The 55736-nt window shown below is 70.7% G+C and carries 57 protein-coding genes (2 of these 57 only partly in view); 33 read left to right on the top strand and 24 right to left on the bottom strand.

Annotation, left to right across the window (positions count from 1 at the left end; all coding sequences use genetic code 11):
* The 4 genes from BW982_RS13180 to BW982_RS13165 form a co-directional block, all read right to left on the bottom strand.
* Positions 1-515, bottom strand: the beginning of a protein-coding gene (locus BW982_RS13180; RefSeq protein ID WP_076494008.1) for a glycogen debranching N-terminal domain-containing protein. Its footprint begins 1438 nt before the window's first position; only the first 515 of its 1953 coding nucleotides appear in the window; the start codon lies at positions 513-515; the stop codon falls past the left edge of the window.
* On the bottom strand, positions 512-1345 hold the full coding sequence (locus tag BW982_RS13175) for a carbohydrate ABC transporter permease (protein WP_254845610.1): 834 nt from the start codon (positions 1343-1345) through the stop codon (positions 512-514). Before BW982_RS13175 ends, BW982_RS13180 begins: the two co-directional genes overlap by 4 nt.
* A gap of 80 nt (positions 1346-1425) precedes the next feature.
* Complete coding sequence (locus BW982_RS13170; RefSeq protein WP_076494005.1) at positions 1426-2535, bottom strand: carbohydrate ABC transporter permease; 1110 nt, start codon at positions 2533-2535, stop codon at positions 1426-1428.
* Positions 2536-2547: 12 nt separating this feature from the next.
* Positions 2548-3783, bottom strand: coding sequence for a sugar ABC transporter substrate-binding protein (locus tag BW982_RS13165; RefSeq protein ID WP_076494003.1), 1236 nt, complete (start codon positions 3781-3783; stop codon positions 2548-2550).
* 165 nt (positions 3784-3948) lie between these two features.
* On the opposite strand from BW982_RS13165, the gene BW982_RS13160 reads away from it, so the two are divergent.
* The gene (locus tag BW982_RS13160; RefSeq protein WP_076494001.1) at positions 3949-4953 is read left to right on the top strand and encodes a LacI family DNA-binding transcriptional regulator; all 1005 of its coding nucleotides are present in this window, start codon (positions 3949-3951) and stop codon (positions 4951-4953) included.
* Between the two features lie 118 nt (positions 4954-5071).
* Here BW982_RS13160 and BW982_RS13155 read toward each other — a convergent pair whose 3' ends face one another.
* Positions 5072-5830, bottom strand: coding sequence for an SDR family NAD(P)-dependent oxidoreductase (locus BW982_RS13155; protein WP_076494000.1), 759 nt, complete (start codon positions 5828-5830; stop codon positions 5072-5074).
* Positions 5831-5904: 74 nt separating this feature from the next.
* Between BW982_RS13155 and BW982_RS13150 the strand changes: the two genes are divergently transcribed.
* Positions 5905-6468 (top strand): TetR family transcriptional regulator, encoded by a 564-nt coding sequence (locus BW982_RS13150; RefSeq protein ID WP_076493998.1) that lies wholly within the window; start codon positions 5905-5907, stop codon positions 6466-6468.
* Positions 6469-6484: 16 nt separating this feature from the next.
* Here BW982_RS13150 and BW982_RS13145 read toward each other — a convergent pair whose 3' ends face one another.
* From BW982_RS13145 to BW982_RS13125, 5 genes are all read right to left on the bottom strand, one after another.
* On the bottom strand, positions 6485-6949 hold the full coding sequence (locus BW982_RS13145) for a SixA phosphatase family protein (RefSeq protein WP_076493997.1): 465 nt from the start codon (positions 6947-6949) through the stop codon (positions 6485-6487).
* Between the two features lie 147 nt (positions 6950-7096).
* A complete protein-coding gene (locus tag BW982_RS13140; protein WP_076493995.1) occupies positions 7097-7447 on the bottom strand; it encodes a gamma-glutamylcyclotransferase family protein in 351 nt (116 codons plus the stop codon).
* Between the two features lie 60 nt (positions 7448-7507).
* Positions 7508-8782: a DUF445 domain-containing protein gene (locus tag BW982_RS13135; RefSeq protein WP_076493994.1), complete on the bottom strand. Its 1275-nt coding sequence runs from the start codon at positions 8780-8782 to the stop codon at positions 7508-7510.
* A complete protein-coding gene (locus tag BW982_RS13130) occupies positions 8782-9945 on the bottom strand; it encodes an acyl-CoA dehydrogenase family protein (RefSeq protein WP_139327451.1) in 1164 nt (387 codons plus the stop codon). Before BW982_RS13130 ends, BW982_RS13135 begins: the two co-directional genes overlap by 1 nt.
* Positions 9946-9989: 44 nt before the next feature.
* Positions 9990-10742, bottom strand: a complete 753-nt coding sequence (locus tag BW982_RS13125; protein WP_076493990.1) for an alpha/beta fold hydrolase — start codon at positions 10740-10742, stop codon at positions 9990-9992.
* A 66-nt stretch (positions 10743-10808) separates the two neighbouring features.
* Here BW982_RS13125 and BW982_RS13120 point away from each other — a divergent pair, with 66 nt between their 5' ends.
* Positions 10809-11213: a pilus assembly protein CpaE gene (locus BW982_RS13120; RefSeq protein WP_076493989.1), complete on the top strand. Its 405-nt coding sequence runs from the start codon at positions 10809-10811 to the stop codon at positions 11211-11213.
* Between the two features lie 75 nt (positions 11214-11288).
* On the opposite strand, the gene BW982_RS13115 is transcribed toward BW982_RS13120, so the two are convergent.
* Positions 11289-12494, bottom strand: coding sequence for an MFS transporter (locus BW982_RS13115; protein WP_076494349.1), 1206 nt, complete (start codon positions 12492-12494; stop codon positions 11289-11291).
* A gap of 386 nt (positions 12495-12880) precedes the next feature.
* Here BW982_RS13115 and nrdH point away from each other — a divergent pair, with 386 nt between their 5' ends.
* The 6 genes from nrdH to BW982_RS17835 all read left to right on the top strand — a co-directional run bounded on the left by nrdH (position 12881) and on the right by BW982_RS17835 (position 18740).
* A complete protein-coding gene (gene nrdH, locus BW982_RS13110; protein WP_022878810.1) occupies positions 12881-13114 on the top strand; it encodes a glutaredoxin-like protein NrdH in 234 nt (77 codons plus the stop codon).
* 24 nt (positions 13115-13138) lie between these two features.
* On the top strand, positions 13139-13573 hold the full coding sequence (gene nrdI, locus BW982_RS13105; protein ID WP_076493987.1) for a class Ib ribonucleoside-diphosphate reductase assembly flavoprotein NrdI: 435 nt from the start codon (positions 13139-13141) through the stop codon (positions 13571-13573).
* Positions 13561-15717, top strand: coding sequence for a class 1b ribonucleoside-diphosphate reductase subunit alpha (gene nrdE, locus BW982_RS13100; RefSeq protein ID WP_076493985.1), 2157 nt, complete (start codon positions 13561-13563; stop codon positions 15715-15717). The genes nrdI and nrdE overlap by 13 nt, the downstream gene beginning before the upstream one ends.
* Positions 15718-15749: 32 nt before the next feature.
* Positions 15750-16724 carry a class 1b ribonucleoside-diphosphate reductase subunit beta gene (nrdF, locus tag BW982_RS13095; protein WP_076493984.1) on the top strand — a complete coding sequence of 325 codons (975 nt, stop codon included), beginning with the start codon at positions 15750-15752 and terminating at the stop codon, positions 16722-16724.
* Between the two features lie 119 nt (positions 16725-16843).
* On the top strand, positions 16844-17905 hold the full coding sequence (locus BW982_RS13090; RefSeq protein ID WP_139327450.1) for a hypothetical protein: 1062 nt from the start codon (positions 16844-16846) through the stop codon (positions 17903-17905).
* Positions 17850-18740: a hypothetical protein gene (locus BW982_RS17835; protein WP_139327449.1), complete on the top strand. Its 891-nt coding sequence runs from the start codon at positions 17850-17852 to the stop codon at positions 18738-18740. Before BW982_RS13090 ends, BW982_RS17835 begins: the two co-directional genes overlap by 56 nt.
* Positions 18741-18763: 23 nt before the next feature.
* On the opposite strand, the gene BW982_RS13080 is transcribed toward BW982_RS17835, so the two are convergent.
* The 4 genes from BW982_RS13080 to BW982_RS13065 all read right to left on the bottom strand — a co-directional run bounded on the left by BW982_RS13080 (position 18764) and on the right by BW982_RS13065 (position 21823).
* Positions 18764-18940 carry a YegP family protein gene (locus BW982_RS13080; RefSeq protein ID WP_076493979.1) on the bottom strand — a complete coding sequence of 59 codons (177 nt, stop codon included), beginning with the start codon at positions 18938-18940 and terminating at the stop codon, positions 18764-18766.
* A gap of 73 nt (positions 18941-19013) precedes the next feature.
* Positions 19014-19940: a nucleoside hydrolase gene (locus BW982_RS13075; protein ID WP_076493978.1), complete on the bottom strand. Its 927-nt coding sequence runs from the start codon at positions 19938-19940 to the stop codon at positions 19014-19016.
* Positions 19937-20782: a ribokinase gene (locus BW982_RS13070; RefSeq protein WP_076493976.1), complete on the bottom strand. Its 846-nt coding sequence runs from the start codon at positions 20780-20782 to the stop codon at positions 19937-19939. Before BW982_RS13070 ends, BW982_RS13075 begins: the two co-directional genes overlap by 4 nt.
* A gap of 18 nt (positions 20783-20800) precedes the next feature.
* Positions 20801-21823 carry an FUSC family protein gene (locus BW982_RS13065; RefSeq protein ID WP_076493975.1) on the bottom strand — a complete coding sequence of 341 codons (1023 nt, stop codon included), beginning with the start codon at positions 21821-21823 and terminating at the stop codon, positions 20801-20803.
* A gap of 337 nt (positions 21824-22160) precedes the next feature.
* Here BW982_RS13065 and BW982_RS13060 point away from each other — a divergent pair, with 337 nt between their 5' ends.
* A complete protein-coding gene (locus tag BW982_RS13060) occupies positions 22161-22625 on the top strand; it encodes a DUF3817 domain-containing protein (RefSeq protein WP_076493973.1) in 465 nt (154 codons plus the stop codon).
* A gap of 110 nt (positions 22626-22735) precedes the next feature.
* Here the strand turns inward: BW982_RS13060 and BW982_RS13055 are convergent, their stop codons facing one another.
* Genes BW982_RS13055 through BW982_RS13050 form a run of 3 tightly spaced genes read right to left on the bottom strand, consistent with a single transcriptional unit; the run spans position 22736 to position 24787 of the window.
* Complete coding sequence (locus BW982_RS13055) at positions 22736-23836, bottom strand: class I SAM-dependent methyltransferase (protein ID WP_175611104.1); 1101 nt, start codon at positions 23834-23836, stop codon at positions 22736-22738.
* Positions 23837-23847: 11 nt separating this feature from the next.
* Positions 23848-23997: a hypothetical protein gene (locus BW982_RS18275; RefSeq protein WP_175611103.1), complete on the bottom strand. Its 150-nt coding sequence runs from the start codon at positions 23995-23997 to the stop codon at positions 23848-23850.
* Positions 23998-24022: 25 nt separating this feature from the next.
* The gene (locus tag BW982_RS13050) at positions 24023-24787 is read right to left on the bottom strand and encodes an EI24 domain-containing protein (RefSeq protein ID WP_076493970.1); all 765 of its coding nucleotides are present in this window, start codon (positions 24785-24787) and stop codon (positions 24023-24025) included.
* A 60-nt stretch (positions 24788-24847) separates the two neighbouring features.
* Here BW982_RS13050 and BW982_RS13045 point away from each other — a divergent pair, with 60 nt between their 5' ends.
* The 13 genes from BW982_RS13045 to BW982_RS12985 all read left to right on the top strand — a co-directional run bounded on the left by BW982_RS13045 (position 24848) and on the right by BW982_RS12985 (position 38901).
* Positions 24848-25681: a hypothetical protein gene (locus tag BW982_RS13045; RefSeq protein ID WP_076493968.1), complete on the top strand. Its 834-nt coding sequence runs from the start codon at positions 24848-24850 to the stop codon at positions 25679-25681.
* A gap of 107 nt (positions 25682-25788) precedes the next feature.
* Positions 25789-28317 carry an ATP-dependent Clp protease ATP-binding subunit gene (locus BW982_RS13040; RefSeq protein ID WP_076493966.1) on the top strand — a complete coding sequence of 843 codons (2529 nt, stop codon included), beginning with the start codon at positions 25789-25791 and terminating at the stop codon, positions 28315-28317.
* 208 nt (positions 28318-28525) lie between these two features.
* Positions 28526-29407 carry an LLM class flavin-dependent oxidoreductase gene (locus BW982_RS13035; RefSeq protein ID WP_076493965.1) on the top strand — a complete coding sequence of 294 codons (882 nt, stop codon included), beginning with the start codon at positions 28526-28528 and terminating at the stop codon, positions 29405-29407.
* A complete protein-coding gene (locus BW982_RS13030; RefSeq protein ID WP_076493963.1) occupies positions 29404-30168 on the top strand; it encodes an LLM class flavin-dependent oxidoreductase in 765 nt (254 codons plus the stop codon). Before BW982_RS13035 ends, BW982_RS13030 begins: the two co-directional genes overlap by 4 nt.
* Positions 30169-30273: 105 nt before the next feature.
* Entirely contained in the window at positions 30274-31020 is a 747-nt protein-coding gene (locus BW982_RS13025; protein ID WP_175611102.1) for a DUF1684 domain-containing protein, read from the top strand.
* A gap of 87 nt (positions 31021-31107) precedes the next feature.
* Complete coding sequence (locus BW982_RS13020) at positions 31108-32622, top strand: ABC transporter substrate-binding protein (protein ID WP_139327448.1); 1515 nt, start codon at positions 31108-31110, stop codon at positions 32620-32622.
* 32 nt (positions 32623-32654) lie between these two features.
* On the top strand, positions 32655-33602 hold the full coding sequence (locus tag BW982_RS13015; protein WP_254845596.1) for an ABC transporter permease: 948 nt from the start codon (positions 32655-32657) through the stop codon (positions 33600-33602).
* Positions 33599-34459, top strand: coding sequence for an ABC transporter permease (locus BW982_RS13010; RefSeq protein WP_076493959.1), 861 nt, complete (start codon positions 33599-33601; stop codon positions 34457-34459). The genes BW982_RS13015 and BW982_RS13010 overlap by 4 nt, the downstream gene beginning before the upstream one ends.
* Complete coding sequence (locus BW982_RS13005; RefSeq protein WP_076493958.1) at positions 34456-35268, top strand: ATP-binding cassette domain-containing protein; 813 nt, start codon at positions 34456-34458, stop codon at positions 35266-35268. The genes BW982_RS13010 and BW982_RS13005 overlap by 4 nt, the downstream gene beginning before the upstream one ends.
* Positions 35265-36038, top strand: a complete 774-nt coding sequence (locus BW982_RS13000) for an ABC transporter ATP-binding protein (protein ID WP_076493956.1) — start codon at positions 35265-35267, stop codon at positions 36036-36038. The genes BW982_RS13005 and BW982_RS13000 overlap by 4 nt, the downstream gene beginning before the upstream one ends.
* A 4-nt stretch (positions 36039-36042) precedes the next feature.
* Positions 36043-36447 carry a DoxX family protein gene (locus tag BW982_RS12995; RefSeq protein WP_076493955.1) on the top strand — a complete coding sequence of 135 codons (405 nt, stop codon included), beginning with the start codon at positions 36043-36045 and terminating at the stop codon, positions 36445-36447.
* A 236-nt stretch (positions 36448-36683) separates the two neighbouring features.
* On the top strand, positions 36684-38270 hold the full coding sequence (locus BW982_RS12990) for an ATP-dependent DNA ligase (protein ID WP_076493953.1): 1587 nt from the start codon (positions 36684-36686) through the stop codon (positions 38268-38270).
* A gap of 4 nt (positions 38271-38274) precedes the next feature.
* Positions 38275-38901 carry an MDR/zinc-dependent alcohol dehydrogenase-like family protein gene (locus tag BW982_RS12985; RefSeq protein ID WP_076493951.1) on the top strand — a complete coding sequence of 209 codons (627 nt, stop codon included), beginning with the start codon at positions 38275-38277 and terminating at the stop codon, positions 38899-38901.
* 35 nt (positions 38902-38936) lie between these two features.
* Here BW982_RS12985 and BW982_RS12980 read toward each other — a convergent pair whose 3' ends face one another.
* Together BW982_RS12980 and BW982_RS12975 are read right to left on the bottom strand one after the other, a co-directional pair.
* On the bottom strand, positions 38937-39800 hold the full coding sequence (locus tag BW982_RS12980; RefSeq protein ID WP_076493950.1) for an NYN domain-containing protein: 864 nt from the start codon (positions 39798-39800) through the stop codon (positions 38937-38939).
* Positions 39801-40039: 239 nt separating this feature from the next.
* Positions 40040-41023 carry a Gfo/Idh/MocA family protein gene (locus tag BW982_RS12975; protein ID WP_076493948.1) on the bottom strand — a complete coding sequence of 328 codons (984 nt, stop codon included), beginning with the start codon at positions 41021-41023 and terminating at the stop codon, positions 40040-40042.
* An 81-nt stretch (positions 41024-41104) separates the two neighbouring features.
* On the opposite strand from BW982_RS12975, the gene BW982_RS12970 reads away from it, so the two are divergent.
* The 6 genes from BW982_RS12970 to BW982_RS12945 all read left to right on the top strand — a co-directional run bounded on the left by BW982_RS12970 (position 41105) and on the right by BW982_RS12945 (position 49037).
* Positions 41105-42427 carry a M20/M25/M40 family metallo-hydrolase gene (locus BW982_RS12970; protein WP_076493946.1) on the top strand — a complete coding sequence of 441 codons (1323 nt, stop codon included), beginning with the start codon at positions 41105-41107 and terminating at the stop codon, positions 42425-42427.
* A gap of 88 nt (positions 42428-42515) precedes the next feature.
* Positions 42516-43550 carry a LacI family DNA-binding transcriptional regulator gene (locus BW982_RS12965; protein WP_076493944.1) on the top strand — a complete coding sequence of 345 codons (1035 nt, stop codon included), beginning with the start codon at positions 42516-42518 and terminating at the stop codon, positions 43548-43550.
* A gap of 311 nt (positions 43551-43861) precedes the next feature.
* Positions 43862-44965 carry a multiple monosaccharide ABC transporter substrate-binding protein gene (gene chvE / locus BW982_RS12960; RefSeq protein ID WP_076494346.1) on the top strand — a complete coding sequence of 368 codons (1104 nt, stop codon included), beginning with the start codon at positions 43862-43864 and terminating at the stop codon, positions 44963-44965.
* A gap of 140 nt (positions 44966-45105) precedes the next feature.
* Positions 45106-46632, top strand: a complete 1527-nt coding sequence (mmsA, locus tag BW982_RS12955; protein WP_076494342.1) for a multiple monosaccharide ABC transporter ATP-binding protein — start codon at positions 45106-45108, stop codon at positions 46630-46632.
* Complete coding sequence (gene mmsB / locus BW982_RS12950; protein WP_254845595.1) at positions 46619-47881, top strand: multiple monosaccharide ABC transporter permease; 1263 nt, start codon at positions 46619-46621, stop codon at positions 47879-47881. The genes mmsA and mmsB overlap by 14 nt, the downstream gene beginning before the upstream one ends.
* Before the next feature lie 73 nt (positions 47882-47954).
* Entirely contained in the window at positions 47955-49037 is a 1083-nt protein-coding gene (locus BW982_RS12945) for a substrate-binding domain-containing protein (RefSeq protein WP_076493943.1), read from the top strand.
* Here the strand turns inward: BW982_RS12945 and BW982_RS12940 are convergent.
* Positions 49034-50017 carry an AraC family transcriptional regulator gene (locus tag BW982_RS12940; RefSeq protein WP_076493941.1) on the bottom strand — a complete coding sequence of 328 codons (984 nt, stop codon included), beginning with the start codon at positions 50015-50017 and terminating at the stop codon, positions 49034-49036. The genes BW982_RS12945 and BW982_RS12940 overlap by 4 nt on opposite strands.
* Before the next feature lie 108 nt (positions 50018-50125).
* A complete protein-coding gene (locus BW982_RS12935) occupies positions 50126-51229 on the bottom strand; it encodes an AraC family transcriptional regulator (RefSeq protein WP_076493940.1) in 1104 nt (367 codons plus the stop codon).
* A gap of 226 nt (positions 51230-51455) precedes the next feature.
* On the opposite strand from BW982_RS12935, the gene BW982_RS12930 reads away from it, so the two are divergent.
* Genes BW982_RS12930 through BW982_RS12920 form a run of 3 tightly spaced genes read left to right on the top strand, consistent with a single transcriptional unit; the run spans position 51456 to position 54234 of the window.
* The gene (locus BW982_RS12930) at positions 51456-52763 is read left to right on the top strand and encodes a sensor histidine kinase (protein ID WP_076493938.1); all 1308 of its coding nucleotides are present in this window, start codon (positions 51456-51458) and stop codon (positions 52761-52763) included.
* Positions 52751-53416, top strand: a complete 666-nt coding sequence (locus BW982_RS12925) for a LuxR C-terminal-related transcriptional regulator (protein ID WP_076493936.1) — start codon at positions 52751-52753, stop codon at positions 53414-53416. Before BW982_RS12930 ends, BW982_RS12925 begins: the two co-directional genes overlap by 13 nt.
* A complete protein-coding gene (locus BW982_RS12920; RefSeq protein WP_076493933.1) occupies positions 53413-54234 on the top strand; it encodes a hypothetical protein in 822 nt (273 codons plus the stop codon). Before BW982_RS12925 ends, BW982_RS12920 begins: the two co-directional genes overlap by 4 nt.
* Before the next feature lies 1 nt (position 54235).
* On the opposite strand, the gene BW982_RS12915 is transcribed toward BW982_RS12920, so the two are convergent.
* Entirely contained in the window at positions 54236-55159 is a 924-nt protein-coding gene (locus BW982_RS12915) for a DMT family transporter (RefSeq protein ID WP_254845594.1), read from the bottom strand.
* Positions 55160-55189: 30 nt separating this feature from the next.
* On the opposite strand from BW982_RS12915, the gene BW982_RS12910 reads away from it, so the two are divergent.
* A complete protein-coding gene (locus tag BW982_RS12910) occupies positions 55190-55681 on the top strand; it encodes a MarR family winged helix-turn-helix transcriptional regulator (protein ID WP_076493930.1) in 492 nt (163 codons plus the stop codon).
* A 10-nt stretch (positions 55682-55691) separates the two neighbouring features.
* On the opposite strand, the gene BW982_RS12905 is transcribed toward BW982_RS12910, so the two are convergent.
* Positions 55692-55736: the 3' portion of an MFS transporter gene (locus tag BW982_RS12905; RefSeq protein ID WP_254845593.1), read on the bottom strand. It continues 1503 nt past the right edge of the window; 45 of the gene's 1548 nt are visible here — the last part of the coding sequence; the start codon falls outside the window, past its right edge; it ends in the stop codon at positions 55692-55694.

The following is a 55736-nucleotide window of genomic DNA, read 5'->3' as shown; positions in this document are numbered from 1 at the left end:
GAGACGCGGGCCGATCCCGCGCCGACCTCGACCTCGATCGGCTGCGGCCGGGCGTAACCGGACTTCACCTCGTGCAGCAGCGCGAACTCCGGCTGGAAGAGCAGCCGCAGCGTCGTGCGGATGGCGGTGCCCACGCGGGAGCGCAGGGTCCAGCTCTCGGCGACCCGGCCGTCGGCCACCGTGCGCTCGCGGAGCAGCCGCACCTTGGGGTCGGGGGTCGTGTCGTCGACACCGCGAAGGACGCCGCCGAACACGACCCGCGAGGGGCCGTCGGGTGCGGTCGAGATCCACTCGATGGGGGAGTCGTCGCAGGACGCGGTGAGCGCGCGGACGTGCCGGACGTCGCCGTGGTAGATCCCGTGCACGGCGGCCGTGCCCACGGCACCGTCGCGGTCGGACCACACCTGCGTCGGGGCCCGCAGCACGATCACGGCGTCGCTGAGAAGCGGCTGCAGCGGCGCGGGATCGGCGAGGGCGGATGCCGCGTCCGTCGGGGCGGCGGGTGCGGTGGTCATTCTTTGACGGCTCCTTCACTGGCGTTCATGATGCGGCGCTGGAAGACGAAGAACACCACGGCGACCGGAATCGTCATGATGGCCGCGGCCGCGAGTTTGAGGGGGAACTGGCTGCCCTGACTGAGCTGTCCGCTCGCGAGGGAGGCGACGCCCTTGGTCAAGGTGGTGAGCTCGGGCGACTGGGTCGAGATCACGAAGTGGCTCAGCTCGTTCCACGATCCCTGGAAGGACAGGATCACGATCGTGATGAGCGCCGGGCGCGCCATGGGCAGCACGACGGACCAGAAGATGCGGAACGTACCGGCCCCGTCGATGCGGGCCTGCTCCTCGACGGACGGCGGGATCGACTCGAAGAAGTTCTTCATGATGAAGACGCCCGCGGCATCCACCAACAAGGGGAGGATCATGCCCGCGTACGAGTCGTAGATGCCGAGCTGGTTGATCACGAGGAACTTCGGGATGAGGAGCACCACGGCCGGCACGGCCATGACGGCGACCAGGGCGGCGAACACGATCCCGCGTCCGCGGAACTGCAGGCGCGCGAGAGCGTACCCGGCGAGAGAGTTGAAGAACACGCGGCCGAGCGTCACGAACACCGTCACCACCGCGGAGTTGGCGAACCACACCGGGAAGTCCGACCGCAGGAAGAGCCGCTCGTACGCGGCCCACGTGAAGGGCTGCGGCACGAGCGAGATCGGATCGGCTGCGGCAACGGCATCCGGTTTGAAGGAGGTCGCCACCTGCACGAGGAACGGATAGATGTAGATGAGCGCGAGCACGCACAGCAAGGCGTACAGCGCGATCTGCCAGCGCAGGGCCTTGCCCGACATGCGGTGCTTCGCGGGCGTGCGGCGCGCGCCACCGTCGATCTGTCCTGCGGCGACGGTGGTCTCGGGGGAGGCCGTGGTGGTCATCGCGTCCCTCCCTTCGGCGTACGGACCTCGTACTGCCGTGCACGACGGCGTGACACGGGGCGCTCGCGCAGCACCCACCGCTGCACGATCGTCAGGACGACGATGATCACGAACAGGACGAACGCGATCGCCGCGCCCTGCCCCCACTGCTGCGACAGGAAGGCCGAGGAGTAGCTGAGGTACGCCGGTGTCAGAGTGGTCTTGCCGGGGCCGCCCTGGGTGCCGGTGTAGATCTGGTCGAAGACCTGCCAGGTGCCGATGAGTCCCAGGGTCAGCACCGTGAAGAGGACGGGACGCAGCTGCGGGAGCGTGACGCGCCAGAAGCGCTGCCACCCGTTCGCGCCGTCCATCATCGCGGCCTCCTGGACGTCGCCGCCGATGTTCTGCAGTCCTGCGATGAACAGGAGCATGAAGGTTCCCGAGGTCGTGAAGACCGCCATCAGGATGAACGCCGTCATCGCCACGGACGGACCGCCCAGCCAGTCCCACCACGAGACGCCGAGGAACGTGTTCCCGGTCAGGGCGGCGGGTCCGTTCGCGACGCCGATCGCCGCGAGGGCGTTGTGCACGATGCCGGACGGGTCGCTGAACCAGTTGGGGCCATTGATCCCCAGCCACGACAGCGCCTCGTTGACCGCGCCCGAGGTGGAGAAGAGGAACAGCCACAGCACGGTGATCGCGACGGAGCTGGTGACGGAGGGGAAGTAGAACGCCGTGCGGAAGAAGCCGCGACCGCGCAGCACGGCGCGGTTGACGAGCACGGCCAGGAAGAGGGAGAGCGCCGTCTGCAGCGGCACGACGAGCAGCACGTACCAGGCGTTGTTGCGCAGAGCCGTGCCGAAGTCGCGTTCGGCGAGGCCGCCGCCGGTGGTGACGGCGGCGTAGTTGTCCAGCCCGACGAAGTTCACGTTCGACGAGAACGGGCTTCCCCGACCCGTCCAGTCGGAGAAGCTCACCCACAGCGCCATCAGCACCGGGACGAGGAGGAACACGCCGAGGATGATCAGCACCGGGGCGGTGAAGAGCCAGCCGGCGGCAGCCTCGCCGCGCCGGATCCCCGAGGGGGAGGACCCGGCGCGGCGCGGCGCGGTGGTGAGAGCGGTCATGAACGGTCGCGCCTACTTGGCGATGGCCTCGAGGTTGCCCTGGACGGCCGTCAGGATCGCCTGGGGGTCACCGGTCTTCAGCGACTCGAGCTGCGCGTTGAAGTCGGTGATGACGTCGGCCGCACCCGCGATGTTCGGCGGGAACTGGGCGTACTCGGCCCCGGCGAGGAACGCCGTCAGGTCGGGGTTCGCGCTCGACCACGCGTCGGCGGCGGACTGGATCGACGGCATCGGGCCGAACGCCTTCGAGAACGCCAGCTGCTGGTCGGTGCCGGTCAGGTATTCGGCCAGGGCTCGCGCGTTCTCCTGGTTCGTGCTGTCGGCGGCCATGCCCCAGCAGTTGGTGAACTGCAGCGTGCCCTTGCCGCCGGGGCCGGCGGGGAGTTCGGCGACCGTGTACTTGACGTCGGGATAGTCGGCGGTGAGGGCGCCCGTGATCCAGTTGCCCTCGATGGTCATCGCGGCCTTCTGCGTGCCGAAGGCCTCGCCGCCCCAGCCAGCGCCCACGTCGGAGGCGAACGCGAAGCTCCCGTCGTTGAGGTGCGTCTTGACGTACTGCAGCGCCTCGACGTTGGCCGCGCTGTCGGCGGCGGCCGTGCCGTCGCTGAGCAGTCCGCCACCCGCCTGCGCCATGAACGCGCCGACGCGCTGGTACTCGGCGCCGAACGCGAGTCCGACACGGCCGTCCGTGGTGAGCTTCTGGGCGACGGATGCCAGCTGGTCCCACGTCTTCGGGATGTCGGCATCCGTGAGCCCCGCCGCCGACCAGAGGTCGGTGTTGATGACGAGGGCGAGCGTCGAGAAGTCCTTCGGGGCGCAGTAGAACTTGCCGTCGACGGTGAAGTTCTCGACGAGCGAGGGGTAGAAGTCGGCCTTGTTCGCGAGGTCGTCGCCGTACGCGGCGATGGACCCGTTCGCCGCGTAGCCGGCGAGAGCGTCGGGCGCGAGGTAGAAGAGGTCCGGCGGCGAGCCCGCCGCGAAGCCCTGGGAGAGCTGCTGGGGGAGGTCGTTCGCGACCTGCACCTTCGCGTCGACGCCGGACTCCTTCGACCACGCCGCGACGGCGTCTTCGACGGCCTGCGTCTCGGCGTCGCCCGAGGACCCGATGAGGATCGACAGCGAGCCGCCGGAGGACTGCTCGGCGCTGCCGGAGTCGGTGAAACCCGAACCGCAGGCGGTGAGTGTCAGGGCGCCGGTGGCCAGGAGTGCGCCGGCTCCGAGCCAGGTGCGGGCGATGTGCCGTGTCATGTGTCTCTCTCCTTCGATGAGGCATGCGACCCCTCCGCATGTGATCGGAGGGCCCAGAAGTTTGAACGTTCAAACTCTGGTTCGACTAAAGTACGGAGCGGCGGGCCGCGCTGTCAAGCCGTCGCCTCCGACCTACGATGACCGTCGAGACACCGGGAGGACGGGATGACGAAAGCCCCCACCGTCGAGGACGTGGCGCGGGTCGCGGGGGTCTCGCGGCAGACGGTGTCGAACGTCGTGAACACCCCCGGCATCGTGCGCGAGGCCACGCGTCTGCGCGTCGAGGCGGCGATCGCCGAGCTGGGGTACCGCCCGCACGCGGCCGCGCGGCGTCTGCGCACGCGGCGCAGCTCCACCATCGGCATCCACCTCGATCCGTACGCGGGCGGTATCGCCGGCGTCGTGCTCGACCGGTTCGTCCACGCCCTGACCGAGCGCGCGAGCGAGCGCGACATGCGCGTCCTCCTCTACGCCGCACGCACGGCGGAGGAGGAGATCGACCGACTCGGCGACCTCCTCGAGGGCGGAGAGGTGGATGCGGTCGTCGTCACCGGCACCTTCCACGGCGACCCGCGCACGGGGTGGCTCAACGAGCGCGGTCTGCCGTTCGTGTCGTTCGGGCGGCCGTGGGGCGAGGACGACGTCGCCGCTCCCGCGCACCTGTGGGTGGACGTGGACGGTGCCGCCGGGACGCGTGCGGCCACCGAGCACCTCTTGGCCGGGGGCGCCCGGCGCGTCGCGTTCCTGGGGTGGCCCGCGGGGTCGGGCACAGGTGATGAACGCGAACGGGGCTGGCGCGAGAGCGTCGGCGCGGCCGCGGGCCCGCGGTGGGTCGTCGAGGACAACGTCGCCCTCGCCCGCGACGTCCTCGCCGAAGGCCTCGCCCGCGACCCCGAGGTGGACGGGATCGTCTGCGCGAGCGACTCGCTCGCCATCGGCGCGCACCTCGCCGCCGCGGTCGCCGGGCGCGCGGACATCCCCGTCATCGGCTTCGACAACACCCCCGCCGCTGAGGCGCTCGGACTCTCCAGCGTCGAGCAGCTGCCCGAGCGCGTGGCATCCGGTGCTCTGGACCTGCTGATGGGGGAGAGCGGGACGGTCGTGGCCCCGCGTCCCGCGACCGCCGGCGCGGCGCACGTGCTGGTCGAACCGCGTCTCGTCGTCCGCTGAGCGTGCCGTAAGGGGTGCCGAGTGTCCAAGACACGCCGCGTGCGCGTGGGCGCGAACGGCGTGTCTTGGACACTCGATGGGCGAGACGGCGACGCGAGGGCCACCGCCGCCGGGGGCGTCAGATGGCGGACCAGCCGCCGTCGCTCGGCAGGATCGCGCCGTTGACGTTGGCGGAGTCGTCGCTCAGCAGCCAGGTGATCGCGGCGGCGAGCTGCTCGGCCTGCGCCACGGGCGGCACGATCGTCTGCAGGATCGGACCGACGCGCGACCCGGCGAAGGCGCTGCGCATCGGCGCCTCGATGTTGGTCGCGACGGCGCCGGGCGCCACCGCGTTCGCGCGGATGCCCTGAGGGCCGTGGAAGAACGCGACGCTCTTGGTGAAGCCGATCACGGCATGCTTCGACGAGGTGTAGGCCGCGCCCGCTGCCGAGCCGCGCAGACCCGCCTCGGACGAGACGGTGACGATGGCGCCCCCTCCCGCCTCGATCATCCGGGGCAGGACGGCGCGGGTGAGGCGCATCGGAGCGGTGAGGTTGACCGCGAACACGCGGTCCCACGTCGCGTCGTCGACTTCGCTGGGCGGCAGGAACCCGTCCATGATTCCTGCGACGTTGGCGAGCCCTTCGATACGGTCACCCGCGGCATCCAGGAGCGCGTCGATCGTCTCGACGGAGGAGACGTCGCCCACGACCGTGGCGAGGTCCAGGCCTTCGAGTTCGGCGGTCAGCGCGTCGAGGCGCTCGGCGACCACGTCGGTGGCGACGACACGGCCGCCCTCGTTCGCGATTCGGTGGGCCGTGGCGCGTCCGATGCCCGATCCGGCTCCGGTGACGATGATGGTCTTGCCGGCGAAACGTCCGGTGGACGACAGTGACATGAGAACTCCTCCTCGAGATCGGGTGGCGCGAGGTGCGTCAGAACCGTTATAGCACTGAGTGTCGAAAGGATGCCATGACCCCTTCGCCCGGTCGGCCGCGGACGATCTCTCCGGACGCCGTCTCGCTCGTCGCCCTGCGCCTCTTCGACGAGAAGGGCTTCGATGCGGTGTCGATGGACGACATCGCGCGCGAAGCCGATGTGAGTCGGCGCTCCCTGTTCCGGCTGTTCCCGAGTAAGCAATCACTCGTGTGGGGCGGCCTCGATGAATTCGTCGCGCGCTTCCGCGCCGCCCTGCTCACCGACGGCGACGATGCGCTCACAGCGCTACGGTCGGCCTACGTGACCGCATCGGTCTTCCCCGACGACCAGATCGAGGTGACGCGGCGGAGGCTTCGTGTCATCCATGCCACCCCGGCGCTCGATCTTCGCTCCGACCCGCGTCTGACCGCGCTCACGGACGACATCCACCGATTCCTTGCTTCCCGTGACCCGGAGGCCGGAGAACTCGCCGCCGTCGTCCGGGCGCACGCACTCGCCGCCGTCGGCAGTTCCGCGCTCACCTGGTGGGCCGAACACGACGAAGGCCGACCGGAGGACGTCGTGGCGCGGGCGTTCCGGGTCTTCGGCACGGTCTGACGCCGGCGGGCGCCGCTCAGGGAGTGAGGAGCTCGAACTCGTCGGGCGCCGCCGAGCCGACGTCGCTCCACTCGCCGTCGTGCCACGTGAAGATCGCCACAGCCGAGGTGACCATCCGCACGTCGCGCGCGGCGAGCCGGGAGACGAGTTCGCTCATGCCCGGGTCGTGGGCGACGACCATGACCTCGCGGGCACCGCTCGTCCGTGCGGCCTCCAGGAGGGTGTCGGGTTCGGCCAGGTAGAGCTCGGGCCGCTCGCTCACCTCGACCTCGAACTCCTCCGCGAAGGCCTCTGCCGTGCTGCGTGCCCGCACCGCCGTGCTGGAGAGCAGAGCCTCCGGTCGGACGCCGCGGCGGAGGGCCGACCGTGCCATGAACGGGGCATCCCGGCGCCCCCGGTCATTCAGCGGGCGGTCGTGGTCGTCCAGTCCTTCGTCCGCCCAGTCCGATTTGGCGTGCCGGGCCAGGATCAATTGGATCATCGTCTCTCCGCTTCGCTGCCACTGAGGAGTCGGACGCGGAGCGCGCACGAGCGCGGAGGTACAGCCGGCATCCGAGACGAGGATATCGACGTGGAGCCCGCGGGGTGCGGGCTGGCGCCGACGGCGTGTCCCGTGCGATGAGGGGCGTCAGTGGCCGACGTAGACCCACGCCCGGATGCCGCTGGCCAGCAGCACCGAGACGCGGCGGTACAGCGATACCTCGTACTCGTCCGCGGCATCCAGCTCCTCAGGGGTGAGGGAGAGCACGCGGCCGAACACCCGATCGCGTGGATCGTCGGTCCGGCGGAGGATCGGGTGCGAGTCCGACCCCGAGAGCTGGGCGACGCGATCGTCGTCGATGGCGACCCACTCGAGCCGGAACCCGGGCAGCACGTCGGCCTCCCCCGAGAGGAGCCTGCCGAAGGTGTCCAACTGCACCTCGGGCAACTGGAGAGTGCCGTACACGAAGAGGGACTCCGCCCCCGAACCGAAGCTCACGCGCTCAGGGTACCCATCCGGCTGCGTCGACGGCAGCAGGTTTCTCTCCGCGTCGCCGCGTCAGGAACCCCAGGCGAGATGCGCGATCGTGAAGATGGCGAGGCCGGCGAGGGCACCCACGATCGTGCCGTTGAGTCGGATGTACTGCAGGTCACGGCCCACCATGAGCTCGATCTTCTCGGTCGTCTCGGCCGCATCCCAGCGCTCGACGGTGTCGGTGATGATCGACGCGATGTCGTGGCGATAGCGCTCGACCAGGAAGACCGCGGCGTCGGTGACCCAGCCGTCGACACGGCGCTGCAGCGATTCCTCGTTCTGCAGCCGCACGCCGACGTCGGCGAGAGCCGCCGCGGCCCGACGGCGCAGCGCGCTGTCGGGCTCGGCGAGGGAACGCAGGAGACCGGTCTTGGCGGTGTTCCACGCGTCGGCGGCGAGTCCACGGACCCGGGGGCTGTCGAAGATCGAGGCTTTTGCGCCTTCGAGGCGCAGCATCGTGGCCGGATCGTGCTGCAGATTGTCGGCGAGTCGGGCGAGGTACTGATCGATCGCCCCGCGCGCCTGGTGGCGCGGATCGGCGCGCACCGCATCGACGAAGCCCACCGCTTCGCGGTAGACGGTGTCGTCGACGAGCCGGTGCGCGAGGCTCGGCACCCACGAGGGGAGCCGCTGGGAGACGAGCCCCTGGAACATCTCGCGGTTGTTCGCGAGCCACACCGCGATGTTGTCGAGCGCGAGGTCGACCGCACCGTGATGCGCGCCGGCGCCGACGACACGTTCCAGCCATCCGCCGATCGACGGACCCCAATCGGGTTCCAGCAGGTGCTCCCGCGCGAGGTCTTCGATGAGCCCCTGGACGTCGTCGTCGCTGAGGGCGCGCAGGACGCTCGACGCGAGCGTGGCACCCTCCGCCGCCAGACGTTCGGCGTGCGCGGGGTCGGCGAGCCAGGCGCCCGCCCGCGCGGCGAGCGGCGTCGCCTCGAGCTTGGTGCGGACGACGCCGCCCTCGAGGAAGTTGGTCTCGACGAACTCCCCGAGCTGCTGCCCGATCTCGTCCTTGCGGCGCGGAATGATCGCCGTGTGCGGGATCGGGAGTCCGAGGGGCCGCCGGAACAGCGCCGTCACGGCGAACCAGTCCGCGAGAGCGCCGACCATTCCGCCTTCCGCGGCGGCGCGGACGTACTGCAGCCACTCCACGTCGCGTTGGAAGGCGAAGGCTACGCCGAACACGACCGCCATGGCCAGGAGAGCCCCGAGGGCGACCCCCTTCATGCGGCGGAGCGCCCGCCGACGTTCCTGATCGGCCGGGCTCAGCAGCGCCGTCGGTGTGCGCGCCATCAGGCGTCGACCGGCCCGAGCCAGGCCGTCGCCACAGCCGAGTGGGCGGATTCGGGGTCGGACGGATGGAACTGCCCGGCCAGCACGTCGCGGTACAGACGGCTCAGCTCGGTGGTCGCGAAGTACGCCGACCCGCCTCCCACCAGCATGGCGTCGTCGACGACGGCCTTGGCCGCCGTGACGGCTCTGTGCTTGAGCCCCGCGAGCAGCGAGAACCAGCGGGCGCCGTGATCGACGCGCTCGTCGACGTCGTTGCTGAGCGCTGCGATCTGCGGGGGCAGCGCATCGTAGGCGAGCGCCATGTCGGCGATGCGCCAGCGGATGTCGGGGTCGGCCGCGTAGCTCGCCCCCGTCTTCTTCGACCGTCGTGCCCGCGCGGTGTCCACCGCGAGGTCGAGCGCGCGGCGGGCGATCCCCGTGTACACGGAGGCCAGGAGGATTTCGAACACCGCGAAGATGCCGAAGACGAGCGGGTCGGGTTGGGGGCCCGGATCGAGGCGACGCACGACGCGATTCGCTGACGCATGCGCACCCCGCAATTCGGTGGTGCGGCTCTGCGTGCCGCGCATCCCCATCGTGTTCCAGTCGTCGCGGGCGACGATGTCGTCGTCGCGGTCGAGGAACGCGAACACCATCTTCGGTGCGTCGGGGGAGGTCGTGTCCAGTCCGTGCACGCCCAGGTGGTCCCAGACGGGGGAGAGGGAGGTGAAGATCTTCGTGCCGGTGAAGCGGTAGCCGCCCTGCCCGTCGGGCGCGGCGTCCGTGTCGCTGCCGAACAGCACGAGGTCGTTGCCGGCCTCGCTGATGCCGAACGCGAAGACCTCGCCCACCGCGGCTCCCCGCAGCACGAACGCGAGATCGTCGAGTCCCCGGTCGCGCAGCACCTTCGCGACGCCGGTCCAGACCAGGTGCATGTTCACCGCGAGCGCGGTGGCCGGGGCGGCGCCCGCGAGCCGCTGCTGCAGCACCGCGGCCTCGGCGAGCGACAGCCCCGCTCCGCCGAACTCCACGGGCGCCAGGATGCCGAGGTACCCGGCGGCGCGCAGGTCGTCGAGGTCGTCGTGCGGGAACGTGTTCTCGCGATCGTGCACCGGTGCGCGTTCGCGCAGCCGGGCGATCAGGTCGTCGGGGAGGAACCGAGCGGGGTCGAACGCGGAGGCCATGGCATCCATTCTGGTCCTCCGATCCGACATCGCGGCGGCGGGCGTCAGCCGAGCGCCGCCAGCAGGGCGGCGACGGTCTCGTCCGGGCGATCGCGGTGCGGGGAGTGCCCGGCGCCGGAGACGATGGACATCGACACGACGGGGTTCCGGCGCACCTCGTCGGCCAGCGCTCCCGTGAAGATCGAGTACACGGCGGGGTCGGCGCCGATCACGTGCGTCGGGACGGAGAGGGCGGCTGCCGCCGGTCGGACGTCCCACGTCGGGTTCTGCAGGCTCGTCTGCTCGACCGCCCACCGGCTCGCGCGCTGCGTCGCCCGGGCCTTGAGCTCGACGTCGATCGGATGCCAGTGGGGGTGCTCCGCCCGCACGGCGGTCACGGTCGGATCGGCGAACGACTGCTCCTGGCTCGCGCGCACGGTCTCACGGTCGTGGTCGGCGAGGAGGATCGCCGGGTCGATGAGCACCAACCGACGCGTCCACGCCGGATCGCCCGCGGCGGCGAGGGTGGCCGCGGCGCCGCCGAGCGAATGGCCGACCACGGCGTCCCACGCACCTCCCCTGTCGGGACGGGTCGCGGCCAGATCCGCCCCGTACGCCGCGAGCGTGTAGTCGAGGGTGCGGGGCGCGTCCCCGTGACCGCGCAGGTCGACGGCGACGGCATGCCACCCCGCGTCGGCGAGGGCGGTTCCGAACCGCCACATGAGTGCGCCGTCGGATCCGAGCCCGTGAGCGAGCAGGACGGCGGGCCGGTCGACATCGCCCCACGAGAGGCGGGGCAGGGTCACGGGAGCAGGCATGGCATCCATTCTGTCGGGTCGGCGACCGCGACCCCGCCCGGGCCTTGCGCCCCCAGAATGGATGCCATGATCTCGACCGAGATGGCCCTGGCCCTGCGCGAAGCCGGATTGGTCTGGCATCCGCGCTCGGGTGACCGGTTCCAGCTGAACGAGCCGGAGTTCGAGGCGGACGTCTTCACCGTGAGCGAGATGACGGTGGAGCCGCGCGAGTACCCGACGGGGCGGATCCTGGCGTTCAACGGCACCACCGAGTGGGCGCTGGACTCGGTGGCGACCGAGGACGCGCTGTGGCTGCCGTCCGAGGCGCAGCTGCGGGAGATGCTGCGGTCGTCTTTCCGGTCGCTGCGTCGGCTGTCCGACACGCATGAGGTGGAGATCTCGATCGGCGGCGCGACGCTCGTCTTCGACCACCCCGAACCGGCCGACGCGTATGCGCTCGCTGTGCTGGAGCTGCTGCGTCGGCTGCGCTGACGGGCCTTCGCCGTCCGGGCTCGCGGGCGTGCCGGCGGACGGATCGGGCGTGCTGCGCGGTGCGCGGGGCGTGCGTCAGGTGATCGTGTGCACCGGTTCGGTGTCGGGGATCGGGCTCGCGTCGCGGTGGCGCAGGTCGGGGAAGCCGCGGACGAACAGCACCGACACGAGCAGCCCCGCGGCGGCGAACCCGGCGGCGGCGATGTAGGCGCCCTGCGGACCGGCGCCGTCGACGAGGAAACCGGCCACGGCGGAACCCGCCGCCGCGCCGATGAGCTGTCCCGTGCCGATCCAGCCGTAGGCCTCGGCGGTCTCGCTGAAGCGCACGCTGGCCGAGGTCATGGCGAACATCACGGCCAGGGCCGGGGCGATGCCCGCGCCCGCGACGAGCAGCGTCGCCCCGAGCCACCACGCGTTCAGCGACACGATCGTCAGGGTGAGGCCGACCGTGACGATCGCGAAACGCCGGGCCATCGCCCAGCGGCCGATCGGGATGTGGCCGAACGACAGGCCGCCTGCGAGGCTGCCGACCGCGAACACCGCCAGGATGAGGCCCGCCTCGAGTCCGCCGTGGTTGAAGGTCGCGACGACGCCGGCCTCGACCGCCGCGCACGCGCCGACCAGCAGGAAACCGGTCGCCGTGGCGAGGATCACCGGCGGTTTGCGCAGAACGGTCCCGAGGGCGCGTCGGCTGCGCGGGATGCGGACGCGACCCACCTCGGGGCTGAGGATGAACCACGTGCCGCCGCCGAGCAGGATCACCACGATGAGCAGCAGCGCCGGCACGGTTCCCACCTGGGTGCCGACGAGGGTGATCACCACGGGGGCGAGCACCCAGATGATCTCCTGCAGCGACGCGTCGAGCGAGTACAGCGGCGTCAGCTGCGACGAGGGCACCATCTTGGGGTAGATGGTGCGCACGGCCGACTGCACCGGGGGAGTGGAGAGACCACCGACCAGGCCGAGCGCCATGTACACCGGTAGCGGCACGACCAGCAGGGCGATCGCCGCGATCGCCGCCGCGCAGAGGACGAGCGTCACGGAGAGGACGCGGCGCATGCCCCACCGGCCCATCCACCGGCTCGTGACGGGGCCTGCGACCGCCTGGCCCACGCTCGTCGCGGCCAGGACCAGACCCGCGGCGCCGTAGGAGCCGGTGATGTGCTCGATGTGCAGGAGCACCGCGAGGCTGATCATGCCGTTGGGGAATCGAGCCGTCAGCTGTGCGGCGATGATGCGCCCCACGCCCGGGGTTCTGAGGAGTACGCGGTAGCCGGCCACTGCACCACGGTACCGGGTGCCTCCGACACGACGGTCGGTGCTGTGGGTCTGCCCGGGCAGCGACACGCCGCGACACGCCGAGGGGCGATATCCACCCCCTGTGCGATGTCGGAACCCCCGTCTAGCGTCCGAACTGTGGATGGATGCCGGAACGAGGCGCGGGATCCGCGGAACGACGGGCCTCGACGAGGTCGAGATCGGTGCGTTCCCTGTGGATGAAATCGTGGACAACCTGTGTTGTACATGGGGAGAGCGGTGGAAAATCACATCCGTGTAACTACTACCCCTTGTGGTTCCCCCCGATGTCCGTCCCCATATGTAGTATTGAGCTCCCGGCCCGCCCTGAGCGGCCGGACGAAGATTTCCAGGGGAGAGAGAGAACGAGAATGGCGATCACCGTCTACACCAAGCCTTCCTGCGTCCAGTGCAACGCGACCTACCGCGCACTCGACTCGAAGGGCATCGAGTACAACGTGCTCGACGTCACCGAGGACCCCGCGGCCCTCGAGCAGGTCAAGTCGCTGGGCTACCTGCAGGCCCCCGTCGTCATCACCGACGAGGACCACTGGTCGGGCTTCCGTCCCGACAAGATCGACGAGCTGGCTTCGCGCCTGGCCTGATCCGGGCGGGCTCAGAGGGTTCTCATGAGCGCTGTCCTGTCGGAGACCGAGGCTCCGCTGCTCGTCTACTTCTCGAGCGTGTCGGGCAACACCGCACGTTTCATCGAGAAGCTCGGCAAGCGGGCTGTACGCATCCCCCTGCGACCGACGGACCCACCGCTCCACGTCGACGAACCTTACGTCCTGGTCACCCCCACCTACGGAGGCGGCGTCGGCCGCGGTGTCGAGAAGGGCGCCGTCCCCAAGCAGGTCATCCGCTTCCTCAACGAGGAGCGCAACCGACGCCACATCCGCGGGGTCATCTCCGCGGGCAACACCAATTTCGGCGACGCCTTCTGCCTCGCCGGAGACATCATCAGCCGCAAGTGTTCCGTGCCGCACTTGTATCGCATCGAAGTATTCGGCACACCAGAAGACGTCGAGCGCGTCACCGAAGGATTGGAACTGTGGTGGAAGTAGGGCTGAGCGACGTGGACTTCAAGACCGAGGCGCGTTTCGAGGGGCTGGATTATCACGCCCTGAACGCGATGCTGAACCTGTACGACGCCGACGGGAAGATCCAGTTCGACGCCGACAAGCGCGCCGCGCGGGAGTACTTCCTGCAGCACGTCAACCAGAACACCGTCTTCTTCCACTCCCTCAAGGAGCGTCTCGACTACCTGGTCGAGAAGGAGTACTACGAGCCCACCGTGCTCGCGAAGTACTCGATGGAGTTCATCCAGGAGCTCAACGACCGCGCGTACGGCGCGAAGTTCCGCTTCGAGACCTTCCTCGGTGCGTTCAAGTACTACACGAGCTACACGCTGAAGACCTTCGACGGCAAGCGGTACCTCGAGCGCTTCGAGGACCGCGTCGTCATGACCGCCCTCGCGCTCGCCGACGGCGACCAGCGCCTCGCAGTGCAGCTCGTCGACGAGATCATCTCGGGTCGCTTCCAGCCCGCGACCCCGACGTTCCTCAACGCCGGCAAGGCGCAGCGCGGCGAGCTCGTCTCCTGCTTCCTGCTGCGCATCGAAGACAACATGGAGTCGATCGCCCGCGGCATCAACTCCGCCCTCCAGCTGTCCAAGCGCGGCGGCGGCGTCGCCCTGCTGTTGTCGAACATCCGCGAGGCGGGCGCGCCGATCAAGCAGATCGAGAACCAGTCCTCCGGCATCATCCCCGTGATGAAGCTCCTCGAAGACAGCTTCAGCTACGCCAACCAGCTCGGCGCGCGTCAGGGCGCCGGTGCGGTGTACCTCAACGCGCACCACCCCGACATCCTGCGGTTCCTCGACACGAAGCGCGAGAACGCCGACGAGAAGATCCGTATCAAGACCCTGTCGCTGGGTGTCGTCATCCCCGACGTCACGTTCGAGCTGGCCAAGAACGGCGAGGACATGTACCTCTTCTCGCCGTACGACGTCGAGAAGGTCTACGGCAAGCCGTTCGGCGACATCTCGGTCACCGAGAAGTACCGCGAGATGGTCGACGACCCGCGCATCAAGAAGACGAAGATCAACGCGCGCGAGTTCTTCCAGACCCTCGCCGAGATCCAGTTCGAGTCGGGCTACCCGTACATCATGTTCGAGGACACGGTGAACAAGGCCAACCCGATCGCCGGTCGCATCAACATGTCGAACCTGTGCTCGGAGATCCTGCAGGTCAACACCCCCACGACCTATAACGAAGACCTGTCGTACGACACCATCGGCAAGGACATCAGCTGCAACCTCGGCTCGATGAACATCGCCCTGGCGATGGATGGCGGCGACCTGGGCCTCACGGTCGAGACGGCCATCCGCGCCCTCACCGCCGTCAGCGTGCAGAGCCACATCGCCTCGGTGCGCTCGATCGAAGACGGCAACGACCGCTCGCACGCCATCGGCCTCGGGCAGATGAACCTGCACGGCTACCTCGCTCGCGAGCACGTCCACTACGGCTCCGAAGAGGGCATCGACTTCACGAACATCTACTTCTACACGGTGCTGTTCCACGCGCTGCGGGCCTCGAACCGTCTCGCGATCGAGCGCGGCACGGCCTTCGACGGCTTCGAGAACTCCACCTACGCGTCGGGCGCGTTCTTCGACAAGTACACCGATCAGGTGTGGGAGCCGCAGACGGCCAAGACCAAGGAGCTCTTCGCCGGCGTGCAGATCCCGACGCAGGACGACTGGCGCGAGCTGAAGGCATCCGTCCAGCAGTACGGCATCTACAACCAGAACCTGCAGGCCGTTCCGCCGACGGGCTCGATCTCGTACATCAACAACTCGACGAGCTCGATCCACCCGATCGCGTCGAAGATCGAGATCCGCAAGGAAGGCAAGCTCGGTCGCGTCTACTACCCGGCGCCGTTCATGACGAACGAGAACCTGGAGTACTACCAGGATGCCTACGAGATCGGCTACGAGAAGGTCATCGACACGTACGCCGCCGCCACGCAGCACGTGGACCAGGGTCTGTCGCTGACGCTGTTCTTCAAGGACACCGTCACCACCCGCGACATCAACAAGGCCCAGATCTACGCGTGGAAGAAGGGCATCAAGACGATCTACTACATCCGCCTCCGTCAGCTGGCGCTCGAGGGCACCGACATGACCGAGTGCGTCTCGTGCATGCTCTGATCCGCTGATCACGATTTCTTATTGAGGACACCATGGCTGAGAAGCTGCAGTTGCTGAACCACGTTCAGGCGATCAACTGGAACCGCATTCAGGACGACAAGGACCTCGAGGTCTGGAACCGTCTCGTCAACAACTTCTGGCTGCCCGAGAAGGTGCCGCTGTCGAACGACATCCAGTCGTGGAACACGCTGACCCCCGACGAGCAGACGCTGACGATGCGCGTGTTCACGGGCCTGACCCTGCTCGACACGATCCAGGGCACGGTCGGTGCGGTCTCGCTCATCCCTGACGCGATCACGCCCCACGAGGAGGCGGTGTACACCAACATCGCGTTCATGGAGTCGGTGCACGCCAAGAGCTACTCGTCGATCTTCTCGACGCTGTGCTCGACGAAGGAGATCGACGAGGCGTTCCGATGGTCGACCGAGAACGAGTTCCTTCAGAAGAAGGCGCACATCGTCATGGACTACTACCGTGGCGACGACCCGCTCAAGCGCAAGGTCGCCTCCACGCTGCTGGAGTCGTTCCTGTTCTACTCGGGCTTCTACCTGCCGATGCACTGGTCGAGCCGCGCGAAGCTCACCAACACCGCAGACCTGATCCGCCTCATCATCCGCGACGAGGCCGTGCACGGGTACTACATCGGATACAAGTTCCAGCGCGGTCTGGAGCAGGTCGACCAGGCCCGCCGCGACGAGATCAAGGACTACACGTTCTCGCTGCTGTACGAGCTGTACGACAACGAGGTGCACTACACCCAGAGCCTCTACGACTCGGTGGGCCTCAGCGAGGACGTGAAGAAGTTCCTCCACTACAACGCCAACAAGGCGCTGATGAACCTCGGCTACGAGGCGATGTTCCCGGCGTCGGTGACGAACGTGAACCCGGCGATCCTGTCGGCCCTGTCGCCGAACGCCGACGAGAACCACGACTTCTTCTCGGGGTCGGGTTCGTCGTACGTCATCGGCAAGGCCGAGGCGACGGAAGACGACGACTGGGACTTCTGATCCGGTTGTGACGAGGGGCCCCGCGCGAGTGATCGCGTGGGGCCCCTCGTTCTATCACGGTGGGGTAGTTCGATAGTTAAATCGACAATACTCGATTATCTCCAACTATGATCTTAACCATGGTGACGCGACAGAACCCCGGCCTCTCCCTCCTGACACGCGTCCTCCCTCGGGAGCTGAACCCCGAGATCCAAGGGGACGACGTTGTCGTTGACGGCGAGGGCGTACGCGCGAGGTTCTTTCCCCTCTGGGTGGGTCAGGGGTTGCCCGCAGACGTGAAACGCGTGCGCAACGAGCTCGCGCATGGAGATGTCCTACGGGGCGGCCGTGTCCCGGTCGTCACGGCACGGCGGATCAGTCCCGGTGCACAAGAGATATTGGAAGCCGAACACCTCTCGTGGGCGGATCAGAGCGGGCGCGCCGTCATCGTCGTACCAGGCGCAATCTACATCGCGCGTCGTGAGCCTGTCCCCGTAGATGCGCGTCGCCCGTTCCGTTGGTCAGCTGCGGCGGAAGCCATCGGTGAGACGTTGCTCACCTGGCAGGTGTTCCGCCAGGGGAACGACGTGGGTGCTCTCGACCGCGTGTACGAGGTTGCCCAGGTGAGCGGGGTGTCGCTCGCTCATTCGGCCCGGATACTGCGTCATTTCGATGAACAGGGGTACACCACGAAAACCGGCGCGGAACGAGGAAGCTCCGCGGCTCGCGAGTTCCGCGAGCCGGGGCGGTTGCTCAGCGACTGGGCCGGTGAACTCTCCCGGTTCGAGCAGCCCAGCTCGATTGAGTTCCACGTGCCCTGGCGCGATGTCGGAGAGTCATTGCAATGCGTGGAGAGGGCTCTCGGAAAAGTGCCGTGGGCTGTGACGGGGGAAGTGTATTCCGACGCGCTGGCTCCCTTTCTGAACAGCGTGAATGCTCTCGAGATTTACGTGGATACTCCACACGCCGTTGACGCGGGTGCGCTTCTCAGTAGAGAGGCAGACCTGACAGAGGTTCCGTCCCGCGGACGCATCCGGGTGTACACGGCCCCGCCCTACGTCCTCGATCTCTCTCGTCAGATCGGTCCTGTCCAAGGCCTGCCCGTCGTTTCTCCCGCGCGCGCATACGCTGATCTGCTGCGACGCGGTGGGCGTCACGCCGAAGCGGCCGAGCATCTTCGCGAGGCTGTCATTGGATTTTGAAGCTCGATCCCGGGCGGCGCGGGCGCGGGCGGAAGACGCGCTCGTGCGGTTTGCGCTGCTCGCGGGCGATAACGTCGGCGAGTTCGTCGTCATCGGTGGGCTGAATCCGGATTTCCTTGCGCCCTCCGCGCCGACCCCCCATCAGGGCACAACGGACGTCGACCTTCTCTTCGCTCTCGGATTCGAGACCGACACGTCCGGGGGCGACTTCTCGTGGCTGGATGAGGCCCTCGTGCAAGGAGGATTCTCCTCCTCAAATCGATGGCGCTGGGATGCCATCGTCGATGACGCTCGTGTGAGGTTGGAATTTCTCTGCGACGTCTGGGATCACACCGCCGATTCTGTTGCGCTTCCCGGCTCACGGCTGGCCGTCGCGAGCAAACTGGCGGGGCCGGCGCCGGCCCTGATTAACCCGGTACGTCGCTCGTTGACCGTGTCCGACGCGGTCCGGAGACAGCTACCGGCCGCCCCGACCACCGTCAGCCTTCGATTTGCAAACCTGGGCGGATATCTCCTTGCCAAAGCCGCCGCTGCGCGATCCCGGATGCTACCCAAGGACAAGTACGACCTGATGTACGTCGTTCTCTACAACGAGCTCGGAGGAGCCCGTGCCGCGGCCTACGAGGTCAGTCGACAACTCGCCGTCGCATCGGAATTCGCGACGCCGGACGACATCGTCGCGGCGATGACGAAGTTCACGGATCCCCGTGGCGCCTGGGCGGGAATCTTCGCGGACACGATGATCGCGAGCGGAGACGCCGAGAGCGCGGAATCCCTTCGCACCGACGCAGCGTTCGGTGCGCGCGCATTCCTCGAGGCTCTCAACGCCGTGTGAGTGGCTCGTGGAGGTGTCGCCGTTCAGGTCAGATCGACCGTCTCCGAATCGGCGTTGGCCTTCACCGAAGCGATGCCGTTGTGCGCCGACGCCTTCGACTCGTAGGCCTCGCTCACGGCGATGACCTGTCCGTTCGCGGCCTTGAGGCGGAAGCGGAACTTCCCCGCCTTGTCGCTGTAGAGCTCGTACTTGCCTGCCATGGTTCCTCCCCCGTTGGAGTTCCTGTGAACGAGGACATCATGGCGCTGGCGGACGGCCGGCGCAACGAGCGGTTCAGCCCGGCCACACCCGCCCCTCCAGCCGTCCGAGGAGCACCTCCACGGCAGACCCCTCCATACCGCGCACCCAACGCTGCGTCGACGACGCGCGCGACGAGACGGTGCGCCCACGCTCCCCGCCGGTGAGCCGCACCTCGACCTGCCCCGACGCGACGCTCACGCCGCGCAGCGCCCCGGCCGCGACCATCGCCGCGAGGGGATCGTGCAGAGCGCAGCGGCGGTCGGGGAAGACGCGGCCCTCGTAGAAGTCGAGGTACGCCGGCAGCATCGCGGCCAGCGCCTGCGGGACGGCGCCCGGGATCGCTTCGAGGCGCACGAGGTCGGTGGCATCCAGGGTCTGCGTCATCGTGACGTCGAGGGGGACGAGGGTGGTGTCCCAGTCCTGCGCGAAGACGACCGCGGCCGACTCGGGGTCGTTGTGGATGTTCGCCTCGGCCCACGCGGTCACGTTGCCCGAGTGGCCGAACGCGCCGCCCATGACGACGAGCCGGTCGAAGGACGCAACGCCCGGTTTCTCGGCGTACGCGGCGAGGTTCGTCAGCGGGCCGAGGGCGAGGACGGTGAGATCCGGATGCCGTGCCGCGAGGTGATCGATGAGCTCGACGGCGGCGCGGGTATCGGGGGAGCGGCCGGCCGCGGCCCACGCGATGCCGCCGACGCCGTCCTCGCCGTGCACGTGTGGCGCGCCGCCCGCGTAGTCGCGCCCGCGGAAGTGGTGCGCGCCCACGGCGACCGGGATGTCGTGGACACCTGCGAGCTCGAACAGCGTCAGGGTGTTGGCGGCGCCGCGGGCGGCATCCGTGTTCCCGGAGACCGTCGTGACGCCCACGATCTCCACCGCTGGCTCGGCCAACAGATACGCGAGGGCGAGCGCGTCGTCGATGCCGGTGTCGCAGTCGACGAGGATCGGGCGGCGGCTCACGCGGACACCCCGTACGCGTCGAGCGGCTCGAGGGCGGGCTGCGACGCGTCGTCGGCGACGGCGGCGGCGCCCACGACGCAGGCGCGGGCGAGCGCGGCACCCTCAGTGTCGCCGCGCAGCAGACCCACGACCAGCGCCGCGCAGAACGCGTCGCCCGCGCCGACGGTGTTGCGGACGGTCGTCGCGACGCCGGGTGCCGAGGCGACGAGCTCGCCGTGCCGGTACAGCCGCGCCCCCTCGGCTCCGAGCGTCACGCACAGCAGGGGAGCGTCGTGCACCTCGGGGAGCTGGGCGTACTCCGTCTCGTTCACGATGACGAGGTCGGCGCGCTCGAGCACCCCGGCGGGGAGCGGGCGCGCGGGGGCGGCGTTGAGGGCGAAGAACCCGGCGGTTTCCGCGGCGGCGGAGATCACGGCATCCGAGACCTCCAACTGCGCGAGCACCGCGGCACCCGGCTCGATTCCGAGCGCGTCGGCGTCGATCGCGGCGTTCGCCCCGGCGCACACGACGATCGAGTTCTCGCCGGTCGCGTCGACGACGATGAGCGCGGTGCCGGTGGCCGCGTCGGAGGTCTGCACGGTCGTCGCGTCGACACCGACCGATGCCAGCTGCTCGCGCACCCCGCGTCCGTCGAGGTCATCGCCCACGGCACCGACCATCCGCACCCGGGCGCCGAGGCGCGCGGCCGCGACGGCCTGGTTCGCGCCCTTGCCGCCGGGGCCGCGCTGCAGCACCCCGTCGGCGACCGTCTCGCCGGGGCCGGGTGCGCGCTCCACGCGAGCGGTGAGGTCGACGTTGATCGCGCCGACGACGGTCAGGGCGACGGGGGCGGGTCCCGGCATCCGGGGTCTCCTTCGGGTTCAGGCGGACGAGCGGCGCCGCAGCGCCGCGGAAACGATCGCGACGACCGTGCCGACGGCCACACCGATGACCGTCTCGAGCACGCGGTCGCGCAGCAGCATTCCGGGCGTGGCGGGGGAGGCGAGCGAGATCATCAGGAGCGCGAGAGGCGTGATGAACACCATCGCGATGCCGTAGTTGCGGCCCACGAACAGCTCGGCCCCCACCTGCATCAGGACGGCCACGACCAGGATCGCCCACGGGGGAAGGTGCAGGGCGAGCAGTCCCGCGGCGATGAGGACACCCACGAGGGTGCCGACGAGTCGCTGAGTCCCGCGGATGAGCCGCGCGGTCACGTGCGCGCCGCCGACCGCGGCCACCGCGCCGACCATCGCCCAGTACCAGTGCGTCCCGATCAGCAGCGTGCCCGCGACACCGGCCAGGAGCGCGGCGACCCCGACGGTCGCCGTCATCTCCCACGCGACCGGCCCGATCGGTGGCGCCTGCCGGGACGGGCGGCGCCACGACCCGCGTCGCACGAGGACGAACGCGGTCGTCACCAGCAGACTCCACGCGACGCTGCTGAGTCCGACCAGCAGCACGAGCCCGAACGTCGCCGCCGTCGCGGGGAAGCTCGCGCACGCCCCCGCCGCGAACACCGTGAACAACGCGCCGGGGGGATGCCACTGCGCCCGGTACGCGAACAAGGTCACCGCCGCGGCGAGCACAGCCACGACGACCACGCTCACCACCGGCGGAGCCGACAGCGCCGACAGCAGCGTGCCGAGCAGCATCGACAGGACCAGGATGCCGCCGGCCGTCGCCTGCATCCGGACACGCGTGCGGGGCGGATCGAGTCGGCCGTACAGCGCGGCGAAAGCGCCGAACGACGCGTAGACGCTCAGGTCGAGGCGCCCGATCAGCAGCAGGACCAGGAGAGGCACGCCGACGCTGAGCGCGGCCCGAGCCGCGACCCGATGGGCGCCGCCGTGCGGACCGATGCGGATGACCCCGGTCCACACGCGCCCCCGGGATTCCGCCACCGGACCAGCCTACGCGGCGTCCGCGGGCTGCTCCGCCTGTACCGTCGTGCGGACTCCCGGGAGGACACGCCGAGAGTGACCGGTATGGACCGGTGTGTCGCCGCGGAACTCCGCGGCGGGGTTCGCCGGTGGGGTGCCGAGGAGGCGTGCCGTCGGGCGGAGTCGGGCGACGACACGCCGTCGTGGCGCTGCCCGGGGTCGGGGTGTCGTCACCGACTCCGCAGGACGGTACGTCCGACGACGGATGACTCCGCGCTGCCTCGACGTCGAACAGTGCGGCGGGTGGCCGCGATCGTGCTTCCGTAGGGTGGGAAGCCCGACCCGAACGAGGAGAGACGTGTTCCGCACGCCCCTGACCCTGTTTCGCACGCTCGCGATCGCCGAGGCGATCTCGTGGACTCTGTTGATCGCGGGGCTGATCCTGCGCGCGACCGCCGACCTGTCGATCGCGGTGACGATCGGGGGTGGCATCCACGGGTTCGTCTTCCTCGCGTACGGTGCGACCGCGGTGCTCGTCGCGCTGAACCAGCGCTGGGGACTCGGGCCCGCCGCCGTCGCGATCGTCAGCGCCGTGATCCCGTACGCCACTGTTCCGACCGAAGTGTGGCTGCACCGGACGGGCCGGCTGCGCGGCGCCTGGCGACTCGAGGCCGGCGACGACCCGCGCGATCACCGCCCGCTCGACCGCTTGCTGCGCTTCTTCCTGCGGCGGCCCTGGGTGCTCGGCATCCTGATCCTCGCTGCAGTGGCGCTGATCTTCGTGGTGCTGCTCGTGGTCGGCCCGCCAGGCGGGAAGGGCTGAACCTGGGGAGCTTGTCCCACTTGTGGTTGGCTGCGGGGTGCGTGGTTGACCATTTTTGGGACATGCGTCGTCAGAAGTGGGACGCGGGGTGGGGGCCCACCGGCGAAGGCTCAGCGGCGGGTCGAGACGGTGACCGTGAACTTGCGGTCGCGCGCGATCTGACGCGTCGGACCGACGAGGCGTTCCAACGCCGGACGGTACTGCAGCGCGGAGTTCCACACCGTCCACAACTCGCCGCCGGGGCGCAGAACCCGTGCCGCGTCGGCGAACATGCGCGGAGCGATGCTCTCGGTGATCGCCCCGCCCGTGTGGAACGGCGGATTCAGGGCGATGAGGGACGCGCTGGCATCCGGCCGCGAGGCGAGCAGATCGTCGCGCACGACCTCGATCCGGTCGGCGACACCGTTGGCCATGGCCGTCGCGCGGGCCGAGGCCACCGCGACGGTGGATTGGTCCGTCGCGACCACGTGGACGGAGGGATGCCGCAGCGCCCACGCCGCGGCCACGACTCCGGTGCCGCAGGCGAAGTCGATCGCGCCGTCGACGGGGTCGGGGAGGTGGGCGAGCAGCAGACGCGTGCCGATGTCGATCGACGCCCCGGCGAACGCCCCGCCGAACGCGCGCACCTCGAGCCCGTCGACGGTCGCCGCTTCGGGCTGCGGGTCGGCGCCGTCGTGCGGCCCGCGAGCGACCAGGACGCGCGACTTCTGCCGCGCGTGCGTGACGTCGACGCGCGTGAAGTGCTCGCCGAGCACGTCGTTCATCGTGGGCGTCATGTATTTCAGTCGGCCACCGGCGAACACCACGACGTCGGGGTGGGCGTGCGCGGCGATGAGTCCGGCGATGTCGTGGAGCGCGCGCAGGGCGCGGGGGAGTCGGAGCAGGACGACCCGCGCGTCACGGAGGAGCCCGGCGTCCAGCGGGTGGTGGATGAACGTCGCGTCGAGCCCGGCGCGTTCGGCGTTCGCCTCGAGCGCGCGCTCGCCGGTCAGGGCGTCCTGGTGCACTCGGATGCCGCGTGCCCCCGTGGCGGCCGCGCCGAGCGTGAGGGCCCCGTACGCGTCATCGATGACAACGAGGCCGCCCTCGGGGACGTCGGCGCGCGCGGCCTCGGATTCGTCGAGGATCAGTCGGTCGGCGGCATCCACCGCCACCAGATCCGGACCCTCGAGGTCGGGCCAGCGGCGGAGGTCGTCGAACGAGAAAGGCACCGAGTGGGGGATCAGCGGGTGCCGAAGTGGAAGGGCAGCGCCAGCGAAGCAGCGACCAGCAGGATGCCGAGGGCGAAGAGCAGCGCGGGGACGGCGGTCGAGAACGACAGACCGAACAGCAGCATGCCGCCGACGAACAGGATGAGCGAGACGATGAACATAGGGGATCCCTTCGGTCGCTCCAGGCTATCGTGCCGCGTCGGGCGTCCGGTGCGCCCCGGCGGGCGTCTCGCGGAGCGCCGCGTGCGTCCACAGGGTGCTTCCGGCCACCGCCGCCGGCATCACGGCGACCGCGCCGAGCGGGATGAGGAAGCACAGCTGCGTCGCGACCCCGAAGCCGAGGGCGCGGGCACGGTTCTCGCGGAGCACGGCTCGACGCGCGCGGCGGTCCAGCCCGCGCGCGGAGAGGGCGCGGGAGGTCAGCTCGTCGGCGAGGAGCCAGCCGGTGAGGAGGACGCCGACCACGAAGCCGAGCGGTCCGCCGACGAAGGGGATGAGGCCGACGAGCCAGGCGGCGAGCGCGGCGAACACGCCCCGCACGATCAGGCGCACCGCGTCTCCGACGGCGCGCCAGAAGCCGTACTCGGCCTCCGGGATCCTGCCCGTGGCGGAGAGCTCGGTGGCCCGCCAGATGCGGTCGTAGAACGGTTCGCCGACGGCGAGGGTGACGGCGGTGAACGACACGATCGCGAGGAACGCGGCGGCGCCGAAGGAGGCGACGACGATCGCGGTGCGCAGGACCGTGGCCCAGAGGGGGTCCCACGTGTTCGCGAAGGGGGTCCAGTCGTCGACGACCTCGCCCAGGAGAACCGCCCAGCCGACCAGGGCGGCGCCGAAGGCCAGACCGACAAGGAAGCCGGGGATGAGGCCGAGCGCCATGGCGCCGGGTGAGCGACGCCACTGGCCGAGGCCGCGCAGGAGCATCGCCGCGCCCTGGAGGAACTCACGCATCCGGGCATTCTCGCAGAGCGGCGCGCCCGCGACGTCGGGGGTGGCTGACAGGATGCCGCTATGCTCATCCGCACGACGTCGACGCAGCGCACCTACCGGTACGTGCGCCTGACGATCCTCGCGGCGACGCTGCTGCTGGCCGTCGCCGTCGCGGTGGAGGAGATCACCGGCGGGCCGTTGCCGTCGCTGAGTGCGGCGTACTACACGCCGGCCGGGCCGATGTTCGTCGCCGGCCTGTGCGTGGTCGCGGCGGCGTTCGTCGCGCTGTCGGGGCGAAGCGTCGAGCAAGGGCTGCTCGACGTCGCCGCGGTGCTCGCGCTCGTGATCGCGGTGGTTCCGACGACCGTCGAATCCCCGGCGTGCGGGCAGTCCGTGCGGTGCGTTCCGCCCGCGGTCGTCCCCGCCGTGGTCAACAACGGTGTGGCGGTGGCATCCGTCGTGTTCGTCGGTGTGGTGGCCGGACTCGCGCTGTCCATCGTGCAACGAACGATCTCGCGCGGCGTGGTGCTCACCGCCTCCGCGATCACGCTGCTCGCGGGCGGATTCGTCGTCTGGGGGAGCGTCTCGCCGACGACCTTCCTCCCCCTCGCGCACAACGCCGCGGCCGTCGGCTTCTTCCTCCTGATCGGGGCGGTGGCGGTGATCGCGGCATGGCGTCCGCAGCGTGCACCGCGGCGTTTCCGGCCCGCGTACGCGGCGGTGGCGGTCGGCATCCTGATCGCCCTCGCGGGGCTCGGTGCGACGCTCGTCGCGGCGATCGCGGGTGTGGACGTCACCCGGCCGGTGCCGTGGGTGTTCCTCGGGGAGTCGCTCGCGCTGGTGCTGTTCGCGGTGTTCTGGTTCCTGCAGACCGTGGAGTTGTGGAACGAGCCCGACCCGCGGCTTCGTACCTAGGGAGCGTGAGCCGGGAATATCCTCGGAGCCCCTCCGTTGAACTTGATACGCAGCCACTCAAGTTGCAAACTTGAGTCGACTCCACTCACGTATCACAGGAGACGGAATTGCCCGAAGATGTCACCCCCGGCGCCGGGGACAACGGCGCCCAGTCGTTCGACGAGTTCCTCGCGCGCTACCTCGCCGGTGAGCGCGCCCGCGCCGAGCGTTCCATCGACCTGAGCCGGTTCCTGAGCGCCCGCACGCAGGAGGCCCTCCAGGAGGCCGGACGCTACGCGCTCGGCCGTGGGCAGCGCGAGCTCGACGCGTTGCACGTCCTGCACGTGCTCGTCGGGCAGGCCCCGGCGCGCGACGCGGTCGCGCGGCTCGGCGCCGACCCGGCCGCGATTGCCCGCGCCGCCGAGAGCCGCCTGCCGGCCGCCGGTCCCGCCGCCGACGTCGATGGCGCCGTCGTGGCGGGCTCGGTCCAGCGCGCGCTGTTCCACGCCTTCCAGGTCGCCCGCGCCGCCGGGTCCACCTACGTCGACCCCGACCACCTGTTCTTCGCCCTCGTCCTCGCGCAGGACGCCCCCGCCGGGCAGATCCTCGCCCAGGCCGGTGTCACCGCCGAGGCCCTGACGCAGGGCGTCCGCGAGACGGTGGTCGGCGGCGAGCAGGCCACGGCGCCCGAGGAGACGGCATCCACGACCCCGAACCTCGACCGTTTCGGCACCGACCTCACCGCGCTCGCCGCGGAGGGGCGTCTCGACCCGGTGATCGGTCGCGCCGACGAGATCGAGCAGACGATCGAGATCCTGAGCCGCCGAACGAAGAACAACCCCGTGCTCATCGGTGAGGCCGGCGTCGGCAAGACCGCTGTCGTCGAGGGCCTCGCGCGTGCGATCGTCGCGGGCGACGTGCCCGAGCAGCTGCGCGAGACGCGTGTCGTCTCGATCGACCTCGCCGCCATGCTCTCGGGAGCCCGCTACCGCGGCGACTTCGAGGAGCGCCTCACCCAGACGATGGACGAGATCGCCGCCCAGTCCGGCAAGCTCGTCGTCTTCATCGACGAGGTCCACACCATCGTGGGCGCCGGTGCCGGTGGCGAGGGGGCGATGGATGCCGGGAACATCCTGAAGCCGCGCCTCGCGCGCGGTGAACTGCACCTCGTCGGTGCCACGACGCTCAAGGAGTACCGCACGATCGAGAAGGACCCCGCCCTCGAGCGGCGTCTGCAGCCCGTGCGCGTCGGCGAGCCGTCCCTCACGGACGCCGTCGAGATCCTCCGCGGTCTGCGCTCGGCGTACGAGGATCACCACGCCGTCACCTACACCGACGACGCGCTGCGCGCCGCCGTGGAGCTCGGCGACCGGTACCTGCCGGACCGGGTGCTGCCCGACAAGGCGATCGACCTCATCGACCAGGCGGGGGCGCGTCTGCGCCTGCGTCTCGGCGTCTCCGTCGACACGACAGCGCTGGTGGAGCGTCTGGCGACGCTCGAAGCCGACAAGAACGCCGCCGTCTCGGCCGAGCACTACGAAGAGGCCTCGCGCATCCGCGACGAGATCGCCGCCGTGCAGGAGCGCCTCGATATCGCCACGTCCTCCCCGCGCCCCGACGCGGTGGTCGACGAGCCCGAGATCGCCGCGGTGATCAGCCGGTCCACCGGCATCCCGGTGTCGCGTCTGACCGCCGGTGAGCGCGGACGTCTCGCCGAGCTCGAGACCGAACTGCACGCGCGAGTGATCGGACAGGACGCCGCCGTCACCGCGGTCGCCAAGGCCGTGCGGCGCAACCGCACCGGTATGGGCGACGAGAACCGTCCCGTCGGGTCGTTCCTGTTCCTCGGCCCCACCGGCGTCGGCAAGACCGAGCTGGCGAAGGCGTTGGCCGGGTCGCTGTTCGACGACGACTCCGCCGTGATCCGCTTCGACATGAGCGAGTTCGGCGAACGGCACACCGTGTCGCGGCTCATCGGCGCCCCTCCGGGATACGTCGGCTACGACGAGGCCGGGCAGCTCACCGAGCGTGTTCGCCGCAACCCGTACTCCGTCGTGCTGTTCGACGAGATCGAGAAGGCCCACCCCGACGTCTTCACCCTGCTGCTGCAGGTGCTCGACGACGGACGCCTGACCGACGGACAGGGGCGCACGGTCGACTTCCGCAACACCGTGATCGTGATGACCTCGAACCTCGGCAGCGAGTACCTGGCATCCCGTTCCGGCGCCATCGGGTTCACCACGACCGGGCGCGAGTTCGACGACGCCGACCTGCGCGACCGGGTGATGGGGAAGCTGCGCGAGGCGATGCGGCCCGAGTTCCTCAACCGCATCGACGACATCGTGATGTTCCGCAAGCTCGAGAAGGAGCAGCTGCGCGACATCGTCCGGCTGCTGCTGGAGCGCACGTCGAAGCGGCTTTCCGCCCGGGGCGTCGCCTTCGACGTGACCGATGCCGCGGTGGACCGGCTCGCCGAGGTCGGGTACGAGCCCGAGTACGGGGCGCGGCCGCTGCGTCGGGTCATCCAGCGCGAGATCGACGACCGCATCGCCGACCTCTTCGTCGCCGGTGAGCTGGTCGACGGGGGAGCGGTGATCGTGGATGCCACGGCATCCGGCTTCGTCGTGCGGGCCGCCGTGGTGGCGCTCGCCGCGTAAGTCTCGACGGGCCCCGTCCGGGGCCGTCGTGATGGGCGCGGCGTGTGCCGGACTCCGGATCTTCGTCGCCCTTTCGGCCGCTTGGCCGCGGCGGGGAGGCGTCCGCGGCACATTCCTCCGGAGTTCGGCACGCGCTCGGGGCGGATCCCCCGGGGCCCGCGTCACCGCGACCCTGCGGGATGTCGGAGGGGCACGGCAGAGTAGGGGCATGAGTCGCATCGGCACGATCTTCAGCCCCTACCCGCACCCGCCCGAGGAACTGCGCGAGGCCGCGCGGGTCGCCGAGGGTGAGGGCGTCCCCGAACTGTGGCTGTGGGAGGACTGCTTCCGGTCGTCGGCCTGGGCCGCGGCCTCGGCCGCGCTCGCGGTCACCGATCACCTCCGCGTGGGCGTCGGCATCGCCCCGTTGCCGCTCCGCAACGTCGCCGCCTCGGCGATGGAGGTCGCCACCATCGAGCGCATGTTCCCGGGGCGCCTCCTGCCCGGCTTCGGCCACGGGGTGCAGGACTGGATGCGACAGATCGGCGCCAAGGCCGCGTCGCCGCTGACGCTCATGCAGGAGCAGCTGCCCGCCCTGCGCGGTCTTCTCGCCGGCGACACCGTCAGCGCCGAAGGCCGCTACGTGAAGCTGCGCGACGTGTCGCTGGATTGGCCGCCCGTCGTCGCGCCGCGCGTGTACGCCGCGGCCGAAGGACCCAAGACGCTCCGGCTGGCGGGCGCGGTCGCCGACGGCGTCATCCTCGACAGTCGGCACACCGTCGACGAGGTCACCGAAGCCGTGCGCCTCGTGCGTGCCGGATGGGCCGAGGCCGGGCGCGGGGGCAGCCCCGACATCGTCGCGTACGTCCTCACCGCCTTCGGATCCGGCGCGAGCGAGCGGGTCGGCGCGGTGCTGAAAGACCGACCGGATGCCGCCGACCGGGCGCTCGCGGGGACCGTCGGCGAGGTCGCCGAGGGGGTCGCCCGTTTCCAGGCCGCGGGTGTCGACGACGTCGTGCTGCTGCCGACCGACGACGTCGACCTGCACGTGTTCTTCTCGGCGGTCGGACAGGTCGCCGCCGAGGTGCCCGCCGCCGGAGGCGTGTCGTGAGTCGCGGTGTCGTCTCGATCGGCCTCGCCGGGTCGCTCGGGCCCGACGCGGTCGCGCGGATCGCGCCGGCCGTGGAGGCCGCAGGATTCGACACCCTCTGGATCAACGACACCCCCGACGGTGACGCCCTCGCGGCGCTCGCCGCCGCAGCTCGCGTGACGCGCACGCTGCACCTGGCGACGGGCGTCGTGCCGGTGGACCGTCGACCGGCCGCGGAGATCGCCGCCGACGTGGCATCCCTCGCCCTTCCGCTGGACCGTCTCACGCTGGGGATCGGCTCGGGCATGGCGAAGGAAGGCGCGCTCGGGCGCGTGCGCGAGGCGGTCGCGGTGCTGCATGGCGCGGGGCTCCCGCGGGTCCTGGTGGGCGCGCTCGGGCCCAAGATGCGCCGGCTGGGGGCCGACGAGGCCGAGGGCGTCCTGCTGAACTGGGTCCCGCCGACCGAGGCCGCGGCCCAGGCGGCGGCGCTGCCGCGGACGGCGCACGTCGCGGTGTACGTGCGCACCGCGATCGCCGATGCCGCCCGCGAGCGGCTCGCCGCCGAGACCGCGCGGTACGCGTCGTTCCCGAACTACGCGGCCAATTTCGCCCGCATGGGCGTGGATGCCGTCGACACCACGATCCGCGACGTCACCGAGCTCGGCGGCGCCCTCCAGGCCTACACGGATGCCGTCGATGAGGTGGTGCTCCGCGCGATCGTGCCCGACGATACCGTCGAGGCCTACCTCGAGTTCGTGCGGCGGACGGCACCCCGGGCATAGCGGCCGCCCGTACGGCCGAGCGCGGCCGCCCGCGATTACCGACCGGATGGAAACACACCGTCACGGAATTTCCCGAGACGCTCGCGATGTTGTGGACTGGTGATGATGTCTTCCCCCGATTCCCCCGCTCCCGCCGACCACACCGCCTGGATCGCCGCGCGCCGCGCCGCTGTGACGGCACCCCAGGGCGCCCTCGCCCTGGTCCTCACCCACTGGTCGCCCGCCGGAGACCCGCCCGTCCGGGAGGACGAGGCACGCCACGGGCACCCGGACGATGCCCTGTTCACGCGTCTGCAGCGTGCGGACATCGACTCCGGTGCCGTCCAGGAGGGCTACCGGATCTGGCGTCAGGACTCGCCCGCGAACCGTGCCTTCGAAGGCATCGAGTACTACGACTACGACCCGACCTGGGTGCTCCGCGGCCGGTTCGAGCTCGTCGACGAGGAGCGGGTGGTGCCGTTCGAGCACATCCGCGACGACGGCGCCACGCGCGCGCTTCCGGTGTCGGGCGACCTGGTCTTCGAGGTCGACGGCCGCGAATTCCGCCTCGCCGCCTTCGACACGACCTACGGCGGCACGGCGCGGTTGCAGCTCGTCTTCGGAGACACCACGAACGGCGCCGAGAGCTACGGCGCCGGCCGGTTCCTCTTCCTCGACCGGCCGGCATCCGATCGCCCCCTCGTGCCCGGCGACGCGGTCGAGCTCACGATCGACTTCAACCGTGCCGTCGTCCCGCCGTGCGGGTTCTCGAGCCAGATGAACTGTCCGCTGCCCCCGCCGCAGAACCGCCTCCCCTTCCCGGTGCGGGCGGGCGAGAAGCGCGTGCGGTTCGCCGGCGACTTCCACCCCTGAGCCGCGCCCCCGCCCGGCCCCGCAACGTCCCCTCCCGCGCCACAGCACTCGCGCGCCCTCCCATCCCTCACCATCGAAGGAACCGACGTGTCCTCACGCTTCCGATCCACCCGTTTCGGCGCCGCTCTCGCGGTCGCCACCGCCGGGCTCCTGGTCCTCGCCGGCTGCGCGGCCGGGGCCGCCCCGTCCGCGAGCGACGCCGCCGACCCGCAGGCCGAGATCGTGGTGGGCTCGCAGAACGAGCCCACCAACCTCGACCAGATCTTCGGCGGCTCGTCGGGTGTGACCGAGGTCTTCACCGGCAACGTCTACGAGGGTCTGTTCAAGATCACCGACGACGCGCAGGTCGAGCCCCTCCTGGCGGCCGACACGAAGGTCTCCGACGACGGGCTCACGTACACGTTCACGCTGCGGGACGCGACGTTCCACTCCGGCAAGGCGCTGACGGCCGCCGACGTGGTCTTCAGCCTGGAGCGGTTCATCGGCACCGACTCGATCGCCGCGCGCAAGCGTCAGCTCAGCGTCATCGACACCGCGACCGCTGTCGACGACTCCACCGTCCAGGTGACGCTGAAGCAGCCGTCGATCAGCTTCACCTACAACCTCGGCTACGTCTGGATCGTCAACTCCGAGGCGGGCGACCTGACCGCGACGGCCGACGGTACCGGTCCGTACAAGCTCGCGGACTACCGCAAGGGCGACTCGATCAGCCTCGACGTCAACCCCGACTACTGGGGTGACGCCCCGGCGAACGGCGGCGTGGTCTACCAGTACTTCGCCGACCCCACCGCGCTGAACAACGCTCTGCTCACCGGAGCCGTCGACCTCGTCACCAGCCAGTCGAACCCCGACAGCCTCGGCGACTTCGAAGCCGCCGGGTTCCAGATCATCGAGGGCACCTCGACCACGAAGGAACTGCTCGCGTTCAACGATCGCGTCGCGCCGTTCTCCGACGTGAAGGTGCGCAAGGCGATCTACTCCGCGATCGACCGGCAGAAGCTGCTGGATGCCATCTGGAACGGCCGCGGTCAGCTCATCGGCTCCATGGTCCCGCCGTCCGAGCCGTGGTACCTCGACCTCGCCGACAACAACCCGTACGACCCGGCCCTCTCGAAGCAGCTGCTCACCGAGGCCGGCTACGCCGACGGGTTCACGTTCTCGATCAAGACCCCCGACTCGGGCGTCCACTCCACCGTGGCGGAGTTCCTGAAGTCGGAGCTCGCGAAGGTCGGCGTCACCGTCGACATCGAGATCATCACCGACGACCAGTGGTACCAGCAGGTGTACACCGACAAGGACTTCCAGGCGACGCTTCAGGGCCACGTCAACGACCGCGACATCAACTTCTACGGCAACCCCGACTTCTACTGGGGCTACGACGACGCCGACGTGCAGACGTGGCTGTCGCAGTCCGAGGCGGCCGCGAGCGTCGACGAGCAGACCGCGCTCATCCGCCAGGTCAACCAGAAGATCTCGGACGACGCGGCCAGCGTCTGGCTGTACCTCAACCCGCAGCTGCGGGTGGCGGCGCCCGGCGTCACGGGCGTGCCGAAGAACGGTCTGAACTCGCTGTTCTACGTCTACGGCATCCAGAAGGCCTGATCATCGGGCGGTATCTGATTCGACGGACAGGATTGCTGCTGCTGGCGTTCGCGCTGGCGATGGTGATCCTGTTCGTCGTGCTCCGGGTGCTCGGCAACCCCGTCTTCGCCCTCATCTCGGTGGGGGCGACGGATGCCGAGATCCAGTCCGCCGCGGCCCGGCTGGGGGTGGACCGCCCGATCTGGGAGCAGTTCCTCTCCTACGTCCAGCAGCTCGCGACCCTCGACCTCGGCCAGAGCTTCACGAACCGACTCTCGGTCGGAGACGAGATCGTCCGCCGCCTCAACGTCACGCTGCCGCTGACGCTGATCTCCTTCGCCCTGTCGGTGCTGATCGCCGTGCCGGTGGGGTTCCTCGCGGCCTGGAAGGCGCGCACCTGGTACGGCACCGCGTTCTCGGCCCTGTCGCAACTGGGCGGCGCGGTGCCGGTGTTCTGGGTGGGCCTGCTGCTCGTGGGGGTGCTGTCGCTGAACTGGCGGCTGTTCCCCGCCGGCGGGTTCCCCCGACGCGACTGGGAGGATCCCGGCGCGGCGCTGTACGCCCTCACGCTCCCGGTGCTCACGATCGCGCTGGTGGCCGGAAGCGACCTCGCCCGCTACGTCCGCAGCGCGACGCTGGACGTGCTCGGCCAGCAGTACCTGCGCGCCGCGCGCGCCACGGGACAGAGCTTCGCGACAGCGTTCGTGCGGCACGGCATTCGCAACGGCGTCGTGCCCGTCATCTCGATCCTCGCGATCCAGCTGTCGACCACGTTCGTGGGCGCGGTGATCGTCGAGAGGGTGTTCGCGCTCCCGGGCCTGGGCGACATGCTGCTCGTGGCCATCCGCGAGCAGGACTTCCCGAGCGTGCAGGGCGTCATCCTGTTCTCGACCGCGCTCGTCCTGCTGCTCGGATTCGTCGCGGACGTGCTGCAACGGCTGATCGATCCGCGGCTGCGCGGGACGCTGTCCGGCAACCGTCGCGCGAGGGCCGTCGCATGACCGCCGTCGTGACCGCCGTCACCCCCCGACGGCGTCGGACGGGGCGGCGCCGGTCGTTCAACCTCGCCGTCGGCGGGGCGCTGTTCGGCGCCATCGCCGTCGTCGCCCTCGTCTCGCTCGTGTGGACACCCTTCCCGCCCGAGGCGACCGGCGGGGGGCGGCTCCTACCGCCCGGCGCGGAGCACTGGGCCGGGACCGACCGGCTGGGCCGCGATCTCTTCTCGCAGCTGATGGTCGGTGCGCGCCTCGCGATGGTGGTCGGTGCCGGATCGGTCGCCATCGCGGCGGTCGTCGGCATCCTGGTCGGGCTGCTCGCCGCGGTCGCCGGTCGCGCCGTGGACGACGCGCTCTCGAGCCTCCTCGACATCGCGATCGCCTTCCCGACGCTGCTCCTGGCGATGCTGATCGTCGCGTGGCGCGGGGCGTCGGTCGAGTCGGCCGTGCTCGCGATCGGTCTGGCGGGTTCGGCCGTGATCGCGCGCCTGACGAGGGTGAGCACGGTCCGCATCCTCGGGCAGGACTTCATCACCGCCGCGCGGACCTCGGGCACGGGAACCGCGGGGATCATCCGGAGGCACGTGCTGCCGCACCTCTGGCCCACGCTGATCGTGCCGCTCGCTCTGCAGTTCGGCGGGGCGGTGATCGCCGAGGCGTCGCTGTCGTACGTCGGCCTCGGATCCCCGCCGCCCAACGCCTCGTGGGGGCGCATGCTCCAGGAGGCGCAGAGCACCGTGACGGCCGCCCCGACCGCGGCACTCCTCCCCGGCATCCTGCTCGTCGCCACGATCATCGGCGTCAATCTGCTCGCCGACGGCGTCCGCGACATCGCCGATCCCTCCTCGAGGAGCATCCGATGACCGATCCGCTGCTCTCCTTCGACGCGCTCGGCGTCGATCTCGACGACCGCGCCCTCGTGGAAGCCGTGAAGCTCGACATCGCGCCGGGGGAGCGCGTGGGCATCATCGGAGAGTCGGGCTCGGGCAAATCGCTGACGGCGCTCGCCGTCCTGGGGCTGCTGCCCCACCCGTTGCGGGCCCGCGGTGCGGCGGTGGTCCGCACTCCGGACGGACCCGTGGATGCCGTCACCGCGACGCAGCGGCGATGGGATCGGGTGCGGGGGTCGGTGGTGGCCGCGGTGTTCCAGGAACCCCTCGCGTCGCTGGACCCGCTGATGCGCGTGGGGCGGCAGCTGGCGTGGCCACTCGCGCATCACCGCGGTCTGCGTGGGGAGGCGCTGCGGCGCGGCGTCCTCGACGCCCTGTCGGACGCGCAGGTCGGCGAACCGGAGCGGATCGCCCGCGCCTACATCCACGAGATCTCCGGCGGCCAGCGCCAGCGCGTCGCGATCGCCCTCGCCCTCGCGGGCTCACCGCAGCTGCTCATCGCGGACGAGCCCACCACCGCGTTGGATGTGACCGTCCAGGCGGGAGTGCTGGACCTGCTGCAGCGAGAGGTCACCGAGCGGGGGATGTCGCTGCTGTTCATCAGCCACGACCTGCCGGTGGTCACGCGCATGACCGACCGCGTGCTCGTCCTGCGCCACGGCCGCCAGGTGGAGGTCGCCGACACCGCGACGCTCGTCTCCGCCCCCGCCGACCCCTACACGCGTGCGCTGGTCGAGGCCTCCCGTGCGCTGGACGATCTGCTTCCGGAGGTGTCCCCATGACGACGCCGATCCTCTCCCTCGATCACGTCGATTTCGCCTATCGCGCCGATCGGCCGGTGCTGCAGGACGTGTCGCTGGCGCTGGCGCCGGGCGAGAGCGTGGGGCTCGTCGGCGAGTCGGGCGCGGGGAAGACCTCGCTCCTGCGGATCGCCCTCGGGCTCGAGCTCCCGACGGCCGGCCGCGTGACGTTCGAAGGGCAGGCTGTGGGGTCGCGCCGACGTGCGGAGCTGCGCGGGTTCCGCCGCGCGGTGCAGCCGGTGTATCAGGACCCCTTCTCGTCGCTCGACCCCCGGATGCGGGTGGGCGAGGCGATCGCGGAGCCGCTGCGGTCGCTCGGGATCCCCGGCGACGGGGATGCGCGGGTCGCGCAGCTGCTCGCCGACGTCGGTCTCCCCGAAGACGCGGCGTCGCGCTACCCCGACGCCTTCTCGGGCGGCCAGCGCCAGCGCATCGCGATCGCGCGCGCCCTCGCGCCCGAACCTCGGCTGCTCCTGGCCGACGAGCCGGTGAGCGCGCTCGACACGAGCGTGCGGATGCAGGTGATCGAGCTGTTCCAGCGTCTCGCGCGCGAGCGCGGCATCGGCATGCTCCTCGTCTCGCACGATCTCACGATCGTGGCCGCCCTGTGCGCGCGCATCGCGGTGCTGCAGGGGGGTCGCATCGTCGAGGAGGGACCGACCGCCGAGGTGCTCCGCCGCCCGCGGCATCCGTACACGGCGAGACTCCTGGCATCCGTTCCCCGCCTTCCGACCCGCGAGGCGGCAGACTGACCTGATGCCACGACGTCGAGGTCCCTCCGCCCGTCCGTTCGCGCGCGGGGCGCTGGCCGCGCTCCTCGTCGCCGCCGGGGTCAGCCATCTCACCTGGGGCCGTCGCGGGTACCGGATCGTGGTGCCGGACTGGGCCACGCGGATGCTGCGCACCGACGCGGACGCGATCGTCGTGGCATCCGGGATGGCGGAGGTGCTGCTCGGTGTCGGGCTCGTGGCGCTGCCGCGTGAGCGACGGCGCATCGGCACCGCGGTCGCCGCCTTCTTCGTGGCGGTGTTCCCCGGCAACGTCCACCAGTGGCGCACCGGTCGGGCGGCACCGGGTCTGCGCACCGACCGCGCGCGGTTCGTCCGGCTGTTCCTGCAGCTGCCGCTCGTCGCGTGGGCGTGGTGGTCGACGCGGCGGTAGCGGCGTGTGGTGCCGCGCGCGATAGACGTCAGGCGCGTTGTGCTGCGTGGGGAACGCGGTGCGTGTGGTGCTGCGTGAGGAACGCGGTGCGTGTTCCGCTGCGTGAGAAACGCCATATGCGCCGAGAAACGCGACGAGAGGCCGTTTCTCGTCGCGGATCGCGTTTATCGATGGCAGGCGGAGCGGGGAAGCGCAAGCCGACCGGCGATGTCGGAGGGGGATGCCAGGATGCCGACATGCTCTTCGGTGAACTGCAGGTCGCGCTGGCGACCGTGGCCGCCACCCGCTCGCGCCTCGCCAAGGTCGACGCCCTCGCCGACCTGCTCGGCCGGCTGGCGCCCGACGAGATCGTGCCGGCGATCGGGCTGCTGACGGCCGCGCCCCGTCAGGGCCGCCTCGGCGTCGGTTGGCGGACGCTCACCGCCCGGGGCGGCGATCACTCCGAGGCCGCGACGCTCACCGTCGGCGACGTCGACGCGGCGTTCTCGCGACTCGTCGAGATCTCCGGCAGCGGGTCCGGCGCCGTGCGCACCGCGCTCCTCGACGACCTGGCGCGGCGGGCGACGGCCGACGAGTGGGATCTGCTGGTGCGGGTGATGACGGGAGAGTTGCGCACGGGGGCGCTCGAGGGCGTTCTCCTCGACGCGGTCGCCCGCGCCGCCGACCGCGACGGCACGCTCGTGCGCCGCGCCGCGATGCTGTCGGGCGACCTCGGAGAAACGGCGGCACTGGCGCTCACCGCTTCGGCGGACGAGCTGGCATCCGTCGGGCTCGTCGTGGGGCGCGGCGTCCAGCCGATGCTCGCCTCCACGGCGACGTCGGTGGGTGAGGCGCTCGCGGTGGCGGGACGCGCGTCGGTCGAGTACAAGCTCGACGGCGCCCGTGTCCAGGTGCACCGTCACGGCGACGAGGTACGGGTCTTCACCCGCACTCTGGCCGACGTCACGCACCGGGTCCCCGAGATCGTCGAGATCGTGCGGGGTCTGCCGGTGAGCGATGTGATCCTCGACGGTGAGACCCTCTCGCTCGACGACGACGGCGCACCGCGCCCGTTCCAGGACACGATGGCGCGCTTCGGTGCGGAGACCGCCCGCGAGATCGCGCTCCGGCCGTGGTTCTTCGACCTCCTGCACGTCGACGGTCGCGACCTGATCGACGAGCCGTTGTCGGAGCGGCGGGCCGTGCTCGCGCGCGTCGCCCCTGACCTGCGGATCCCGTCGATCGTCACCGACGTCGCCGCCGAAGCCGAGGAATTCTCGCGTGCGGCGCTGCGTGCCGGCCATGAAGGCGTCATGGTCAAGGGGCTCGACGCGCCCTACGCGGCGGGCCGGCGGGGCAAGAGCTGGCTGAAGGTCAAGCCCGTGCACACGTTCGACCTCGTCGTGCTCGGCGTCGAGCGCGGATCGGGGCGCCGGTCGGGTTGGCTCTCGAACCTCCACCTCGGCGCCCTCGACCCCCGCGGGGCCTTCGGCGAGCCCGGTGGCTTCGTCATGGTCGGCAAGACGTTCAAGGGACTCACCGACGAGGTGCTGGCCTGGCAGACCGCGCACTTCGTCGAGCGCGAGATCGGCGCGGTGCCCGGCGGCATCCGGGTGACGCCCGACACGGTCGTGGAGATCGCGATCGACGGCGTGCAGCGCTCGTCCCGGTACCCCGGGGGAGTCGCCCTGCGCTTCGCCCGCGTGAAGACGTACCGGCCCGACAAGCCGGCCGCGGAGGCCGACACGATCGACACGCTCCGCGCACTCCTGCCCGGGGCCGGGGCCGGGGTCGATGCCGACGCCGGGCCCACGGACGCGGGCGCGACACGAGAGGAAAGGTGACCCGATGAGCCGTGTGCCGTGGTGGGACGGTGAACTCGAGTACCGCAGTTTCGGAACACCCGGCGCGCCGCGCGCGGTGGTCGTGCTGCGCACCGGTGACGTGTCGACGATCGACCCCGACGTGCGCGTGACGTCAGGGTTCGACGTGCGGATCGTGGCCGTCGGACTGGACGCCCCCGAGCTGGACGATCCGCCCGCGTTCGGCGGGCAGACGCCCGCCGGGCTCACGCTCGATGCCCTGCGCGGGCTGCTCGAGCGGGAGATCCCGGGGACCACCGTGGGCCTCGTGGGCGAGCGCTCGGCCGGGCGAATCGCGCTGCATCTCGCCGCGGCGATGGGGCCGGTGGTCGACCGGCTCGCGATCGTGGGCGTGGAGAGTCCGACCGACCCGCTGAGCCGCGACCTCCACACGCCGCTGCTCGACGACGTCGTGGCCGACACGCTCGTGGTGGTGGGCGGTGCGGGACCCGCGGGGACCCACGACGCCGAGTGGTTCTCACGACGCATCCCGTCGGCCCGTGTGGAGGTGATCGACGCCGAAGACCTCGACACGCTCAACGGCCACGTCACCCTGTCGTCGGTGTGGGCCAGCGTCCTGGCGCACGTCGCGCCGGGCGCGCAGCGCCGCTGACGCGAATCGCCCGACGGGCGTCCGCGGCCGTGCGCCTACGCGGCGCGGGCGACCGCGCGCACCTGCACGATGTTCGATTCCTCGTCGACCTCGACGTGATCGGTCTGGGCCTTGAGGAAATCGGAGAAGCTGCGGAACCCGAGCGCCTTCTCGCTGAACGACGGGTCGAGGCGCTTCATGAGGTCTTTGACCGCCGAGGCGTGCAGCCACTCGCCGTCGGCGCGTTCGCCCTCGAGTTGCATCGCGCGCTCGAGGAGGTTGACGGCGGGGTCCTGAGAGCGCTTGCGCGCGCGGGGCCGCGAGGGAGCGGCATCCTTCTTGGTGTCGGCGAGCTTCGGGATGCCGGGCAGGGCGTCGTAGTTGTCGAACCGGTCGCAGGCCGACGCGAGCGACTTCGCCGTCGACCCCGCGACCCCGACGCCGACGACGTAGCGACCGAGTCGCTTGCACCGCTGAGCGAGCGGGACGTAGTCGCTGTCTCCGGCGACGATGACGACGTGCGACAGGTCGGGGAGTCGGAACATGTCTTCGACGGCATCCACGGCGAGCCGGATGTCCGCACCGTTCTTGGCGTATGCCGCTGCGGGAAACAACTGCACCAGGTCGACGGCCCGCGCCACGAGCTGGGAACGGTACTCGGCGTTCACGGGCGCCGACCAGTCGGCGTACGCCCGGGTCAGGACCAGCGTGCCGAACGACGCGGCGTAGTCGATGATCGCCCCGACGTCGATCGTCGCCTTCGTCAACCGCTCGGCGATCTCGGGCTCCATCGGGTTCTCCGCGATCTTCTGCCGGTCGCGCGAGTACGCGTTGCGACCGTGGACGCGGTCGTACCAGGACATGACGATGTTGTCGAAGTCGAGGTAGACGGCGACACGGGCGTTCTGGGGATCCGGCATGCCTCCAGTCTCTCCCGGGGTGGGCGCTCACGGGTAGCCCGCCGACCTGTGCAGTTCGCGTGCGCCACCGCGACGGCGGGCGCGCCGGGCGTGCCGTCGCGCGGAGTTCGTCGGCGACACGCCGCGTGGAGGGGCCGGCCGGCGGCGTGTCGTGGCCGCGATCCGCGGGGCGGTACGCCGGCGGCGCGGACCGGCCCGCCCGGACCGGCCGGGGTTCCCCGGCCCGTCCGGGAGCCCGCTCAGAGTCCGCCGGGGTAGACCACGCCGATCTGGCGGCGGACCTCGTCGAGCACGCCCATGATCGCCACCGTCTCGTCGATCGGCAGGATGTCGCTCGAGGTCGCGCCCTCGGCGACCAGACGTTCGGCGGCCAGCGCCTGGAACTGCATACCGCGCCCGTCCACGGCGCCGTCGAACTCCTCGATGACCGTGCCGTCGGGGCCGACGACGCGGAAGGTGGTGGGCGAGTACCAGACGCCGTCGATCTCGATCCGCGCCTCGGTGCCGACGATCTGCGCGACGTTCGCGCCCGCGCCGCGTGACGACGAGACGGTGGTCGAGATGGCGCCGCCGGGGTGCACGAACACCGTGGCGACCTCGGCGTCGCTGCCGGCATCCGAGATCCTCGCGAGGGCGGTGATGCGCTCGGGGAGGCCCAGTACGTCCACCGCGAACGAGACCGGGTAGATGCCGAGGTCGAGCAGGGCGCCGCCGCCGAGCTCGAGGGCATTCAGGCGGTGCTGCGGGTCGGTCGAGATCTTCTGCGTGTGGTCGGCGGAGACGACGCGGACCTCGCCGAGGGTCCCGGCGCCGAGGATCTCACGGATGCGGACCATGTGGGGCAGGTAGCGCGTCCACATCGCCTCCATCGCGAGGAGACCCTTCTCGGCGGCGCGATCGCGGATGCGTCCGGCCTCCGCCTCGGTGAGGGTGAAGGGCTTCTCGACCAGGACGTGTTTGCCGTGATCGAGGGCGAGGAGCGCGTTGTCGACGTGAGCCGGGTGCGGCGTCGCGATGTAGACGATGTCGACGTCGGGGTCGGCGACGAGGTCTTCGTATGATCCGTGCGCGTGGGGGATGCCGTACTGCGCGGCGAACGCGCGGGCACTGTCGATCGATCGGGAACCGACGGCCGCGACGTCGAGACCCGCGGTGCGGAGGTCGGAGGTGAAGGCGTGCGCGATGCCGCCGGTGGCGAGGATGCCCCAGTGCAGTCCGGTCATGGGACCACCGTATCGGCCCGCCGGTCGACGGCGGCGGCCGTGGACGGTGAGGGGCGGATGCCGTCCGCGTAGGCTCGCGTCATGACGCCCGTCGAGCGCTTCCGCGAGCTGTTGGCCATCCCCACCGTGTCGCACGTCGATCCGGCGCAGACCGACACCGCACGGTTCGACGAGTTCCACGACGCCCTCGAGCGCCTCTACCCGCTGGTCCACCGGCACCTGGAGCGCGAGATCGTGGCGGGCCACGCGCTGCTGTACCGGTGGGCGGGCGCGTCGAGCCGCGATCCGCTGCTGCTCCTGGCCCACCAGGACGTCGTCGACACGGCGGGTCAGCCCTGGACGCGTGACCCGTTCGCCGCCGTCGTCGAGGGGGAGGGGGTGGATGCCACCCTCTACGCCCGGGGTGCGATCGACGACAAGGGTGCGCTGGTGGCGATCCTCGAGGCGGTCGAGCAGGCGCTGGCCGACGGGGTGGTGCCGCGTGCCGACGTGTGGATGGCCTTCGGGCACGACGAGGAGACGCTCGGCACGGGCGCACAGGCGATCGCGGCTCTGCTCGCCGAGCGCGGCGTCCGCCCGGCCCTGGTCCTCGACGAGGGCGGTGCCGTGGTCGAGGGCGCGCTGCCGGGCGTCGGCGCTCCGACCGCGATGATCGGCGTCGCCGAGCGCGGCAGCGCGACCTTCGAGCTCATCGCCCGCGAGGCGGGTGGGCATGCGTCGACGCCGCCGTCGTTCCCCGCCACGGCCCGCCTGGCGCGCGCGATCGACCGGGTGCGTCGGCATCCGTTCCCGCGCCGACTCGTCGCGCCGGTGCGCGCGATGCTCGCGAGCGCGGCCGCCCACGCGCCGGAACCGGTGCGCACGGTGTTCCGCCGGACGGCGCTGACCGCGCCGGTGCTGACCGCGGCGTTCGCACTTCTCGGACCCGAGACCAACGCGCTGGTGCGCACGACCGCGGTCGTCACGCGGCTCGAGGGCTCGGCGGGCGACAACGTCCTCGCGACCACGGCGCGCGCGACGGTGAACGTCCGGCTGCTCACGGGCGAGACGATCTCGGATGCCGCGATCCACCTGCGGCGCGCCGTCGCCGACCCGCGCATCGACATCGAACTGCGGCACGGCAGCGACCCGTCCCCGGTGTCTCCGTGGCAGGGGACGGCCTGGCGGCGGCTCGCCGCGGCGGTGCGCGAGACGCTCGGCGACGAGGTGATCCCGCTGCCCTACCTGCAGCTCGGCGCGAGCGACAGCCGCTTCTACACCGGGCTCACGGAGCACGTGTACCGCTTCACCCCGTTCCATCTCACGCGGGCCGAGCGCGACGCGCTGCACGCGCCCGACGAGCGGATCCGCGTCGAGGTGTGGCTGCGGGGGATCGGCTTCTACCGCGCCCTCCTGGCATCCTGAATCGACGTGCGCCGCGACCGCGGGCGCCTGTCGGCTATCCTCGTGTGACCGGTCACGACGCGACCGGCGACGCGAAGAAGCGAGATCGATGAGCGAGACCGACATCCCGGATGCCGCGGCCAGGGCGCCGAGCATCCGCGACGTGGCACGGCTCGCCGGGGTCTCGTATCAGACCGTGTCGCGCGTGATCAACAACAGCCCTCAACTGCGTCCGGAGACGGCCGCCCGCGTCCGCGAGGCGATCGCCGAACTGAAGTTCGTGCCCAATCAGGCGGCGCGCGCGCTCGCGACGAGTCGGACCCGCCTCATCGGTGTGCTGGGGCCGCGCGCCACGACCCACGGAACCTCCGCGATGGTGCTGGCGGTGGAGTCCGCGGCGCGTCGGGCGGGCTACCGTCTGACGGTCACCAACCTCGGCACGAGTGCGCCCGACGACGTCCGCGCCTCGATCGATCACCTCATGCAGCAGTCGATCGAGGGCCTCATCGCCGTCGCGCCCCAGACGCGTGTCGTCCCGATCCTCGACGAGATGCAGCTTCCGGTGCCGGTGCGCATCGTGTCGTCCACCGGCCCGTCCACGCCGACGGCGACGTTCAACGACCAGATCTCCGGGGCCCGCGCCGCCGTGCGACATCTCGTCGAGCTCGGACACACCCGGATCCTGCACATCGCCGGCCCCCGGGACTGGATCGAGGCCGACCACCGCATGCGGGGCTATCTCGCCGAGATGGACGCGCAGGACCTCGCCCCGCGCCCCCCGGTGCTGGGGGACTGGACGGCGCAGTTCGGCTACGAGGCGGGCCTCGAGCTGCTGCGGACCGAGGATGCCACGGCGGTCTTCGCCGGGAACGACCACATGGCGTTGGGCTTCATGCACGCGGTCCGAGCGATCGGCAGATCGGTCCCCGAGGACGTGTCGGTCGTCGGATTCGACGACGTCCCGGAGGCGGCGCACCTGTGGCCCCCGTTGACGACCGTGCGCCAGGACTTCGCCGGCATCGGACAGCGCGCGGTCTGGGATCTGCTCACTGATCTGGGTGTTTCGCACGACGGGCAGGCGATGCCCGAGCCCGATCACCTGCGGCTGATCGTCCGCTCGTCGACCGCGCCGCCCAGCCGCTGAGACGTCACGGTTTGGCAACGGCTGGTCGCCGAACGCACAGGCACTTGACAGCGGGAGCGATGTGCGGGGTAGCATCACACACACAATGTGAACGGTCACATCACCGCCACACCACGCCGACGGGACTCGCTGCGGAGCGACTCCGTCGAGACGAAGACGTTTCGAACGACGCGTAACCCGCGCCGCCGACCGGCCTCGTTTCGCCCCGCCGGACGCGTGCCGGCGTGCCGTCCGCGCTGAAGCGGTGGGCTCCGTGCGGAGAGACCGTGACATCCAACCCAACGAAGGGAACCAGAGTGAAGAAGCACAGCATGCTCAAGGCGGTCGCGGGAGCGGGCGTTCTGGCGCTCGGCATCGGTCTCGCGGGCTGCGCGGGCGACCGCACCGGCAGCGGCGGCGGCGACGCCGCGGAGGCCGGTGGCATCATCGGCGTGGCGATGCCGACGCAGCAGTCGGAGCGGTGGATCGCCGACGGCAACAACGTCAAGTCGCAGCTCGAGGAGCTCGGCTACCAGGTCGACCTGCAGTACGCCAACGACGACATCCCCACGCAGGTCTCGCAGATCGAGAACATGATCACCTCGGGCGCCAAGGCCCTGATCATCGCCTCGATCGACGGCACCACCCTCACCGACGTGCTGCAGCAGGCCGCCGACGCGAAGATCCCGGTCATCGCGTACGACCGCCTCATCAACGGCACGAAGAACGTCGACTACTACACGACCTTCGACAACTACAAGGTCGGCGTGCAGCAGGCCACGTCGCTGCTCACCGGTCTCGGTGTCCTCGACGCGTCGGGCAAGGACACCGGCGCCGCCGGTCCCTTCAACATCGAGCTGTTCGCCGGGAGCCCGGACGACAACAACGCCACGTTCTTCTGGAAGGGTGCCATCGACACCCTGCAGCCGTACCTCGACAAGGGCACGCTCGTCGTCCCCTCCGGCCAGACCGAGTTCGGCCAGGCGGCCATCCTCCGCTGGCTGCCCGAGACGGCGCAGAAGCGCATGGAGAACATCCTCACCGTCATCGGCGGCACCAAGCTGCAGGGTGTGCTCTCGCCCTACGACGGTCTGTCGATCGGCATCATCTCGGCCCTGACCTCCGGCGGCTACTCGGCCGACGCCCTGCCGGTCATCACCGGTCAGGACGCCGAGGTCGGCTCGATCAAGTCGATCATCGCCGGCGAGCAGTACTCGACGATCTTCAAGGACACGCGCGAGCTCGCCAAGCAGGCCGTGACCATGGTCGACGACATCCGCAAGGGCACCGAGCCCCAGGTCAACGACACCGAGACCTACGACAACGGCGAGAAGGTCGTTCCCTCGTACCTGCTCGAGTCGACGATCGTCACGAAGGACAACTACGAGAAGGTCCTCGTCGACAGCGGCTACTACACCGCCGACGACCTCAAGTGATCCCCGCGGGAGGGCTCCGGTCCTCCCGCACCGCCTCCGCCGCGACCGCACACCGGTCGCGGCGGAGGCCCCTGTTCCCACATCCCCACCGGCGCACAAGCCGGTCCTGCAAGGAGGACCTCGTGAGCACCATCCTCGAGATGCGCTCGATCACCAAGGAATTCCCCGGCGTCATCGCCCTGGCGGACGTGTCACTGACCGTCGAGCGCGGAACCGTGCACGCCATCTGCGGCGAGAACGGCGCGGGGAAGTCCACCCTCATGAAGGTGCTCAGCGGTGTCTACCCCGCGGGCGACTACCGCGGCGAGATCGTCTTCGACGGCAAGACCGTGGAGTTCAAGGACATCCGCGACAGCGAAGCCGCCGGCATCGTCATCATCCACCAGGAGCTGGCTCTCAGCCCCTATCTCTCGATCGCCGAGAACATCTTCCTCGGCAACGAGATCACCCATCGCGGACTCATCGACTGGGATGCCACGAACAAGGAAGCCGCGAAGCTCCTCGCCCGCGTCGGCCTCGGGGACAGCCCCGACGTGCCCGTGAACGAGATCGGCGTCGGCAAGCAGCAGCTCGTCGAGATCGCGAAGGCGCTGTCGAAGGACGTGAAGCTCCTCATCCTCGACGAGCCCACCGCCGCCCTCAACGACGACGACTCCGAGCACCTCCTCGACCTGATCCGGCACCTCAAGGGGCAGGGGATCACGTCCATCATCATCAGTCACAAGCTCAACGAGATCCGCGCGATCGCCGACGAGGTCACGATCATCCGCGACGGCCGCACGATCGAGACGCTCGACGTCGCCACCGGCGGGACGAGCGAGGACCGCATCATCCGCGGCATGGTGGGACGCGAACTCGAGAACCGCTATCCCGACCGTGACGTCGAGATCGGCGACGAGGTCCTCCGCATCGAGGACTGGACCGTTCACCACCCGACGGATGCCAGCCGCGTCGTCATCCACGAGGCGAACCTCACGGTGCGCGCGGGCGAGGTCGTCGGCATCGCCGGGCTCATGGGCGCCGGCCGCACCGAGCTGGCGATGAGCGTGTTCGGCAAGAGCTTCGGCTCGCGCATCTCGGGCACCGTGTACATCCGCGGGCAGAAGGCCGACACCTCCACGGTGCCGGCGGCGATCCGCAGCGGTCTCGCCTACGTCACCGAGGATCGCAAGGGTGCCGGCCTCAACCTCATCGACACGATCAAGCGCAACATCTCCCTCGCCGGCATGCGCAAGCTCGCCAAGAACGGCTGGGTCGACGGCGACGAGGAGTACCTCGTGGCCAACCGGTACCGCAAGTCGATGAACATCAAGGCCCCGACGGTCGACGTCGTGGTCGGGAAGCTCTCCGGCGGCAACCAGCAGAAGGTCGTGCTGTCGCAGTGGCTCTACTCCGATCCGGAGGTGCTGATCCTCGATGAGCCGACCCGCGGCATCGACGTCGGCGCGAAGTACGAGATCTACACGATCATCAATTCCCTCGCGGCGCAGGGCAAGGGGGTGCTCGTGATCTCGTCGGAGCTTCCCGAGCTGCTCGGCATCTGCGACCGCATCTACACCCTCAGCGAAGGCCACATCACCGGCCAGCTGCCCATCGAAGAGGCCACACCCGAGGCCCTCATGGTGCTCATGACGAAGGAGAAGGAAGCCGACCATGTCAGCGCTTAACAACACCGCGACCGAGACCGGTCCGGCGACGCCGAAGGGCCCCGTCGGCGGCGGCGCCGGGGGAGCCGGCGGCATCGTGCAGTTCTTCACCTCGCGTCTGCGCGAGATCGGCATCTTCATCGCGCTGATCGTGATCGTGCTGCTGTTCCAGGCCCTCACCGGTGGACGACTGCTCACCGCGGGCAACGTGTCGAACATCATCGTCCAGAACAGCTACATCCTGATCCTCGCGATCGGCATGGTGATGATCATCATCGCCGGGCACATCGACCTGTCCGTCGGTTCGGTCGCCGCCTTCGTGGGCGCCGTCTCGGGCGTGCTCATCGTGCAGTGGGGCCTGCCCTGGTGGCTCGGCATCCTGCTCTCGCTCGTGCTCGGCGCGGTGGTCGGCATGTGGCAGGGCTTCTGGGTGGCGTACGTCGGGATCCCGGCGTTCATCGTGACGCTGGCGGGCATGCTGCTGTTCCGCGGTCTCACCCAGATGACGCTCGGCAACACGCAGATCACGCCGTTCCCCACGGAGTACCGCCAGCTCGGCGGCGGCTACCTCTTCCCTGAGCTGTTCCCGGCGGCCACGTCGCCCGCGGAGTGGATCACGGTCGCCCTGGGCGCGCTGACCCTCGTCCTGTTCGTCTTCTCGCAGGTGCGTCAGCGTGCCAAGCGTGCGGCGCTGGAGCTGCAGAACGAGCCGATGGCGGCGTTCCTGGTCAAGGTCATCGGCGGCGGCGCGCTCATCGCCTACCTGACCTACCTCCTGGGTGTCGCCCCCGGCTCGCGCGGCACGCCCATCGTGCTCGTCGTCCTGGCGATCCTCATCATCGGATACTCCACGGTCATGAGCCGGAGCGTCTTCGGTCGCCACATCTACGCGATCGGTGGAAACCGCACGGCCGCGAAGCTGTCGGGCATCAACACCCGCCGCGTCGACTTCCTGCTCTTCGTGAACATGGGCGTGCTCGCGGCCCTCGCGGGCATCGTCTTCACGGGTCGCCTGAACTCCGCCGGTCCCGGTGCCGGAAACCTGTTCGAACTGGATGCCATCGCCGCCTCGTTCATCGGTGGCGCGGCCGTCCAGGGCGGTGTCGGCCGGGTGGTCGGTGCGATCGCCGGTGGTCTGGTCATGGGTGTGCTCAACAACGGCATGTCGCTCATGGGCATCTCGACCGACGTGCAGCAGTTCATCAAGGGGCTCGTGCTGCTGCTGGCCGTGGCCTTCGACGTGTGGAACAAGAACCGCACGCGCGGTTGATCCCCGCTCCTCTCGGACGCCCCGTCGCCTCGCGCGGCGGGGCGTCCGTCGTGTCTGGGGCAGGATGGAACGGGTGACCCTCTGCCTTTCCGTCCGTCGCGGCGTCGCGATGCTCGCGACGCTGGCGCTGGCCGGCTGCACGGCGACGACGGCGCGCACGATGGGAACCAGCGACGGCGAGGGGGTCGTGGGGGTGAGTCTCCCGACCTCCGACGACCTCGCGTGGGAGCGACTCGGCACGGCGCTCGACCACGAGCTGCGATCACGGGGGTACCGCGTCGACCTGCAGTTCGCCGCGGGCGACGACCGTACGCAGGCGGCGCAGGTGCGCAACATGCTCACCAAGAGCGAGGATGCCGTCGTCCTCGTGCCGCTCCCGGGTGACGGTCTCGGCGATGCGGTCGCCGCGGCCGACGAGGCCCGGGTGCCGCTGATCCCGGCCGGCCGGGGCCTCGATGCCGAGGACGCCCTGGTCGCCGTGGACCCCGCGGCCGTCGGACGCGCGCAGGCGCGTGCCCTGCTCGCGGCGCTTCCGGATGCAACGTCGACCGAGGCCACCACCGTCGCGCTTCTGGCGGGCGCGGCCGACGATCCGGATGCCGCCGCACGTCACGCCGCGGCGATCGAGGTGCTGGCGTCGGCGGTGGCATCCCGGTCCTTGCGGATCGTCGCGGGCGCGGATCTCGACGACGCCGCGGTGGCGGACTCGGTCGAGCACGTCGAGGATGCCGCGGAGGAGTCCGCGCGCGACCTGCTCGACACGGCCGGCGACGACGCTCCCCGGATGATCGTGGCGCTCGGGGATGCGGTGAGCCGGGGTGTGGTGGCGGCGTCGACCACGCCCGACGCGGAGCCGACGGCGTCACCGAGCCCCCCGGCATCCACTATTCCGGAGAAGGACGCACGACCGGCGCCGCGCGTGATCGCGTCGGGCGGCGATGCCGCGGTCGTGCGGGCTCTGCGCGACGGGATCGTCGCGGCGACCGTCTTCGTCGACACGCGCTCGTGGGCCGTCGCGATCGCGGACGCGGTGGCCGAGGCTCTCGCCGGAGGTGTGCCGGTGCCGACTCCCTCGTCGGCGCCGGCGACGGTCACGCGCGACGAAGTGCGTGCGGTGTTCCTGGACGGGGGCTGGCTCCGGCCCGAGGATCTCTAGGCGATCGCCGCGCGAGCACCCGCTGGCCGTGCGCGCTCGGCGGGAGCGCCGTAGACGTCTTCGAAGGCGCGGCGCAGCGCGGAGCGGGATCCGAACCCGCTCGCCGCGGCGACGAGGTCCAGACCGAGGTCGGGACTGCTCGCCAGCAGCGCCATCGCGTGCCGCGTGCGATGACGTCGGATCTCCTTCGCGACACGGAGCCCGCGGGCACGGAAGGCCCTTTCCAGCGTGCTGCGCGACACGGACAGGTGCTGCGCGAGGAGCGTGGGGGAGAAGCGGGGATCGCGGTACTCCTGTCCGATCCTCGCCTGCGCGGCCGAGACGAGCCCCGCTCCGGGGAGAGTGCTGGTCGCCGCCAAGACCAGGGAGCGTGCGATATCGCGGGTGAGCGACCTCAGGATGCCGGCATCCTCGTCGTCGTGCGCGTCCGGGGTCTCGAACGCCGCGGCGTGGAGGTAGGCGTACGCGGCGCGGAAGACGGCCGATGTGGGGGCCACGTCGCCCACCGTCTCGGCGGAGAGCAGCACGGGTTCGATCTCGGACATGTCGAACGAGAAGAAGATCAGCTCGACGTCGGCGTCGGCGCGGACGCGGATCGGATCGGTCGTGGGGAAGATGATGTGCAGCCCTCCGCCGTCGGCGCTCCACCGGGCACCCGGCCCGGTGATCTCGATCGCGCCCCGGTTGACGAACAGGAAGACACCGCGATTACGGGCGTTCACTCGGTCGCGCGCCCAGTCGACCAGGAAGGGGCCCGAAACCGCGTGCACGATGAGGCACCAGTTGAAGCGCACGGCTTGGATACGCAGGGGAGCGATGTCACCCTCTCGCACCCTCAGGCCCATGCCGTCCACGAACGCCTGCAATCGGAGAGGGTCGGTGGCTGCGCCGGAGCGTCGGGCGAATCGGTGCTGTCCCTGCAGGTCGGCCCAGCCGAGCGTGAGGTCCTGCGGCAGCAGGTCGGAGTGGTCGCGGGTCATGGAGCCGTCTTCGTGCGATGCGGGCGCCGTCGAGAGCGCCGGCCGGTGGGTCGGGCTCGGACGAAGGTCTTCGCGCGGGGCCGGCGCAAGCACCTCGCTGTGCGCAGTCTAGGCCGACACGGACGTCGTGTGCACGCCACGGGCGCGCTCGGGCGCGACGCCGTAGATCTCGCGGAACGCCCGACTCAGGGTCGATCGGGAGCCGAAGCCGCTGGCCCGCGCGATGAGATCGATGCTCAGCGACGGGTCGCTCGACAGCAACGCCATCGCGTGGTGCGCGCGGTGGCGCCGGATCTCCTGCGCGACGTGGAGCGCGTTGTGCCGGAAGGCGCGCTCGAGCGTGCTCCGTGAGACCCCCAGGCGCGCGGCCAGCCGGGTGGGCGAGAAGCGCGGGTCCCGATACTCCTGGGCGATGATGCTGCGCGCGGCGGTGAACACGCGGTCGCGGCGGCGGGTGGTCGTGGATGCCAGCACGAGAGACCGCGCGACGTCACGGGTGAGAGAGCGCAGGATGCCGGACTCCTCCGCGTCGTCGGAAGACCCTGTGGGGGCGAACGCCGCCGCCTTGAGGTAGGCGTAGGACGCGCGGAAGACGGGGGAGTTCGGGGAGATGCGACCGATGGCGTCGGCCTCCAGGGAGAGCGGTTCGATCTCGTTCGTGTCGAAAGAGAAGAAGATCATCTCGTTCTCTCCACACCCGCGGATGCGAACCGGGTCCGGTCCGGGGAAGACGATGCACAGCCCGCCCCCGTCGGCGGTCCAGTTCGTCCCGCTGCCGCTGAGTTTGAGCGTGCCGCGGTTGACGAAGACGAACACTCCGCGCCTTCGGGCGTCCGGGCTCTCGCGCGGCCACTCGATCAGGAAGGGCGCCGACCGGAGGTGGGCGATGGTGTACGCGGGGAAGTCCACCGACTGCAGCGAAAGCCGCGCCGGCTCGCCCTCGAGGACGCGGAAGCCGGTCTGCACCACGAACGCCCGCATCCGCTGCGGATCGGCCGGCGCGCCGGGGGCATGGGCGAAGCGCCGGTGACCGTTCTGCTCCATGCCGTCGAGGGGCGTGCTGAGGGGGGAGCAGCGGTCGGGACCGTTCCCGGCCCCGCCGGAGGCGAGGACGGTGGACGCGACGAGGGGTGCGGACCACGCCGCAGCGGCGACCGGGCGCGCGGGCGCGACGTCACGAACGTCATCCCGATGGGGGTGCGCGTCCTGCATGGATGCTCCTCGTCCTGTTCTTCTGCCACCCCGAGCGCAATAATGACCAGAGTCGTCCGTGCCGCGTGCGAGCGGACCCTGTTTTGCGTGAGCTCGAACGGCGACATGACGCGAATCGAACGACACGACCCGCGGGCATCCCCCGCGGCGGCGTTCGGGAAAACCCGAATCACGGCGAGGGCTGCCCCGGCTGACCGGCGAGCGCCCCGGTCCTACCGTGGAACCCATGACCACGGCATCCGTCCTTCCTCCTTCGCCACCGACGCTGCCCGCACCCCCGGGCGCGGTCCCGCGGAGGTCGGTGCGCGTCTCGTCGCCCGGCCAGGTCGCCGGCGCCGTCGCCCAGCTCGCCGCGCTCGGCGCCATTGGTCCGGCCGTCTTCGGCGGGCTCTTCGGTCTGCTCGGTGCGGGCGTCGGGCTGCTGTTCGCGGTCCTCATCGGTGCGGTCCTCCTCGCCGGACTGGTCTACGCGCTGTTCGGGGTGGCCTGGTTCGAGCAGGCCCGCCTCGACGGTCTGTACGGCTTCGATCTGCCGGCGCTGCGCCCGCGACGGAGCCCGAAGCCCGGGTTCGTCGGTGTGCTGCACACGATCTGGCTGCAGGCGATCGACCTCCGCCAGTGGCGGGCGGTGGCGTCGTTCACCGTGTCGACGGTGCTCGGGCTCGTCACGCTGCTGCTCGTCGGAGCCGTCGCGTGGGGGCTCGCGCTGGTGATCAGCCCGCTCTTCGGGTGGGCGCACGCCGCGCTGTTCGGCCTGTTCCGGCTCGAGGGCGCGGGGGCCCCGCTCGTCGGAGGTCTCGTCGCGCTCGTCGCCACGGGGGCCGTCATCGGGCTGGGCCTGTTGCACGGCGTGCTCGCCCGAGCGATCCTCGTGCCGTCGCGGGAGGCGCTGCTGGAGGAGCAGGCACGCACGTCCGACACCCGCCGCGCCGGCGCCGTGCGCGCCGCCGAGGTCGAGCGCACCCGCATCGAACGCGACCTCCACGACGGTGTGCAGCCGAGACTGGTCTCCATCGGGATGACGTTGGGCCTGGCCCAGACCAAGATCGACGACGACCCCGAGGCCGCCAAGGCGCTCGTGGCCGAGGCGCACGCCTCGACGAAGTCGGCGATCACCGAACTCCGGCAGTTGGCGCGCGGCATCCACGCGTCCGTCCTGGAGGATCGAGGACTGGATGCCGCCCTCTCGGCGCTCGCGTCCCGCTCCCACATCCCGGTGACCCTCGATGTGCGGCTGCCGCGGCGCTGCAGCCGTCCCGCCGAGGCCGCGGTGTACTTCTCGATCGCGGAAGCGCTGACCAACGCCGCGAAGCACTCGCGGGCCGCGAACTGCCGGGTGGACGTGCGCGTCCGTGACGACGGGTCGCTGTGGGCCCGCGTCGAGGACGACGGCCTGGGCGGTGCGCGCGTGGTGCCCGGCGGGGGCCTCGACGGCATCGTGAACCGCGTCACCGCCGCCGGCGGAACGGCCCGTATCGACAGCCCGCAGGGCGGCCCGACCTCGGTGGAGGTGACGGTCCCGTGCGCATCCTGATCTGCGAGGACTCCGTCCTGCTGCGCGAGGGGCTCGTCCGCCTCCTCGCCGACGACGGCCACGAGGTCGTCGCCGCCCTGCCCGACGCATCGGGTCTCGAGGCCGCGGTCGTCGAGACCACGCCCGAGTTGTGCGTGCTGGACGTACGGCTGCCGCCGACGTGGACGGACGAGGGCATCCGCGCGGCGATCGGCCTGCGGTCGCGGCATCCCGGGCTCGCCGTGCTCGTCCTCTCCCAGTACGTGGAGGAGGAGTACGCCAGCGACCTCATCGCCGACGGCCAGGGTTCGCTCGGCTACCTCCTGAAGGACCGGGTCGCCGACGTCCGCGACTTCCTCGACGCGGTCGCCCGCATCGCCGGGGGCGCCACGGTCCTCGACCCCGAGGTCGTCGGCCAGCTGCTGGCTCGGCGGCGACGCGACGACCGCTTGCAGGCGCTCACCGAGCGCGAGCGCGCCGTGCTCGCCCTGATCGCCGAGGGGCGATCGAACCAGGCGATCGCCCAGGCGCTGTTCGTCTCACCCGCCAGTGTCGAGAAGTACATCACCGCGATCTTCACCAAGCTCGGCCTCGAGCAGGACGAGACGGGGAACCGTCGCGTCATCGCCGCCCTGGTCCACCTGGGCCATGACACCACCGGAGCATCCTCATGAGCGTCCAGAATCCCGTCGATCCGAAACCCACCCCGCCGCGCCGTGCGAAGGGGGCCCTCGCGGTCTCGATCGGCACGATCGTCGTCGGCGGATGCGTGATCGCCGGCACGCTCCTCAGCACCGGCCTCACGGCCGTCCGGGACCTCAGCGCGATGTCGCTCGGCGCACCGGTCCAGCAGAACGACGTCGCGGGGATCCGCGACCTCGACGTGGACGTCGCGGGCGGTGCCCTGCGCATCGTCTACGACGACGTGTCGGAGGCGGAACTCGACGGCGGAGGCGTGGGGGCGTGGACGCTCGAACGTCGGGGCGACACCCTGCACGTGTCGTCTCCGCGCCGGTCGTTCGCGGACTGGGGCTCGGGGTCGCAGGCGACGCTCACCCTTCCGCGCGAGCTGGGGCGGCAGGACCTGGGCCTCCACGTCGAGGTCGCCGGGGGATCGATCGATCTCAGCGGAGACTACGGCGACGTCGACGTGACGGTCTCGGGCGGGAGTGCGACGGTCTCGGGGGCGGCGAGCGCGCTGAGTCTCGCGGTGGCGGGCGGGTCGGTCACGGCCGACGTCGACGGTGTCGACGCGGCGACGTTCGAGGTCACCGGCGGTGATCTCACCGCCGATCTGACGGGTGGGGCGCCGGCGCGCACGCGCGTCGATGTGACCGCGGGCTCGGCCGATATCGGCCTCCCGGATGCGACCTACCGCCTGTCCAGCGAGGGGCCGGGGTCGATCGACAGCAGCCTGCAGACGTCGCCCACCGCGACGCCCCGCGTCGAGGTGCAGGCGACTCTCGGGTCGGTGACGCTCCGCACGACGTGAGTCACTGCGAGAGGGGTCGATCTCTGTCGCCTGGATCGCTCGCGGGCGACAGGGATCGACCCCTCACGCGCGTGTGTCGGGGACGGGAGACGGCGATGGCGGCGAGCACCGCGACGATGCCGACGACCTGGCCGACGCCGAGCGACTCGCCGCCGATCGCGATGCCGAGCAGGACTCCGGTCACCGGGTTGAGCAGGCCGATGAGCCCGACCGTCCCCGCGGGCAGGAGCCGGAGTCCGGTGAACCAGCACACGAAGGCGAGAGCCGTGGCCACGACCGCGATCGCGGCGTAGGCGATGACGCCCGCGGCATCCACTGTCGGCGGCGCGCCCTCGACGAGCGCGGCGACGACGATCAGCGCGGTCCCCCCGGCGGTGAGCTGCCACGACGTCGTCGCGAGGAGAGGGGTGTCGTCCCGCCAGCGGGTCGTCAGGATCGCCCCGAGCGACGACGACAGGAGAGCGATCGCGGATGCCACGACCCCGGCGGTCGAGACGCCTTCGGCGCCGAGCCCGACGATGAGCACCACTCCGGCGATGCCGAGGACGGACCCGATCGCCCACCGCGTCGTCGGGCGCTGCCGCAGGAGCGGCCACGCGAGACCGGCGAGGGCCAGCGGGGCCAGCGCCATGATGGACGCGGCCACCGACGACGGCAGGAGCTGCGCCGCGACGTAGACGAGGACGAAGAAGCCGCCGAAGTTGAGCGCCCCGAGCAGGGGCGCCTTCCACCACCAGGCCCCGTGCGGCATCCGGCGGGCGAGGAGCCACAGCAGGACTCCGGCCGGGAGTGCGCGCAGCGCCGCCCCCCAGAGGGGGGAGTCGGCGGGGAGCAGGTGCCGCGTGACGACGTACGTCGCCCCCCACGCGATGGGGGCGACCGCGGTGATCGCGACGGCACGCCATCTATTTTCCATGGAAGACATATTAGCTTCCGAGGAAGGTAAAGTGGGGGTGTGAACGACGACCGCGTGGACCGCATCGTCGCGCAGTGGCGCGACGAGCGCCCCGACCTCGACGTCTCGCCCCTGCAGGTCATCGGCCGCCTGCACCGCGTCGCCGACCGGCTGCGCGAGGAACTCCTCCGCGTCTACCGCGATCACGGGCTGGGCGAGGGTGAGTTCGACCTGCTCGCCGCCCTCCGTCGCCGGGGCGAGCCGTACGCGTGCGCGGCCGGCGAGCTCGCCCGCACCACCATGGTCACCACCGGTGCCGTGACCAAGCGCGTCGACCGGCTCGTGGCATCCGGGCTCGTCGTCCGCCGGGGTGACGACGACGACGGCCGCGGACGCATCGTCGCCCTGACGTCCACGGGCGTCCGCGTCATCGATGAGGCGTTCGCCGCGCACGTGCGCAACGAGCAACGACTCCTCGCCGGTCTCGGCCCCGGTCAGCGCGCCGACCTGGAAACCCTGCTCCGCGCGTGGGGGGAAGCGCTCGGGGTCTGACCCGCGCGGCTCACACCGGCACCTCGGGGGCGGGAGCGGCCGCGGCCGGCGCGGA

This window comes from Microbacterium sp. RURRCA19A, from assembly GCF_900156455.1.
Lineage (GTDB): Bacteria > Actinomycetota > Actinomycetes > Actinomycetales > Microbacteriaceae > Microbacterium.
The sequence above is the reverse complement of the archived record's forward strand: the minus strand, read 5'-3'. Positions and strand labels throughout refer to the sequence as shown.

Excerpts from the sequence above, each read along its gene's own strand:
- BW982_RS12990 (WP_076493953.1), top strand. The coding sequence starts at position 36,684 with ATGCTCTTCGGTGAACTGCAGGTCGCGCTGGCGACCGTGGCCGCCACC.
- BW982_RS12920 (WP_076493933.1), top strand. The coding sequence starts at position 53,413 with ATGAGCGTCCAGAATCCCGTCGATCCGAAACCCACCCCGCCGCGCCGT.
- BW982_RS13170 (WP_076494005.1), bottom strand. The coding sequence starts at position 2,535 with ATGACCGCTCTCACCACCGCGCCGCGCCGCGCCGGGTCCTCCCCCTCG.
- BW982_RS13005 (WP_076493958.1), top strand. The coding sequence starts at position 34,456 with ATGACCGATCCGCTGCTCTCCTTCGACGCGCTCGGCGTCGATCTCGAC.
- BW982_RS13045 (WP_076493968.1), top strand. The coding sequence starts at position 24,848 with ATGCTCATCCGCACGACGTCGACGCAGCGCACCTACCGGTACGTGCGC.
- BW982_RS12975 (WP_076493948.1), bottom strand. The coding sequence starts at position 41,023 with ATGACCGGACTGCACTGGGGCATCCTCGCCACCGGCGGCATCGCGCAC.
- BW982_RS13145 (WP_076493997.1), bottom strand. The coding sequence starts at position 6,949 with ATGATCCAATTGATCCTGGCCCGGCACGCCAAATCGGACTGGGCGGAC.
- BW982_RS12980 (WP_076493950.1), bottom strand. The coding sequence starts at position 39,800 with ATGCCGGATCCCCAGAACGCCCGTGTCGCCGTCTACCTCGACTTCGAC.
- BW982_RS12935 (WP_076493940.1), bottom strand. The coding sequence starts at position 51,229 with ATGCAGGACGCGCACCCCCATCGGGATGACGTTCGTGACGTCGCGCCC.
- BW982_RS12995 (WP_076493955.1), top strand. The coding sequence starts at position 36,043 with ATGCCACGACGTCGAGGTCCCTCCGCCCGTCCGTTCGCGCGCGGGGCG.
- BW982_RS13000 (WP_076493956.1), top strand. The coding sequence starts at position 35,265 with ATGACGACGCCGATCCTCTCCCTCGATCACGTCGATTTCGCCTATCGC.
- BW982_RS13175 (WP_254845610.1), bottom strand. The coding sequence starts at position 1,345 with ATGTCGGGCAAGGCCCTGCGCTGGCAGATCGCGCTGTACGCCTTGCTG.
- BW982_RS13130 (WP_139327451.1), bottom strand. The coding sequence starts at position 9,945 with ATGGCCTCCGCGTTCGACCCCGCTCGGTTCCTCCCCGACGACCTGATC.
- BW982_RS13070 (WP_076493976.1), bottom strand. The coding sequence starts at position 20,782 with ATGCCGGGACCCGCCCCCGTCGCCCTGACCGTCGTCGGCGCGATCAAC.
- BW982_RS12930 (WP_076493938.1), top strand. The coding sequence starts at position 51,456 with ATGACCACGGCATCCGTCCTTCCTCCTTCGCCACCGACGCTGCCCGCA.
- BW982_RS13090 (WP_139327450.1), top strand. The coding sequence starts at position 16,844 with ATGGTGACGCGACAGAACCCCGGCCTCTCCCTCCTGACACGCGTCCTC.
- nrdH (WP_022878810.1), top strand. The coding sequence starts at position 12,881 with ATGGCGATCACCGTCTACACCAAGCCTTCCTGCGTCCAGTGCAACGCG.
- BW982_RS13135 (WP_076493994.1), bottom strand. The coding sequence starts at position 8,782 with ATGGCGCGCACACCGACGGCGCTGCTGAGCCCGGCCGATCAGGAACGT.
- BW982_RS13165 (WP_076494003.1), bottom strand. The coding sequence starts at position 3,783 with ATGACACGGCACATCGCCCGCACCTGGCTCGGAGCCGGCGCACTCCTG.
- nrdI (WP_076493987.1), top strand. The coding sequence starts at position 13,139 with ATGAGCGCTGTCCTGTCGGAGACCGAGGCTCCGCTGCTCGTCTACTTC.
- BW982_RS12970 (WP_076493946.1), top strand. The coding sequence starts at position 41,105 with ATGACGCCCGTCGAGCGCTTCCGCGAGCTGTTGGCCATCCCCACCGTG.
- BW982_RS13025 (WP_175611102.1), top strand. The coding sequence starts at position 30,274 with ATGTCTTCCCCCGATTCCCCCGCTCCCGCCGACCACACCGCCTGGATC.
- chvE (WP_076494346.1), top strand. The coding sequence starts at position 43,862 with ATGCTCAAGGCGGTCGCGGGAGCGGGCGTTCTGGCGCTCGGCATCGGT.
- BW982_RS12940 (WP_076493941.1), bottom strand. The coding sequence starts at position 50,017 with ATGACCCGCGACCACTCCGACCTGCTGCCGCAGGACCTCACGCTCGGC.
- mmsA (WP_076494342.1), top strand. The coding sequence starts at position 45,106 with ATGCGCTCGATCACCAAGGAATTCCCCGGCGTCATCGCCCTGGCGGAC.
- BW982_RS18275 (WP_175611103.1), bottom strand. The coding sequence starts at position 23,997 with ATGTTCATCGTCTCGCTCATCCTGTTCGTCGGCGGCATGCTGCTGTTC.
- BW982_RS13150 (WP_076493998.1), top strand. The coding sequence starts at position 5,905 with ATGACCCCTTCGCCCGGTCGGCCGCGGACGATCTCTCCGGACGCCGTC.
- BW982_RS13035 (WP_076493965.1), top strand. The coding sequence starts at position 28,526 with ATGAGTCGCATCGGCACGATCTTCAGCCCCTACCCGCACCCGCCCGAG.
- BW982_RS13050 (WP_076493970.1), bottom strand. The coding sequence starts at position 24,787 with ATGCGTGAGTTCCTCCAGGGCGCGGCGATGCTCCTGCGCGGCCTCGGC.
- BW982_RS12915 (WP_254845594.1), bottom strand. The coding sequence starts at position 55,159 with ATGTCTTCCATGGAAAATAGATGGCGTGCCGTCGCGATCACCGCGGTC.
- nrdF (WP_076493984.1), top strand. The coding sequence starts at position 15,750 with ATGGCTGAGAAGCTGCAGTTGCTGAACCACGTTCAGGCGATCAACTGG.
- BW982_RS12965 (WP_076493944.1), top strand. The coding sequence starts at position 42,516 with ATGAGCGAGACCGACATCCCGGATGCCGCGGCCAGGGCGCCGAGCATC.
- BW982_RS13010 (WP_076493959.1), top strand. The coding sequence starts at position 33,599 with ATGACCGCCGTCGTGACCGCCGTCACCCCCCGACGGCGTCGGACGGGG.
- mmsB (WP_254845595.1), top strand. The coding sequence starts at position 46,619 with ATGTCAGCGCTTAACAACACCGCGACCGAGACCGGTCCGGCGACGCCG.
- BW982_RS13080 (WP_076493979.1), bottom strand. The coding sequence starts at position 18,940 with ATGGCAGGCAAGTACGAGCTCTACAGCGACAAGGCGGGGAAGTTCCGC.
- BW982_RS13120 (WP_076493989.1), top strand. The coding sequence starts at position 10,809 with ATGATCTCGACCGAGATGGCCCTGGCCCTGCGCGAAGCCGGATTGGTC.
- BW982_RS13160 (WP_076494001.1), top strand. The coding sequence starts at position 3,949 with ATGACGAAAGCCCCCACCGTCGAGGACGTGGCGCGGGTCGCGGGGGTC.
- BW982_RS13155 (WP_076494000.1), bottom strand. The coding sequence starts at position 5,830 with ATGTCACTGTCGTCCACCGGACGTTTCGCCGGCAAGACCATCATCGTC.
- BW982_RS12985 (WP_076493951.1), top strand. The coding sequence starts at position 38,275 with ATGAGCCGTGTGCCGTGGTGGGACGGTGAACTCGAGTACCGCAGTTTC.
- BW982_RS13125 (WP_076493990.1), bottom strand. The coding sequence starts at position 10,742 with ATGCCTGCTCCCGTGACCCTGCCCCGCCTCTCGTGGGGCGATGTCGAC.